The organism is Chryseobacterium aquifrigidense, from assembly GCF_006716485.1.
Classification (GTDB): domain Bacteria; phylum Bacteroidota; class Bacteroidia; order Flavobacteriales; family Weeksellaceae; genus Chryseobacterium; species Chryseobacterium vietnamense.
The window spans coordinates 1044847-1102517 of sequence record NZ_VFPD01000001.1; the positions used below are offsets into that span (position 1 = coordinate 1044847).

At 36.5% G+C, this 57671-nt stretch carries 52 protein-coding genes, 1 tRNA gene and 1 pseudogene (2 of these 54 only partly in view); 20 read left to right on the plus strand and 34 right to left on the minus strand.

The window, feature by feature from the left end; genetic code table 11:
* Positions 1 to 554, plus strand: partial view of a cryptochrome/photolyase family protein gene (locus FB551_RS04630; protein WP_142015501.1) — the 3' portion only. Its footprint begins 742 nt before the window's first position; the window shows 554 of its 1296 coding nt (coding positions 743-1296); its start codon lies beyond the left edge, outside the window; the stop codon is at positions 552 to 554.
* A 98-nt stretch (positions 555 to 652) separates the two neighbouring features.
* Here FB551_RS04630 and FB551_RS04635 read toward each other — a convergent pair whose 3' ends face one another.
* From FB551_RS04635 to FB551_RS04655, 5 genes are all read right to left on the minus strand, one after another.
* Positions 653 to 1348 (minus strand): ABC transporter ATP-binding protein, encoded by a 696-nt coding sequence (locus FB551_RS04635; RefSeq protein ID WP_047431160.1) that lies wholly within the window; start codon positions 1346 to 1348, stop codon positions 653 to 655.
* Entirely contained in the window at positions 1342 to 2688 is a 1347-nt protein-coding gene (locus FB551_RS04640) for a DUF3526 domain-containing protein (protein ID WP_142015503.1), read from the minus strand. Before FB551_RS04640 ends, FB551_RS04635 begins: the two co-directional genes overlap by 7 nt.
* Positions 2689 to 4134 (minus strand): ABC transporter permease, encoded by a 1446-nt coding sequence (locus tag FB551_RS04645; RefSeq protein WP_142015505.1) that lies wholly within the window; start codon positions 4132 to 4134, stop codon positions 2689 to 2691.
* Between the two features lie 3 nt (positions 4135 to 4137).
* Positions 4138 to 6447 carry a TonB-dependent siderophore receptor gene (locus FB551_RS04650; RefSeq protein WP_226798619.1) on the minus strand — a complete coding sequence of 770 codons (2310 nt, stop codon included), beginning with the start codon at positions 6445 to 6447 and terminating at the stop codon, positions 4138 to 4140.
* A 131-nt stretch (positions 6448 to 6578) separates the two neighbouring features.
* Positions 6579 to 6932 (minus strand): hypothetical protein, encoded by a 354-nt coding sequence (locus tag FB551_RS04655; RefSeq protein ID WP_142015509.1) that lies wholly within the window; start codon positions 6930 to 6932, stop codon positions 6579 to 6581.
* 305 nt (positions 6933 to 7237) lie between these two features.
* Here FB551_RS04655 and FB551_RS04660 point away from each other — a divergent pair, with 305 nt between their 5' ends.
* From FB551_RS04660 to FB551_RS04695, 9 genes are all read left to right on the plus strand, one after another.
* Entirely contained in the window at positions 7238 to 7624 is a 387-nt protein-coding gene (locus tag FB551_RS04660; protein WP_167497820.1) for a Rid family hydrolase, read from the plus strand.
* An 892-nt stretch (positions 7625 to 8516) separates the two neighbouring features.
* Entirely contained in the window at positions 8517 to 9650 is a 1134-nt protein-coding gene (locus FB551_RS04665; protein WP_142015514.1) for a T9SS type A sorting domain-containing protein, read from the plus strand.
* Between the two features lie 511 nt (positions 9651 to 10161).
* Positions 10162 to 11907 carry a CocE/NonD family hydrolase gene (locus FB551_RS04670; RefSeq protein WP_142015517.1) on the plus strand — a complete coding sequence of 582 codons (1746 nt, stop codon included), beginning with the start codon at positions 10162 to 10164 and terminating at the stop codon, positions 11905 to 11907.
* 13 nt (positions 11908 to 11920) lie between these two features.
* Positions 11921 to 12307, plus strand: coding sequence for a hypothetical protein (locus FB551_RS04675; RefSeq protein ID WP_185150200.1), 387 nt, complete (start codon positions 11921 to 11923; stop codon positions 12305 to 12307).
* Positions 12308 to 12436: 129 nt separating this feature from the next.
* Complete coding sequence (locus FB551_RS04680; RefSeq protein ID WP_142015520.1) at positions 12437 to 13024, plus strand: TetR/AcrR family transcriptional regulator; 588 nt, start codon at positions 12437 to 12439, stop codon at positions 13022 to 13024.
* Positions 13025 to 13084: 60 nt separating this feature from the next.
* Positions 13085 to 13450 (plus strand): VOC family protein, encoded by a 366-nt coding sequence (locus tag FB551_RS04685; RefSeq protein WP_047431139.1) that lies wholly within the window; start codon positions 13085 to 13087, stop codon positions 13448 to 13450.
* Between the two features lie 245 nt (positions 13451 to 13695).
* Positions 13696 to 16659, plus strand: a complete 2964-nt coding sequence (locus FB551_RS04690) for a response regulator (RefSeq protein ID WP_142015523.1) — start codon at positions 13696 to 13698, stop codon at positions 16657 to 16659.
* 289 nt (positions 16660 to 16948) lie between these two features.
* The gene (locus FB551_RS23190) at positions 16949 to 17107 is read left to right on the plus strand and encodes a hypothetical protein (RefSeq protein WP_156121424.1); all 159 of its coding nucleotides are present in this window, start codon (positions 16949 to 16951) and stop codon (positions 17105 to 17107) included.
* 125 nt (positions 17108 to 17232) lie between these two features.
* Positions 17233 to 18726, plus strand: coding sequence for a hypothetical protein (locus tag FB551_RS04695; protein WP_226798620.1), 1494 nt, complete (start codon positions 17233 to 17235; stop codon positions 18724 to 18726).
* A 159-nt stretch (positions 18727 to 18885) separates the two neighbouring features.
* On the opposite strand, the gene FB551_RS04700 is transcribed toward FB551_RS04695, so the two are convergent.
* From FB551_RS04700 to FB551_RS04715, 4 genes are all read right to left on the minus strand, one after another.
* Positions 18886 to 19200 (minus strand): hypothetical protein, encoded by a 315-nt coding sequence (locus FB551_RS04700; protein WP_047431135.1) that lies wholly within the window; start codon positions 19198 to 19200, stop codon positions 18886 to 18888.
* 268 nt (positions 19201 to 19468) lie between these two features.
* Positions 19469 to 19540: transfer RNA gene (locus FB551_RS04705), tRNA-Arg, on the minus strand.
* A gap of 408 nt (positions 19541 to 19948) precedes the next feature.
* A complete protein-coding gene (locus FB551_RS04710; RefSeq protein ID WP_142015526.1) occupies positions 19949 to 21379 on the minus strand; it encodes a S41 family peptidase in 1431 nt (476 codons plus the stop codon).
* Between the two features lie 82 nt (positions 21380 to 21461).
* Entirely contained in the window at positions 21462 to 22628 is a 1167-nt protein-coding gene (locus FB551_RS04715) for an epoxide hydrolase family protein (RefSeq protein ID WP_142015528.1), read from the minus strand.
* 345 nt (positions 22629 to 22973) lie between these two features.
* Between FB551_RS04715 and FB551_RS04720 the strand changes: the two genes are divergently transcribed.
* Positions 22974 to 23615: an NAD(P)-dependent oxidoreductase gene (locus FB551_RS04720; protein ID WP_142015531.1), complete on the plus strand. Its 642-nt coding sequence runs from the start codon at positions 22974 to 22976 to the stop codon at positions 23613 to 23615.
* A gap of 146 nt (positions 23616 to 23761) precedes the next feature.
* Here the strand turns inward: FB551_RS04720 and FB551_RS04725 are convergent, their stop codons facing one another.
* Entirely contained in the window at positions 23762 to 24529 is a 768-nt protein-coding gene (locus FB551_RS04725) for a methyltransferase domain-containing protein (RefSeq protein WP_142015534.1), read from the minus strand.
* Positions 24530 to 24615: 86 nt separating this feature from the next.
* The gene (uvrA, locus tag FB551_RS04730; RefSeq protein ID WP_142015536.1) at positions 24616 to 27408 is read right to left on the minus strand and encodes an excinuclease ABC subunit UvrA; all 2793 of its coding nucleotides are present in this window, start codon (positions 27406 to 27408) and stop codon (positions 24616 to 24618) included.
* 621 nt (positions 27409 to 28029) lie between these two features.
* On the opposite strand from uvrA, the gene FB551_RS04735 reads away from it, so the two are divergent.
* A complete protein-coding gene (locus FB551_RS04735) occupies positions 28030 to 29841 on the plus strand; it encodes a TonB-dependent receptor plug domain-containing protein (RefSeq protein WP_142015539.1) in 1812 nt (603 codons plus the stop codon).
* Between the two features lie 71 nt (positions 29842 to 29912).
* Positions 29913 to 30629 (plus strand): DUF2490 domain-containing protein, encoded by a 717-nt coding sequence (locus FB551_RS04740; protein WP_047431122.1) that lies wholly within the window; start codon positions 29913 to 29915, stop codon positions 30627 to 30629.
* Here FB551_RS04740 and FB551_RS04745 read toward each other — a convergent pair.
* From FB551_RS04745 to FB551_RS04815, 15 genes and pseudogenes are all read right to left on the minus strand, one after another.
* Positions 30626 to 31072: a phosphohydrolase gene (locus tag FB551_RS04745; protein WP_034694511.1), complete on the minus strand. Its 447-nt coding sequence runs from the start codon at positions 31070 to 31072 to the stop codon at positions 30626 to 30628. The genes FB551_RS04740 and FB551_RS04745 overlap by 4 nt on opposite strands.
* Positions 31073 to 31151: 79 nt before the next feature.
* Positions 31152 to 31487, minus strand: coding sequence for a YegP family protein (locus FB551_RS04750; protein ID WP_047431119.1), 336 nt, complete (start codon positions 31485 to 31487; stop codon positions 31152 to 31154).
* A gap of 27 nt (positions 31488 to 31514) precedes the next feature.
* Positions 31515 to 31829 (minus strand): hypothetical protein, encoded by a 315-nt coding sequence (locus FB551_RS04755; protein ID WP_047431116.1) that lies wholly within the window; start codon positions 31827 to 31829, stop codon positions 31515 to 31517.
* Positions 31830 to 31976: 147 nt separating this feature from the next.
* Positions 31977 to 33752, minus strand: a complete 1776-nt coding sequence (locus tag FB551_RS04760) for an acyl-CoA dehydrogenase family protein (protein ID WP_047431113.1) — start codon at positions 33750 to 33752, stop codon at positions 31977 to 31979.
* Positions 33753 to 33864: 112 nt separating this feature from the next.
* A complete protein-coding gene (locus tag FB551_RS04765) occupies positions 33865 to 34233 on the minus strand; it encodes a four helix bundle protein (RefSeq protein WP_142015541.1) in 369 nt (122 codons plus the stop codon).
* A 54-nt stretch (positions 34234 to 34287) separates the two neighbouring features.
* Complete coding sequence (locus FB551_RS04770) at positions 34288 to 35466, minus strand: thiolase family protein (protein ID WP_047431107.1); 1179 nt, start codon at positions 35464 to 35466, stop codon at positions 34288 to 34290.
* 105 nt (positions 35467 to 35571) lie between these two features.
* Positions 35572 to 36036, minus strand: a complete 465-nt coding sequence (tnpA, locus tag FB551_RS04775) for an IS200/IS605 family transposase (protein WP_047431104.1) — start codon at positions 36034 to 36036, stop codon at positions 35572 to 35574.
* 81 nt (positions 36037 to 36117) lie between these two features.
* The gene (locus FB551_RS04780; protein ID WP_142015544.1) at positions 36118 to 38511 is read right to left on the minus strand and encodes a 3-hydroxyacyl-CoA dehydrogenase/enoyl-CoA hydratase family protein; all 2394 of its coding nucleotides are present in this window, start codon (positions 38509 to 38511) and stop codon (positions 36118 to 36120) included.
* 53 nt (positions 38512 to 38564) lie between these two features.
* Positions 38565 to 39017, minus strand: coding sequence for a MarR family winged helix-turn-helix transcriptional regulator (locus FB551_RS04785; protein WP_047433293.1), 453 nt, complete (start codon positions 39015 to 39017; stop codon positions 38565 to 38567).
* A gap of 165 nt (positions 39018 to 39182) precedes the next feature.
* A complete protein-coding gene (locus FB551_RS04790) occupies positions 39183 to 40106 on the minus strand; it encodes an ABC transporter ATP-binding protein (RefSeq protein ID WP_142015546.1) in 924 nt (307 codons plus the stop codon).
* Between the two features lie 98 nt (positions 40107 to 40204).
* Positions 40205 to 40581, minus strand: a pseudogene (locus FB551_RS04795) (GxxExxY protein).
* A 314-nt stretch (positions 40582 to 40895) separates the two neighbouring features.
* The gene (locus tag FB551_RS04800; protein ID WP_185150201.1) at positions 40896 to 41048 is read right to left on the minus strand and encodes a hypothetical protein; all 153 of its coding nucleotides are present in this window, start codon (positions 41046 to 41048) and stop codon (positions 40896 to 40898) included.
* Between the two features lie 304 nt (positions 41049 to 41352).
* On the minus strand, positions 41353 to 41508 hold the full coding sequence (locus FB551_RS04805) for a hypothetical protein (RefSeq protein WP_226798621.1): 156 nt from the start codon (positions 41506 to 41508) through the stop codon (positions 41353 to 41355).
* Positions 41509 to 41812: 304 nt separating this feature from the next.
* The gene (locus FB551_RS04810) at positions 41813 to 42784 is read right to left on the minus strand and encodes a FecCD family ABC transporter permease (RefSeq protein ID WP_185150202.1); all 972 of its coding nucleotides are present in this window, start codon (positions 42782 to 42784) and stop codon (positions 41813 to 41815) included.
* 19 nt (positions 42785 to 42803) lie between these two features.
* Positions 42804 to 43364 (minus strand): TlpA family protein disulfide reductase, encoded by a 561-nt coding sequence (locus FB551_RS04815; protein WP_047431092.1) that lies wholly within the window; start codon positions 43362 to 43364, stop codon positions 42804 to 42806.
* Between the two features lie 33 nt (positions 43365 to 43397).
* On the opposite strand from FB551_RS04815, the gene FB551_RS04820 reads away from it, so the two are divergent.
* Positions 43398 to 44522 carry a ferredoxin--NADP reductase gene (locus tag FB551_RS04820; RefSeq protein ID WP_142015552.1) on the plus strand — a complete coding sequence of 375 codons (1125 nt, stop codon included), beginning with the start codon at positions 43398 to 43400 and terminating at the stop codon, positions 44520 to 44522.
* Between the two features lie 56 nt (positions 44523 to 44578).
* Positions 44579 to 45136: a SanA/YdcF family protein gene (locus FB551_RS04825; RefSeq protein WP_373427997.1), complete on the plus strand. Its 558-nt coding sequence runs from the start codon at positions 44579 to 44581 to the stop codon at positions 45134 to 45136.
* Here FB551_RS04825 and tamL read toward each other — a convergent pair.
* Entirely contained in the window at positions 45133 to 47742 is a 2610-nt protein-coding gene (gene tamL, locus FB551_RS04830; protein WP_047431089.1) for a translocation and assembly module lipoprotein TamL, read from the minus strand. The two genes, FB551_RS04825 and tamL, sit on opposite strands and share 4 nt — an antisense overlap.
* Here tamL and FB551_RS04835 point away from each other — a divergent pair.
* Positions 47728 to 48453: a TrmH family RNA methyltransferase gene (locus FB551_RS04835; RefSeq protein WP_142015555.1), complete on the plus strand. Its 726-nt coding sequence runs from the start codon at positions 47728 to 47730 to the stop codon at positions 48451 to 48453. The genes tamL and FB551_RS04835 overlap by 15 nt on opposite strands.
* Before the next feature lie 79 nt (positions 48454 to 48532).
* Here FB551_RS04835 and FB551_RS04840 read toward each other — a convergent pair whose 3' ends face one another.
* The 5 genes from FB551_RS04840 to porQ form a co-directional block, all read right to left on the minus strand.
* On the minus strand, positions 48533 to 49033 hold the full coding sequence (locus tag FB551_RS04840) for a hypothetical protein (RefSeq protein ID WP_047431086.1): 501 nt from the start codon (positions 49031 to 49033) through the stop codon (positions 48533 to 48535).
* Between the two features lie 3 nt (positions 49034 to 49036).
* Complete coding sequence (locus FB551_RS04845) at positions 49037 to 49345, minus strand: phage holin family protein (protein WP_034694332.1); 309 nt, start codon at positions 49343 to 49345, stop codon at positions 49037 to 49039.
* Between the two features lie 80 nt (positions 49346 to 49425).
* Positions 49426 to 49776, minus strand: coding sequence for a YtxH domain-containing protein (locus tag FB551_RS04850; protein WP_047431084.1), 351 nt, complete (start codon positions 49774 to 49776; stop codon positions 49426 to 49428).
* Positions 49777 to 49871: 95 nt separating this feature from the next.
* The gene (gene cmk / locus FB551_RS04855; RefSeq protein ID WP_047431083.1) at positions 49872 to 50546 is read right to left on the minus strand and encodes a (d)CMP kinase; all 675 of its coding nucleotides are present in this window, start codon (positions 50544 to 50546) and stop codon (positions 49872 to 49874) included.
* An 84-nt stretch (positions 50547 to 50630) separates the two neighbouring features.
* A complete protein-coding gene (gene porQ, locus FB551_RS04860) occupies positions 50631 to 51623 on the minus strand; it encodes a type IX secretion system protein PorQ (protein WP_047431081.1) in 993 nt (330 codons plus the stop codon).
* Positions 51624 to 51790: 167 nt separating this feature from the next.
* Between porQ and pyrH the strand changes: the two genes are divergently transcribed.
* Positions 51791 to 52498 carry a UMP kinase gene (pyrH, locus tag FB551_RS04865; protein WP_047431078.1) on the plus strand — a complete coding sequence of 236 codons (708 nt, stop codon included), beginning with the start codon at positions 51791 to 51793 and terminating at the stop codon, positions 52496 to 52498.
* A 79-nt stretch (positions 52499 to 52577) separates the two neighbouring features.
* Here pyrH and FB551_RS04870 read toward each other — a convergent pair whose 3' ends face one another.
* Positions 52578 to 53933, minus strand: a complete 1356-nt coding sequence (locus tag FB551_RS04870) for a lipase family protein (RefSeq protein ID WP_142015558.1) — start codon at positions 53931 to 53933, stop codon at positions 52578 to 52580.
* 539 nt (positions 53934 to 54472) lie between these two features.
* On the opposite strand from FB551_RS04870, the gene FB551_RS04875 reads away from it, so the two are divergent.
* The 3 genes from FB551_RS04875 (at position 54473) to FB551_RS04885 (ending at position 57388) form a co-directional block, all read left to right on the plus strand.
* On the plus strand, positions 54473 to 55090 hold the full coding sequence (locus tag FB551_RS04875) for a hypothetical protein (protein ID WP_167497821.1): 618 nt from the start codon (positions 54473 to 54475) through the stop codon (positions 55088 to 55090).
* A gap of 485 nt (positions 55091 to 55575) precedes the next feature.
* On the plus strand, positions 55576 to 56130 hold the full coding sequence (gene frr, locus FB551_RS04880) for a ribosome recycling factor (RefSeq protein WP_047431073.1): 555 nt from the start codon (positions 55576 to 55578) through the stop codon (positions 56128 to 56130).
* A gap of 196 nt (positions 56131 to 56326) precedes the next feature.
* Positions 56327 to 57388, plus strand: coding sequence for a 3-oxoacyl-ACP synthase III family protein (locus FB551_RS04885; RefSeq protein WP_142015564.1), 1062 nt, complete (start codon positions 56327 to 56329; stop codon positions 57386 to 57388).
* Positions 57389 to 57429: 41 nt separating this feature from the next.
* Here the strand turns inward: FB551_RS04885 and FB551_RS04890 are convergent, their stop codons facing one another.
* Positions 57430 to 57671 carry the 3' end of a hypothetical protein gene (locus FB551_RS04890; protein WP_142015567.1) on the minus strand. Its footprint extends 403 nt past the window's final position, so the window shows 242 of its 645 coding nt (coding positions 404-645); the start codon falls outside the window, past its right edge — the gene reads right to left on this strand; its stop codon occupies positions 57430 to 57432.

Genomic DNA, 57671 nt, shown 5'->3' on the forward strand with positions numbered 1-57671 from the left:
AGCATAATGCTGTCTGGCTTTCGGAACTGATCTGGCGTGAATTTTTTATGCAGATTTTATATCATTTTCCACAGGTGGTTCATCAATCTTTCAAAAAACAGTATGACAATATCCACTGGCGGAATAATGAAAAAGAGTTTAAACACTGGTGTGATGGAACTACAGGATATCCGATCGTAGATGCCGGAATGAGGGAACTGAATGAGACAGGCTATATGCATAACCGGGTAAGAATGATTGTTGCGAGTTTCTTATGTAAACATTTGTTGATCGACTGGCGTTGGGGCGAGGCATATTTTGCCTTAAAACTGAATGATTATGATCTTTCTGCAAATAATGGAAACTGGCAGTGGGCCGCAGGTTCCGGCTGTGATGCAGCTCCTTATTTCAGGGTTTTTAATCCGACAGCTCAGGTTGAAAAATTTGATAAAGACTTATTGTATATCAAAAAATGGCTTCCGGAATGGAATACATCAGCATATCCGTCACCCATAGTGGAACACTCCTTTGCCCGTGAAAGAGCTTTATCCGAATATAAAAAAGCTTTGACATAAATAGCAGGCTAAGCAAAATGCCCGGTAACAAAATCGTCACCGGGCATCAACCAATTGATATTTAATATGAAAAGTTACTTACTGAAGTAACGGAATCATCAGATTGTTTTCAGATAGAGCTCCTGTAATTCCTGTGCGGTAAATGCTTTGGAAGGTAAGTTCTGTACAAGTTCTCCCTGTTTCATAATACCGATGTTAGTCGCAACACTTACCGCATTGAAGATGTCATGAGTTGCCATTAAAACAGTTCTGCCTTCTTTACCCAGCTGTCTTACAATTTCGGTAAATTCTGCTGTTGCTATAGGATCCAGTCCGCTGGTAGGCTCATCCAGGAGAAGTACTTTGGCATCTTTGGCCAGAGCGATCGCAATTCCTACTTTCTGGCGCATCCCTTTGGAATAACCTCCCAAAGCTTTTTGGTGTGCTGTTTCCTGCAGACCGGTACGCTTAAGTAAAGCAGACAGTTCATCTTTCTGATAATCAAATCCTGCAATTTTAGAGAAAAAATCAAGGTTTTCTATTCCCGTGAGATGGGGATACAAAAGAACCGTTTCAGGGATGTAAGCAAGATGCTTTTTAATTTTCTGAGGTTCCTTCTGAACCGAAATATCATTAATAAAAGCATCTCCGGAAGTCGCTTTAATGAGTCCGAGAAGAATATTGATCGTTGTACTTTTTCCTGCTCCGTTCTGTCCGAGCAGCGCAAAAATTTCTCCTTTCTTTACTTCCAGATTAAGGGAATGGAGTGCCGTAAAATCGTTATATTTTTTATGTAAGTTGACCGTTTTTAACATAGTTTTCTGTATTTGTATTGTGAAAGGATAATGAATAAAGCAATGAAGATGAAGTAAGGCAGAAACATTCTTACCCATTTAATAGATGAAGAAAATTTGAATACCTCTATGGTTTGCTGTGCCCAGTTGACAGATTCCGCATTCTTACCTGAGAAAATAAGAGGGTAGAAGAACAGCCTTTTTTTCTCATGAAATTTCCTGAGCGCTGAAGCATACTGCAAATGATTATTCATATCAGATTTTGCTAAGTGGCTTTCCGTCAGTTGGGTATGTAGATTTGGCAGGAAATACCCTAAATAAGTTGCTGCCTGGTTCCGTTTCTGCATTTTTTCAGTGTACTGTTCAGATGATTTTGCAGATTCCAGGTCTCCCATATGCTGCATGGCATAATACCAGGTCCAGGTGAAAGCATCATTTTCTTCCACGGTGAAATTTCTGTATTGGGGATAGGCTTTGTAGAATTTTTCCATAGTAGGCTGTTTAGCCTCATCCCATTTGTTATGATAGCCTTCTCTCTGTTCCATTACTGCTTTAAGAGATTCATGAACAGGATAAAGTTTCTGTATCAGAATATTACTGCTCATCGGGATAATGAAATTGATGCCAACCCATACAATCAGAAGAATTAATGCATTCTGAGCTGATGATTTACGGAAAGAAACAATCCACCTGCACAAAGTAAACCAAAGCAGAATATACAGCCAGCCACAGATCACAAAGGCAATATAGTAGGAGTCTAACGGTATTTTTATCCAGACTGATGCGATGATAATTAATACAACATAAACAATGGTTACAGCTAAAAGACGTATGAACATCTTATGATCCAGCAGCTTTTGTAAATTACCGCTTTGAACTGAAAGCAGTTTCCAGGTTCCCCTTTCTTCTTCTTCAGAAATCAGGTTATAACAGAATGCGACAATTACCAGTGGAAACAGGAAAACTATGACAAAACTAAAGTCGAAATTTCCAACTGCTGCACTAGCGGGATTATAAAAATCCCCATTATAGCGCTGTTCCTCCAGATTCCGGATGGTTACTCCCTGAATTGAAGGATTTAAATCTCGCATTCCGATATTTAAAGCTGCCAATCTTGGTGTTTCATTCACCAGGTTAAACTTAATATAATAAAGGACCAGTCCCAAATCATCCTTATGAAATTTTGTGTTTCTTTCAATACTTTCCTTCTGAAATGCTCCGCTTTTGGAGATGATATCTTCGTTCCTGTCCAGAAATTTTTTGCCTGTATAAATAGCCATAAGTCCGGCCATCAGTAAAAACAGGAGTGCAATGATGTACGACCTGTTACGGTAAAATTGGGTATATAAATAACGATTCATTTAGATGAGTTTTAATTTTCTTCCACTTATTTCGATGGCAATGATGCAGATAACCATCCATAAAACTAATGCAACAGCAGATATCGGCTGTTGTTGTAAACTTTTCAGAACAGGAGTATACTGATACTGAAAGTCCGGGAACTTTTCCCAGTTGTGTTTGTCAATGACAGCTGGCGGTCCGCCGTTTTCCGGTTTAATATTGCTGATATGCTCAATCTGTAAATCATTTAAATGCTGAGCCATTTTATAGCGATACTCTTCTGCCTGTTTCTGAAACTCGTTATAGGAGAAGAAATCTGTTCCTGTTGCTATCATGGAAAAATTTTTAATGGCAATGGCGGGATTAATGAATCCTGAAATATCAGTCAGATTTTGCTGGTTATGGTAAATGTTCTGCAATTCTTTCTGATGTCTGATATAGATTTGTGAGCTTATTTTTTCCCCTTCCTTCATGACGAATCCACCATAGTTGAAAGGGAGTTCATTGGTTGTTTTTACCTGATACTTTGCCAGTAAAGAATCTTTGATCTTTTTAAAATGAGGATCATCAGGATTATGACTGTCCCCAGATTTTAAAATATCCTTTTCCAGGGTCGTTTCAAAAGCAATACGGGAAGGGGCCGGATATAAATTCTGTGCTGCAAACTGAATTCCTTTAGGCAAAACGATTATAAAAAGAAGCCAGAAACCAATAAGGCTGATCAATGCTGATGAGGTTCTTTTACTATTTGCAGAAATGACAACGGTTAATGAGCAGATAAAAAAGTAATAGATCATATAAGCAGGTAACAGAAGTGATAAGCGTACTATAATATCCGTCGAATCTGTGGTCTCAGACAGGAATGCAGCGATGAAAACAACAGGAATTACCGGAATCAGGAAGCATAATGAAAACAGCCAGAGCCCCAAGATTTTCCCCCAGATAATATCCCTACCGGAAGTTCCCTGTACACTGATGATTTTTAAAGTGGCATTTTCACGCTCCTGTACAATTAATCCAAATCCTGAAAAAAGGATAATCAAAGGCACAATACTCTGCAGAATAAAGGCACTGCTAAAGGCGCCGAATCTTACCAAAGTACCCGAACTTCCGGCTTCCGAAAGATTAGCGGTATTCTGTTTATGTGCTTCCAGGAATATCACATTTCCAAGATAATCATCCAGTCCGTTATCAAAAATATTCAAAGGATGCCCGATTCTGAAAACCAGATAGCCATAGTGAGCCATACGATGCGGATGCTTATCAGGTCTGTGCTCCCAGCTTTCCCGTACATCCTTCCGGTATTCTTTTATTTTGGAAAAGGAGTCCGTGTATTTTGTATATCCTATGCCAATACTTAGCATACAGAATAAAAGTACAGCAATAGTGGTGAGGAGATTTTGTTTTCCTTTAAACAAATCCTGCCAGGTTTTTCTCACCATCAGTTGTAAGTTTGAAATAGCCATAATTTAAAATTTATAAGTAGCAGTTAGTAAAAAATTTCTCGGAGTTCCAGGAAACAGCCTTAAGTAGTTCTGAGCACCGATCCAGTAGACTTTGTTCGTGATATTATTCAGATTAAAAGAAAGCTGGATAGATTTTGCCGGAGTGTAATACAGTGCCGTATCGAATGTAGTATAAGCGGGAAGTTCAAAACTTCTTGTAAACCATGGAACTTTAGAGCTTTGATATAAAATTCCTGCACCGACTCCAAAGTCTTTTAGAAATTCAATAGTTGAAAAATTGTAGCGTGTCCAGATATTCACTGAATTTTTAGAAGTGTTTTCTTTCCTTTTTCCTACGAGATCACTGTTGGTATCATCCAGTATTTTAGCATCAATATAGCTGTAGCCTCCGTAGATATGCCATTGAGGAAGAATATGCCCTGAAAATTCAGCTTCAAATCCGCGGCTTCGGTCAGCTCCTCTTTGTACAAGTTCATCAGGTTCAGACGGGTTATTGGCATTGATGATCATATTTTTCTGGTTAATCTCATACACGGCAAGATTTATTGAAATCTTTCCCAAAAGCTGTGCTTTGATTCCCAGTTCTTTAAGAGCAGAAGTTAAAGGTTTGAATCTGGCTGCCGATCCCGTAAGACTGGAGGTATTAGGCATCAGCGTTACGGTGTTGGATTGTGGTTGGTAGCCTGTAAGATAAGTCCCATAAACATTGATATAATCCGTTAAGCTATAGGTAATCCCGAATCTGTAAAGAAGTTTGTTGTTGTTAAAAGACGTCTCATTCGTTTCTTTGAAATTGGTTATATCCTGAAACCATTCCTGACGAATTCCCGATAATATTGTAAACTTTTTCCAGGTAAAAAGATGCTGAATATACGCTGCATGAGTGGTAGTAAGGGCAGAAGGCAGAGCAGTGATCACATTAAGCGTATTAAAATCAGTGCCGTGATAATTGACCGCTCCCGGATTCAGGTCAAATGGTGTCACATTAGGCTTAGGGAGGATTGTTCCATTGTAATTGATAGTCTGATAATCTGAAGCTTTTGCAGGATTATAAGTGGAAACCACAGATCCGTTTTTTAAAAGAAAACCTCTTGCTGCATTTTGCTGTCCTCCTTTGCGTTTTTCCCAGATCTGACTGTCATAGCCTATCAAAGCCTGATGCTGAACTGAACCGGTTTTGAATTTAAAATTAAAATAAGCATTGATATTATCTGTTGCCCAGTTTTGATTCCTTTGTACAAACTGCATCATGGCAAGGCTGGAAATCGGTTTGTTATCCATATCCGGGACAAAAGAATTGGTAGTTCTGTGCTCCTGCAGGTTTTCTCTCCAGTATTGTTTCATATAAGAAGCATTAAAGCTGATAGACTGATTGAAATGATGGGCAACGCTTCCCATTAAAATTAATTCCCTGGTTTTAAAAAAATCATCAGGAGCTCCCAGATTCAAAGATCTTGGCGTACTGTACAAATCTGTTTTTCCAGCCACTGCCCCGAAAATCGGCTGTCCACGGTCTAAATTTCCATACAGATCATTGAAAATCATCTCTACATTCACGGATGTTTTTTCATTAGGAACAAAAGTGATAGAAGGAGAGATCAGAATACCACTGTTTTTAACATGATCCCTGAATGAATGAGCATTCTGATATGCTCCGTTAAAACGGTATAGTAAGGTTTTGCTCTTATTTAAAGGACCTGTGAGGTCCGTGGTGATACGGTGGGTATCAAAACTCCCCCCTGACAAACTGATTTCGTGACGGGGATTGGATAACGGTTTTTTCGTAACCATATTGATTGTTCCGCCGGGATCTACACTGGACATGGTAATACTGGCCGGACCTTTGAAAACTTCCACCCGTTCTATATTGGAAGTCATAGGTTGCAAAAAATAATATTGTCTTGTCCGCATTCCATTGATGATCTGGCCTTCTTCATTCTGGCTGATTCCACGGATGTTGTATTGATTATAATAGCTGGAAGGAGAAACTCCGTTCACATTTTTCATAACATCTCCAAGCTGGAAAGCCTGGCGGTCATTAATCAGTTCCTTGGTAACGGTATTGAGCGTTAAAGGGAGATCTTTATTTTTCATCGCAATCTTAGTAGCGGCGAAAGAGTAGCCGGAAGTATAATCTTTAGACTTTCTTCCGATAACCTCAACAGTTTGAACCACTGTAGATAAGGAATCTTCAGAATGGGACTGAGCATACAGAAATGAAGATGCGGTGAGGAAACTTAAACTAAAAAGTTTCGCAGAGTTTGGGGAAATACAATGAATTATTCCCGAATAATTAAAATTACTGGTAATCATGAACAGGGATATACGGGCAGTAAAAATGCCCATTAATAAAAGGATATCTTTAATTGTGTGAAAACACAGGTATCCACGGAATCACAGTACAGACTAGGAAATCTGTAAACGAAAAATCAGGGCAGCATTGATTAAGCTACCGCGGAAAATAAGGCTGGGGGAGCTCTGGAGCTGAAAAAATCGAGAAGACAACGATAAGAAACGGCTTTTGGCTGTGGCATTTCGTTATCCTTGGTAGTATCAATGGCAAAATCCAGATTTAAGGGTTCAGGGAGAAGAACATTAGCCATATGCATATGAAGGGCACACTGGCATTCGTCGTCCTGTGAAAAGGAAGGAATTTTCTCTTCTTTTGACCCCTTTTTATAGATTACTTTACTTTTGGTGTGTCTGGCATGATCAAGACATGTGGTTACCCCGCTGACATTTGAAACAAATATCAGAAGTAAAGAAAAAACAAAAAAGACTCTGAGAAATTTTTGCATAATAGAAAAGCAAATGTACAATTTAATTTGATAAAAATTGAATGATAAAGAAAAGTACGAGATATTTTCTTCTAAAAAGCAACAATAAATTCAGTTCTTACTATCATTTCCTGGATCGGAAAAATTTTCTTTTTGAGTTCGAAGCAATATAGATAGATTAATGATATGAGATAAAGTAAATATAAAAAACTACGGTATTTCGTATGTTTTTGCAGATAGGTTTGTATTGTAAATATTTACTAGTCAGTTTGTTTTGCTTTGGCGCCTGGTTATTGATTCTGAAGTATTGTAAAAATAAGTACATTATGAATACTAAAGAATTCAGAACTTTTGATATGCCCTGTAAAAAGGGATATGGCTATGTGCAATCTGTTAAAAGCGGTGACACGGTGTGGATTTCCGGACAATTAGGCCACGATATGGAAGGAAATCTCGCAGAAGGAATGGACAATCAATTCAGGCAGACTTATCAGAATATAGGAAAGTTGCTGATTGAGTTTGGACTCAATGCCGGCCACGTCACAGAAGAAGTTATCTATGTCACGGATATGCAGGAAGGATTTGAAAGCAGAAAAGTTTTTGGAAAGGAATTTTATGGTGAGTCCTGCATCGTTGCCAGTACCATAGTGGGAGTGACTGCGCTGGCACTTCCCGGACAAAAAGTGGAAATTAAAATTACAGCCAAAGTTTAAAGATTTTTATAATAAACCTGTTTATACTTTTTTAGCTGGCATATGATTGAAATCATATTCGGTGGTATCAACACTTAATTATATTTGGGCATTGAAAATTTCATATTTCTGACAAATTACAGTATGACCTCCCATTGATTCGGGAGGTTTTTTTGTGGGATAATTAAATAAATAATCTTTGCGCAGATCGGTAGCTATACTTACAAAGTACAGAATTTTTTTTATGACCATAATCATAACTCTATTAATAGAGATTTATTAATTTTGAAATGTTAATCAAATTTTTTTTTATAAGTTTTTTATCCTTGGAGAAATCCGGGGATTTTTCTTTTAAATTATAGCCTCACGTGGAATAAAAAATAGGCAGATCAAAACATTGTACTATTCAACAACACACCTCAGGGATCAAACAAAACGGAGAAATTTACAAACAAAATCTACACGACTGCAATTTTATACCTACAGAATTGCTTTGTTACTTCCTTAATGATCATTGTACATTTGCACATAATAAAAAGTACTGATGAAAATTCATCACCTCCTTTGAAAGCGGTTACATAATTTAACATTAATAAACGTCCATATATTAATAAAGAAATAACATATTTCATGTTATATTGATTTGATTTTATCCCCGGAGAGATCCGGGGATTTTTATGATAATACATTAAATTCTGATGTATAAAGGGCATTACTTTTCTCATTCATGTAGAATTTATTATTCTAAATAGGTTGATAAGAAGCACCATTAAAATCTACACCCACTATAATTTATATCTACAGAATTGCTTCGTGACTACAGTAATCATCATTGTAGATTTGCCCCATAATAAAAGGTACCTTATCAAAACGATCGTTCATTAATTTATATCTCAACTAAAATTATTACAGAATGAAAAAAACTTATTTTCTACTTCTTTTAGCATTTTCAGGGTTAAGCTTCGGGCAAACGAACCATACCTGTTCTACTGCCAGAGAGGTCTCCCAATTCCCCTATACGTTTGATCAGACAGATGGAATAACATCTCCAGCTGATGGCTTGAAAAATACTTGTCCGGATACAATGAATGATGGTCTTTGGTATTCCTTTAAAGGTGATGGGAGTTATATCAGTATTAAAGCTACTACTACATCTGATTGGGATCATCAGATAGGAGTATATACAGGAGATTGTACTGATCTTATATGTGGGGCAACAGTAGATGAAAAAGGGTACGGTATAGGAAATGCTGAAACACTTACCATTTCCACTTTACCGGGAACGACCTACTATGTAAATGTTGGTCAGAGTTCTGGTAGTGACCTTCCAGAGGGGAATTTCAAAATAGAAATAAGCAAGATCAACGTATCTCTTATACCCTCTAATGATAAGTGTTCAACAGCCAAACAAGTTCCTCAATTGCCATATGCATGGATTCAGATCGATGGTGTTGATGCTATCAATGATGGCTTGATAACGACTTGTTCAGATGGAATGAATGATGGTCTTTGGTATTCTTTTACAGGAGACGGAAAGAATACAACCATTAAAGCTATTACTCTTTCTGAGTGGGATCATCAAATAGGAGTATATACCGGAAATTGTAATGATCTTGTATGTGTAGAAACAGTAGATAATGAAATACAATCTGGTATAGGAAAAGTTGAAACACTTACCATTTCCACTGTACCGGGAACTAAATATTATATAAATGTTGGCCAGAATGAAGGTAATACTGATGCAAAAGAGGGAAATTTCATTATTGAGATCACTACAGAAGCTTCACTGGCTACTAATGAAATTTCTGGTTCAAAAGCTGGCAGCCTTATTAAATTATATCCCAATCCTTTCATAGATGCATTACATATTTCAGATAGTACCAAAGTAAGGTCAATTTCGATCCTTGATATTTCAGGGAAGCTGATCAAAACTATAGATAAACCCAATGCTGTTCTTTATTTAGAAGATCTGAAACAAGGAGGATATTTCATTACTTTGCACCAGAAAGATGGCTCTAAACAAACGCTGAAAGTGATTAAGAAATAATCAGCGTATAGTATCAATAGCCCTTATACAAAATGTATTAAATTGATGAACAAAGTTGAAAACTTTGTCTATTCATAAAAAGCAACTCATCTCATATTTGAGTTTTCATGGTTATTAGTTTTTTTATCCCCGGTTAGTCCGGGGGTTTTTCTTTTTATAACTTAGGGTAAAAATCAAATGGATGACCATACAATATTCAAGCGGCTGTAGACACAGATCCTGTGAATATACTAGATCCAAATTTTCTACTTTCACCTTATGATACTTTGTTAAAAAACGGTCAGATGAAGTCTGGAAAAGCAATTGACTCTGATGTAACAGTTTTGAGATGATAATTGTCTTCATTATATAGTTAAAATAATATAACCATCCTTACACAGGCTGCAAAGTATTGAGTTAAATAAAATGGAAAACGTTTTAACAGAAACTAATATGAAGCCTTTAGCCAGCATCTTAACCATTAGATACTAATGATTACAGAAAGATTTATTAATTCTCTAACAATAACCTCATGAAAGTATATACATTTATTCTGATTCTATTGATTTTTTTTCCGATACCCGCCGTACAGGCTCAACAAACAGTATGGGTCAGTCAGCAGGAAAAGGGAAGTCTGTACAGTATTCAGGATAGTGTAATGATCCGTACAAAAGATGGAGAGGAGATTTCTGCAATTGTGGTAAGTAAAAAAGATGACCATACTCCACGACCTGTCATATTACAATTCACAATCTATGTTCGGGATCAGGGACGCGATATGCAGTCGCTTAAAGAAGCTGCAGATAGAGGTTATGTAGGTGTTATGGCGTATACAAGAGGAAAGCGCTTCAGCAAATCTGAAATTTATCCGTATGAAACTGATGGAAAAGATGCCTATGATGTCATTGACTGGATCAGCAAACAGCCATGGTGTAATGGCAAAGTAGGAATGTATGGAGGAAGCTACAATGGTTTCACACAATGGGCAGCAGCAAAAAATCTTCATCCTGCACTGAAAACGATTGTTCCTTACGTTGCCAATCGTCCGGGAATGGGACTTCCCATGGAAAATAATATTTTTATCAATCCCAATTACGAATGGTCTTTTTACGTAAGCAATAATAAATATCTGGATAATAAAACGGGGGATGACAGGAAGAGGTTCCGTGATATGATGTTCAGATGGTGGGAAACCGGAGTAGCCTACAATAAAATGGACAGTATTGATGGTACACCAAACCGGCTTTTTCAGCGTTGGATAAGTCATCCTGCCTTTGATTCTTATTGGCAGAATATGGCTCCGTATAAAGAAGATTTTGCAAGGATTACTATTCCCGTATTGGCATTTGACGGTTATTATAATGATTCTCAGAATTCAGGAATTTATTATCTGCGCGAGCTCAATAAATACAGTCCCCACACTCCGGTTTATCTGGTGATTGGGCCTTATGGTCACTTTGGAACACAAATGGGGGGACAGGAAGTTATCAATGGATATACAGTCAGTAAAAATGCTTTATTCCCTATCAAGGAATACACATATCAGTGGCTGGATTATATTCTGAACGGTACAGAAAAACCGGCTTTTCTGAAAGATAAAATCAATTATCAGGTCATGGGAACGGATGAATGGCGAAGTGCAGCTTCACTGGAGGCTATGCATAACACTTATTTGAAATTCTATCTAAGTTCGTATAAAGTCAGCAATAATGAGTATTTGCTAAGACGAAATAAGCCTGAACCCAATCAGTTTTTGATTCAGAAAATAGATTTTGCAGATCGTACAATCAATAATAATGACTATTATCCTGATCCTGTTATTCGGGAAAGTGTATCCGATAACGGTTATATTTTCATGAGTGACCCTCTGGATGCTATGATTGTGAACGGATCATTTTTAGGAAATATAAAACTGAGTATCAACAAAAAAGATGTAGATCTGGGAGTTACCCTTTATGAACTCACACCTGGAGGCCAATATTTTCATCTTTCCTATTATATCGGCCGTGCGAGCTATAGCAAAGACAATACTAAAAGAAAATTGTTGACCCCAGGTAAAAAAGAAACCATCATATTTGAAAATACCCACCTGATCAGCAAACAGCTGCAGAAAGGAAGCCGGTTGGTAGTGGTGCTGAATGTCAACAAAAATCCTTTCTCAGAACTGAACTATGGAAGCGGAAAAACAGTAACCACGGAAACCATTGCCGATGCAAAAGAACCCTTGATTGTCCAATGGTTTAATGATAGTTTTGTTGAGGTTCCTGTTTTAAAATAACCAATATTTCCATATGATTAAGACTATTATAAATGATGATGAGAAATTTTTAAAAATTCTACATGGGCTAAATACACAATTTTATCATAAGGTCGTCACCACAAAACAAATTGAAAATTATATCAATAGTCAGTCAGGACTAGATTTTAATGCTGTGTTTGATCAGTATCTGAGAACTACCCAAATTCCAGTACTGGAATATTTTATAAAAGACCATCAATTGCAGTATCGATTTACAAATTGTATTCATAATTTTTCAATGCCAATGAAGATTATCGGTATTGAAGACTGGTTTTCACCAAGTACTTCCTGGCAGTCATATGATTTGGGAAATACATTTATTGATCAAGTTGATATTGATCCTGATTTCTATATAAAAAAGTTGAAAGTAAAAGAATAACTTTTAAAGTTGTAATATAGCTGTAGAGATTTAATCAGGTGGTAATTTTAAAACAGCGGTCCCGGCTGTATATATACGAAAAAGTGTTAATTTTTTTTAATCGAATGATTATTCGTTTATATTTGCAGAGTGAGATTAAAAGATGACAAAAAAGAACTGATCATTCGCCGGGAGGCCATAAAGATGATCGTGGAAAATGGCTTTGATGGGTTTAGTATGCAGAAACTGGCAAAAAAGGCTGCCATATCTCCATCTACCATTTATGTTTATTTTAAAAACCGTGAAGATCTGGTGAATCAGCTCTATATTGAGGTACATAATAAATTTGAAAGGGAAGCATTGATCGGGTTTGATGCTCAGTTAAAGTTTAAAGAAGGATTGTGGCTTCAATGGAAAAACCGACTTGAAAATATCTTACAAAATCCTTTGGAATACCGTTTCCATGAACAATTCAGGAATTCGCCACTAATCAATACAAAGGGCATCCAGCAAACTGTTTTCAGGAAAATAATGAGTGACTTTGTTAAAAACGCTGTGATGCGTAAAGAGATACCGGATTTACCAGTTGAAGTGTTTTGGACTGTCGCTTATGGACCTTTTTATACACTCATCAAATTCCATCTTGATAAAGCTACGATGTCCGGTAAGCCATTTTCATTAACTGCCCAAAATTTACGGCAAACTTTCGAGCTGGTCGCAAAAGCTTTACAAACATAAAAAATTTTAATTTTTAATCGAATGAATGTTCGATAATATATAACCATTTAAATTGATACTATGACAATTAATCACTTGAACCTCGTCGTTACCGATGTACGTAAATCGGTTCTTTTTTTTGAGAAATATTTTGAGTTCACTTGTGAGCTTATAAAAGGAGAACACATAATTGCTATATTAAGCAATAAAGAAAATTTTACGCTCGTCCTGATGAACAGTAAAAATGAAGATACCACCTATCCAAAAGACTTCCATATAGGTTTTATTTTAAATCACCTGGATGAGGTTGATGATCTGTATCAAAAATTGATTAAAGATGGTATAGCAATACAGCAGTCACCCAGAAAAATTAGGAACAGCTATGCTTTCTACTTCTGGTTCGAAAATATATTCATTGAAGTAGGGCATTACCTTTCCTGGATGTAAGCAGCTGGAATAGAATATTTTTAATTGTTCTTTGTATTAGAAACCTGAATTTGAGTCCTAAAGGATTGCTTGGAGAAAAATACTAAGAATACCATTCAAAATAAGCTTTTGTAAAGTTGATCAATCCATCTTTAAGCAACTTTAATTGCACTTCATTTTCAATATCTGCTGACAAATTTTTAAATTAATTTGATAATATTACAAAATGACCTATTTTTAGTATTTTATTACAAAAATACTATTCAATGCCGAAAAAAATTATAAGAAATCTTCAAATAGGAGTAGTTATTTCTTTGATACTTCTGATTGCTAGTTCTATAGCATCTTATATAAGCATACATAAGCAGATGGAGAATAGAGAAAACTTATTAAAAAGTAAGGAATCTATTAGCCTGGCAAAAGATATCTTAAATACTCTTTTAGATGCTGAAACGGGTAATCGGGGATATCAGCTTACCGGACAGGAAAATTTTCTTGAGCCTTTCAATGAAAGCAGGAATGAATATCCGCAGTTTGTTTCTCACAAAGATAGACTTAATCTTAGAGATAAAGATCAGATTAACGTCCTAAATGAATTGCTGCATACTTCAGAAATGTTGATGAAAGAATATGCCTTGCTTATTGAGAACCGTAAAAAAGGAATAGTAGTGAGTCCGGAAGAACTTGTACAAAACAAGAAGGCTATGGACAGATGCCGCATGCTCGTTCAGAAATTTGTACAACAGGAGGAAGTTCAACTTGCCATAAAAAACGAAGATCTGGACAAATCTTCCAATTGGACTGTTTTGTTTATTATCTTTTCTGCCATTGCTGCCATTGGTGTAACCGTTTTTGTTTATATACAACTAAAATCTGACCTTATCCGGCGTGGTAAGTTAGAAAACGATCTGTTTTATACCAAGGAAATGCTTGAGGAAACAGGCTCAGTAGCCCAGGTAGGAGGTTGGGAAGCCAATATGAAGACCAGAAAGCTCTTCTGGTCTCAAAGTACAAGGGAAATCCACAAAGTAGAAAATAATTTCCAGCCTACTTTTGAAAATGCTTTTGAATTTTACAGAGGAAAGAGTAGTGAGAGAATAAAATATCTTTTTAACAGGGCAATACAACAAGGAATTCCTTTTGATGAGGAGCTTCAGCTTTTGCGTAATGATGGCGCTACGATCTGGGTAAGAGTAAAAGGTATTCCTGAATTTGAAGATGATACCTGTAAAAGGGTTTTCGGAATCATTCAGGATATTGATGCCTTCAAAAAAATGTTTCTTGAGGTTACCCGGAAAGAGGCTATAATGAAGTCTTTTGCCACTGATGTTCCTGTTCCTTTGGCGATGTTTGATAAAGACCTTAACTATATTGCTGTAAGCAGCAGATGGAGAGAGGAATTTAATATGAATAATGTAGATCTTATCGGTAATAATCTTTTCACAATATCACCGAATATTCCCAAAGAACGAAATGATATCTATAACAATGCGCTGTTGGGAAAAACATACATCAACAGTGACTTTATGTTAAAGGTGGAAGGAAAAGAAGAAATTCAGCATTACGACCTTAAAGTCGGACCTTGGTATCTTACAAAAGATGAAGTAGGGGGCGTAATTATTTCCATCCAGAATATTACAAATGCTGTAAAGATAACTGAAGAGCTGAAAAATGCCAAAGAAACAGCAGATATAGCCAGCAAAGCAAAATCCGAATTTCTTGCTAATATGAGTCATGAGATCAGAACTCCTTTAAACGGAGTTATTGGATTTTCAGATCTTCTCCTCACAACACCACTGAATGAAACACAGAAGCAATATCTGAATTACATCAATGAGTCAGGAGAAAATCTTCTGAGCATCATCAATGATATATTGGATTTTTCTAAAATAGAATCCGGAAAAATGGAGCTTTTGATTGAAAAATGTGATGTTTATGATATGTTGAGTCAGGTAATCAATGTTATTATTTATCAGTCCCAGAAAAAAAATATCGAACTTCTTCTCAATATTGAACCGGGCCTTCCAAAAATACTTTTTACCGATGAAGCAAGGTTAAAACAGATCTTGATTAATCTTTTGGGGAATGCTGTGAAATTTACAGAAAAGGGAGAGATCGAGCTAAAAGTAGAGAAATTACGCATGGATGATAACATCATTGCTTTGCGCTTCTCGGTAAGGGATACAGGGATCGGTATTCCTGTTGAGAAACAGAAATACATTTTTAATGCCTTTACTCAGGAAAACAGTTCCATCAGTAAACGATATGGTGGCACGGGTCTGGGGCTTACGATCTCGAACAATATCCTGGGATATATGGGAAGCCATTTGTCACTGAGCAGTACAATGGAAAAAGGTTCTGTATTTTTCTTTGATATTGAGATTCCTTACGAGATCCCTCAATTGAAAGAGGAGGAGGAAATAACTATTAAGACGGCCCTGGTGGTTGATGATAATGAAACCAACAGGATCATTCTTGAGCACATGCTTACCTATAAAAATATCAAGTCTACCTTAGCTTCCAATGGGATGGAAGCTTTAGAGATCCTGTTGAAAGGAGAGCGGTTTGATGTGATCCTGATGGATTATCATATGCCTGTTATGTCCGGATTGGAAACAATAGATAAAATAACGGGGCTGTTCAATCAGCGAAATGAGACTTCTCCGTTTATAGTACTTTCTTCTTCCTCTGAAGAGCTGGGCATACTTAGTTCAGTCAGGAAAATAGAAAATGCACATTTACTGTTGAAACCCATCAAATCACATGATCTATACAAAACTTTAAAAACGGTAGACCAAAGTAATAAAGTAGAAATTACGAAGGATCAGTCTGAGAAAGTTTCGCCTGTATTTGCCTCAGAATTAGAAGTGCTTTTGGTTGATGATAACGTCGTGAATATGGTCCTGAATAACAGAATAATGAAATCTCTTGCTCCCGGTATACATCTAACGGAAGCAGTCAATGGGCTGCAGGCTTTGGAAGAATGCAGGAAAAAACAGTTTTCCATTATCATGATGGACGTACAGATGCCGATAATGAGCGGTATTGAGGCAACACAAAATATTAGAATGCTGCCGGGATATGAACATGTCCCTATCATAGGCGTTACAGCTGGAAATGTGCTGGGTGAAAAAGAAAAGTGCATTGAAGCCGGAATGAATGATTTTCTTCCCAAACCTATAAGGCAGGCGGATCTTCTTGAAGTACTTAAAAAATATATTAGCATTTAAAATTTATGAAAAAAATAGGGCTCGGTTTCTTTTGTTAACTAGGTGACAATATATTTTGAATATAGTCATAATATTATTTTATTAATAAAAAGTAACTAACCATGAATTTTTATGATCTGCGTCATAAGAAAGTATTAACTATTTCACCATATTTGGAATAATAAAACTATCCATGAAATAAGGACAACATAAAAACTTGTTAAACTAAAAATTACCAAAGATTATGATAGACTTATTTTCACTAAAAGGCAAGAGGAAAGACATTGTCATAATGTACTTTAAAAAAAAGATGTATAGACTGATTGATAAAGGCAGATGGATTACAGTTATGATCTACAAATGGTACAAAACGATGACCATATCCTGTTTGGTTTCCAATGATCTGGTATCTTTAATTATTGTCAGAACACGGATTACGCCATTTTACGAAAAGTATACAGTACTGTAGACTCTTATTGATTTACTGATTCTTACTTGGGATAACCCTTGGATAACACAAAATTAGTGTTATCCCGATGAACCGTATCCCTGAACATCCACTGTAACAATACCAAAACACCAAAATCTTTTAATATGAAAACGCAAACAATTTCTTTTACAGGAAAACTTTTTATGATGTTAATGGCTTTCCTTACTGTATTTTCAGTTAGTGGGCAGGTTGGGATCAATACAACAACTCCTCACCCCAGCTCTATTTTAGATCTTAATTCCACAACCCGCGGGCTTCTGCCTCCCCGTCTGACAACATCGCAGAGGATTGCTATTGTTTCGCCTGCGGATGGACTAGTCGTGTACGATACTACCCTCAAATTGCTTTATTATTATGCCGCCAATACGGCAGCGTGGTATCCTGTAGGAAGTAATACCTCCGACAGATTAAACTTTAAACTCATAAAGTCTACTGATGTTTTAGCCACGGTACTCGCAGCGGAGCTAAGTGCAGGAGGAGGAGCAAAGTACCTTTTGAATGCTGATACATTATATGAAATTAATGGACAGGTAGTTTTTGACAAACCGATAGAGCTTAATAATGCTTATGTACATGGGCTTGATACCAATAATGATATTATTGTCAGGACCACCGGAAATATTTTCGAAGGATCTACAGGTGGAAGCATTAAGAGTGTTACCCTTAGTGCAGCATCGGGAAGTGTTTTTAATATATCAGGTACTGCTACCCAGAACCTTATTTTCAGAGATAGTGTAGTAGCAAACTCGAGCAGTGTGGGAACCATTTCGGGGCTTGGACTGGTGTTTCTCAGTATTATCCAGTTTGTTGGAAACAGCAATGGTATTACCTATAATAATATCGGGCAGCTTCTGCTCAGCAATATGGGATGGGCGGCTAATAATTCAGGTACCTATGAAAAGCTTACGGGAACCTTTACATCGGTTGAAAAACAGGGAGGATTCAGCCAGGTCAATGGCTCAGCCATCGGTTTTGATGTTTCTACAAGCGGGCTAACCATTACAGGAGATGCGGTGATAGAATCCGTTGTATTTACAGGAACCAATACAGCAGGGTATGTTAAGCCTTATACTACAGGAACGTATTCCGGATATAATTTTAATAACAGCTGGACGGTAAGAGCCGCAGGACTTCCTACTGAAGCGGATACCAATGCAGTCGGAGATTTTTCAGTAGATTATACAGTGGGGACGGGAATAGGTGTGAGTTTTAACAGTTCTAATCCCAGCAATATTGTAAAAATCGGTACTGCTTCATCTGTTTCTACTTCTTCAAATCTTTTCAGATTTACTACGGATGGAGTTCCTAACAGACTAAAGTACGTCGGGAAAAAGAAAAGAATTTTCCAGGTAACGGGTTCTGTGTCATTCCAGGTGCCCGCTGCCGGAACTTATATCATCTATATCGCAAAAAACGGAACTGCAATCAGCCAGTATAAAGTATATGGACGAGGAGCTGCTATAAATGATATTGTGGTAGTGCCTATCAACGGTACAACCGAATTATCCACCAATGATTATATTGAAATATTTGCACAACGTTATACAGGGATAATAGGGGATATCGTAGTACCTAATATGACAATAACAATTAAATAATTGTATTATTTTCTGAACTCAATTATACACACCATTTAGAGGGTTAAAAATATAACCGCGCGGTTAAAAATGTAATTCTTTTTGTGTGGTTCAGTACAACCGATATAAAAAAATGTTTTTTTATATCGGTTTTGACATGTAAAAGTAATTGAATTTCAATTACTTTTTGTTTACATTTCGGGATCTTCCCTGCAGGTTATGCGCACTGTCTGAAACTGCAGCGTTGATATTGCCCGTACCATTACCTGTATTATTATTACTGGTTTTTCTTCCTCCGACGTGAGTCTTTGTATTAATACTGTCATTGCTTGTTTTAATACTTTGAGTATCTCCAGCTGTTGAAACTGCAGTATCAGAGTAATTCTTCTGAGGGTAGGCGGAGTCGTTAGCAGAGACATTATTTGTTGTATCCTTTTTTTTACATGCCGAAATAATGAAACCTGCTGCTGCTATTGATAAAAATAATTTTTTCATAATATATTGTATGGGTGTATGGGTTGAAAATCAAATTTCGAAATTTAACTTTAGGAATGATATGAGCAAGATCATAATAGTACAGATCTTAAAGATGGATTTGAACCGATAATAAAAAGACATTCATATTTATAGATAGTGTAAGCAGATGCTGACAACTCAAGGATATGTACTGTGTAAAAGTCAGACATGTTCTGGAAAAATGGTTAAAATGCCATGGTTGTTTTGTGTAATAAACAGGAAGCCAAGTTGCTACTTCTAGTTTTTGTAGCCTCACCAGGAATCGAACCTGGATCTAAAGTTTAGGAAACTTCTATTCTATCCATTGAACTATGAGGCCTGGGTTTGAATCATAAAAATACAAATTATTTAATAATCAGCAATAATACAGGAATGGCGATCGGGAAAAGGATACTTGTATTTTTTGTGCTTTTTGAGAAAGAAAAATTATTTGAAAATTATTTAAAAAGGGTATATGGATAAAAGAATCTGCCCTTTAGAGGCAGATCCAGTAGATAAATACATCTCATTTTTTTAATTAGACAACAATAAAAAGCACAGCCGACAATGCTGTGCTTAAATTTTTATTTCAAATTTAATTGCAATTTCAAGAGTAGTAAGAAAAGCAAATAAAGTTTCCACTTCGATGTTTATTACATAGTAAATGTAGTAATAATTTTAATACGAAATATGAATTTAATGTTAAAATTCACAAGTTATCCACATTTTTTTGTGGATAAGTCTGGGGTTAATTTAAAATCCAGGTTTTTGCCGTCTCAATATCCATGTCCTGACCCTCTTGGGATTCTACCGGAACGTCCGGATCAATTTTCCCATAGTAGACTTTCCCGTTTCGGTCCATCTCATAAGAAGAAGCCAGGGCAAAGCTTTTACCGTCACTTAATGGATAAATACTGTTGGCCGAAGTGTATCCTGCCGATGGTTTCCCAAAGAGTTTTACATTGCTTTTTCCAATAAATGCAATTGTTGTAGCTTCTCCGGAACTTGCCGTATTCGGGCCTATCAGAACGGCAATTTTAGCCTGTCCGCTTTTAAGGCTATAAGGTTCTGCAATTTTGTTATCACCAAACTTTCTGTCCTTATAAATCCATGGAGATTTTTGGTCTTTATAAACAAAATACCCCAATGTTCCTTCTCCAATCAGGCTTCCGAGACCTCCGATCATAGGATACATATTTCCTCCTGTATTCCCTCTCAGGTCTACAATCCAGCCTTTAATTGTATTTTCAGAGTCCAGCTTTTTAATCATATTGTGGATCTGTAAGGCAAAATCATTTCCAACCTCTTTGTTTAAGGATCCAAAACCGGGAACTGAAATATAGCCAATATTCTGGTCTATCAGTCTTGAATCGGGTTTTGTCTCAATGGTATTGCTTTTCTTTTGCTTTTCTGAACGTTCTTTACCGGAAATAAATGAATGATTATCACCAGCCTGCCTTAGATTTTGCAAAATATACCGTAATGCCGGGGTAGTATCATCAATGGTTTTCATGCCTTTTGAAAGATACTGAAGATTGGTGTCAATATTTTGCCAGTCTAATTTATCTGAAAAGATCGAATTCTTTTTTACAATATTCTTAAAGTCCTGAATATATTTTGCAGATGCTTTTGAAGGCTCTTCATTTGAAAATGGAATTGTATTCATTTCAAAATGGTCAAACCAAACCGTTCCGTTTCCTGAGAATACACCTCCGAGAAGAAGACTCTTTACATTTTTATCAACAGTGAAAACCAAAGAATATTTTGTCCAGTCTTTATTGACGGCTATAGCATTTTGCTGTGATTCTGAATTTCCAAAGTCCATCATTTCTCCATTTTCATCCTTAACCTGAGTCCATAGATTAATTTTTCCCTTCGTATTTTCAGATTTTACATAAGCACTGATTTCTATTTTCTGTAATTTCTGAATGTCAAGAGGAACCTTTTGAGAAAAAGACTGAAAGTTTTTGGCATTATCAGCCTTTCCTGTAAGCTGCATGGAGGCTTTCCCTCCGAAATATTGTGCGTAATCTATTTTCCCTTCGTATGAATCTGCTTTTTTTACATTCCACTGGTTAGGTAATCCATCGGTCATGTTTTCAAAACCGGCATTTTGTATCTGAGCATCCACTGAGCAGAACAGAAATGCTGCTATAATCGTGAAGGACAATTTTTTCATAGTTATTAATTTTGGCTAAAATAAAAAACTTGCCAACAAATATATGCTCCATTAACAAAATTTTAGTAATGCTTTAGAAGGATTAACAGTTTATCATTAAAAAGGTCTTGGAGAAAGTAAGGTCTGAATCTACTTTATGAATTGTTTTTACGTAAAAGAATGATCTTAGCTCATCTGCAAATATATGAGGTAATTCCAATGCAGCAAAGTGACCGCCTTCATTCATCTTTTTAAAGCTGGTTACGTTAACAAAACGGTCTGCCCATTCTTTTGGAAACTGAGCTTCGCGGGGAAATACAAGCACTCCCGCAGGAACATTGCTTTTTTGATGAACCTGTGCGCCGCTCCATAAAGCTGCTGCATCTTCTTTGTACATTCTCGCAGAAGATCCTATAGTCTGAGTAACCCAGTAGATCATAATATTGGTCAACAATTCATCTTTTCCTCCGAATGCCGTTTCAATCAGTTCCGGAGGAGCTCCTGCATTGGTAAAGCTTATGATCCAGCCTGCAAGACCAATAGGAGAGTCATTAAGGCCATAGGCCAGAGATTGTGGTTTGGTAGACTGTACCATGGCGTATGCACCTTCGCTGTACCACCAGCGCTGGACAAACTGGGCAAATTCCTGTTCAGCTTCACTCATAGTGGCAGGATCTTCCTGACCGGTAGGATAGCCTACGTCTGTAAGGTGAACAGCTTCCAGTACTTCAGGATATTTCGAAGTTAATGCTTTTACCACTCCCATGCCTATATCTCCTCCGGCAGCACAGAATTTTTCATAACCCAGCACTTCAGTCATCAGTTTTTTCCAAAGGTCTGCAACTCTTTCGCTGCTGACCGCTGTTTTATCAGAAAAGCCAAATCCCGGAAGGGAAGGAATAACCAGATCAAAACTCTGTTCTCCTTCTGTAAGTAAGGGAATGATTTTATGAAAACGGTAATAGCTGTCCGGCCAGCCATGAGTGAGGATTAGCGGTTTTGGATTGGGACCTTTTCCCCTCACGTATTGAAAATGAATCAAAATTCCGTCTATCAGAGTGATATATTGGGGATGTTGGTTTAATTGCTGTTCATGCATTCTCCAGTCATAATCGTTAATCCAGTAATGGACCAGTTTTTTGAGATAAGTTTCGTTGGTTCCGGAGTTCCAGCCGGAGCTTTCAGGTTCTCCTGGCCATCGGGCGTTTTGCAGACGGTTTTTTAAATCGGTTATAACCGCTTCGGGGATGTTTACAGTAAATGGTTCCATATTATAATATTTTATTTGGTGTAAGTTTATTTATGGAAAATTCTGATAATAAGAAGGTTATCAAAGTTAAAAACTTTCTCTTTTAATCAATGTTGTCAGAATCATAATTTTTTTGATTTTTTAATGAGGGAAAAAATGTAACTTTAATTCATTAAAATCTCGTAATACATATTACTGTAGTCAGGTTACTTTTTTAACCTGAACATCTTAGGTTCAATTTTCTGAACCCTATACATTTATTATATCATATTTAAAAGCAAAGACAATGTGTTATTTGCTGTATCACCGGTCATTAGCGGTTATTCTGCTTTTGATTATTGATATTTAATACTAAAAAAAATCATTATGAAAACCTATAAAATTGCCGTAATCGGCGGAACCGGAAAATCCGGACAGTATCTGGTACAAAACCTACTTGCGAAAGGATATCAACTTAAACTTTTATTAAGACATCCCGAGAATTTTACCCTTCAAAATCCATTAATTGAAGTTGTACAGGGAGATGCAAGAGATGAAACAGCGATCTATCAATTGATTGAAGGAACTGATCTTGTCATAAGTACTTTAGGTCAGCCAAAAGCAGAGAAGTCTATATTCAGTGATGCTGCAAAAAATATTATCTCTGTAATGAACCAACATGGGATCACCCGATATATTGTAACGACAGGTTTGAGTGTAACTACATTATCCGATCATAAAAATGAAAGAGTAGAAATGGCTACGGAATGGATGTATCAGAACTATCCTGAAACTACCACTGATAAACAAAAAGAATATGAACTCCTTTTGGAAAGCAACCTCGACTGGACATTGGTAAGACTGCCGCTGATTCATCTTACAGACGAGAATTTTCCAACGGAAACAAGCCTCGCAGACTGCAAAGGTGAAGGCATCAGTGCAGCAGATCTGGCAGCGTTTTTAGCTTCCCAGATTGAAGATTCTGAGTTTATCAGGAAAAGTCCGTTTTTGTATAATCTGAAAGAGTAAAGAATCTATAAAGAAGAAGCTGTCACAATTTTGTCATTCTGAATGAAACGAAGTGTAATGAAGAGTCTTATATCATTGGTTTTAATGAGATTCTTCCTTCGTCAGAATGACAATTGTGGCAGTTTTTTATTGGGTGTTAAGGTTTTCTATTTCTTACGGCCATACATCAGAATGCGCTTAAATGCATAAATAGCCGGATATTTCGTAAACCTTTTGGCTATACGAGATTTAAATTCAGAGATGAAGTTTTCTTTCTGTTCTCCTTCAAGACGCTCTAAATAAGGCAATAATGCTGTTCCAGAAATAAACTCATATAAGGATTGGTGATCATCTGCAATAATAGGATAGACCTTCTGAAATATTTCTATATCCTGAATTCCGTTATCGAATAATATCTGGGCATAATCGTCCATTGAAAGCACCGGAGAATCACGGTTAAAATAATTTAATTGGGATGCATAAGGCTCCTCATTTGCCATTTCCGTTAGAATCTGGTTTAGAATATTTTCTTTCTGAACGGGCATTTGTATGGCTAATTGTCCATTTTGTGAAAGCAGTCCAATGATTTTAGGAAATAAAGTTTCATGATTATCAGCCCACTGTAAAGCGGCATTACTGAAGACAAGATCCCACTTTTGATCAGCCTGCGCTGCTTCTTCAATGCTCTGAAGTTTAAAGTGTAAATGATCGTTTTCAAATTTTTTAGATTTTTCAAGCATTTCTGCTGATGAATCAATTCCCAGGAATGTAGAGCCAGTCAGTTTTTCCGTAAGGATAGAGGTCTGTTCTCCGGTTCCACAGCCTAAGTCAATCGCTTTTATATTGTTTTCGGGCTTAATTAATGCTGCTAAATCATAAAATGGTTTGTAACGTACATCTTTATACTGATCATATAATTCGGGATTCCAGGGCATAAAATAATTTTGTATTGGGTTAATAAGTTGAATAAAGATAGGTAATCTCAATAAAAAACCGGCTGTTTCAAAACAGCCGGTTTTAGTTATTGTTCTAATTTTTCTTTGATATATTTTGCCGTATAGGACTTTTTATTTTTCGTCAGATCTTCAGGAGTTCCTGCAAATACAACTTCTCCACCGTGTTTTCCTGCTTCCGGGCCGATATCAATAATATAATCGGCACATTTGATAATGTCAGGCTGATGCTCAATAACAATCACCGAATGTCCAAGATCAATCAATGCCTGTAATGATTTCAGTAATTTCTGAATATCATGGAAGTGAAGCCCTGTGGAAGGTTCATCAAAGATGAATAACGTCTTGTCTGTTGTAACCCCTTTTACAAGGAATGAAGCCAGTTTCACACGCTGTGCCTCACCACCGGAAAGGGTAGAAGAGCTCTGTCCCAGCTGCAGATAGCCTAAACCTACTTCCTGTAAAGGTCTCAACTTCGTTACGATCTTCTCTTCATTATTATCTTTAAAGAATTCCAATGCTTCATCTACGGTCATATGAAGAATATCAGAGATGTTTTTCTCATCAAATCTCACTTCAAGGATTTCATTTTTGAATCGTGTTCCTTTACAAACTTCACATTCAAGCTCAATGTCTGCCATAAACTGCATGGAAACATTGATCACTCCTTCTCCTTTACATTCATCACATCTTCCGCCATCTACATTGAAAGAGAAATGTTTAGGTTTATAACCCATCATTTTAGCCACTTTCTGCTTGGCAAAAAGATCACGGATGTCATCGTAAGCTTTTAGATAAGTTACAGGGTTTGAACGGGAAGATTTTCCAATCGGGTTCTGATCAATCAATTCAATATTTTTGATCAGTTTTTTCGGAAATTCTACAGAATCATAATCTCCTTTTTTGCCGCCCATTCCCAGTTGAATCTGGATATCATTGGTAAGGATTTCTTTCATCAAAGTAGATTTTCCGCTTCCTGAAACTCCTGAAATGACAACCAGACTTTCCAAAGGAACGTCTACGTCAATATTTTTAAGGTTATTCTGACGGGCTCCTTTAATATGAATCCATTCTTTTCCTTTTCTTCTTTTCTTCGGAACTTCTATTTCAAGCCTTCCGGTAAGATATTCTGAAGTAAGCGTGTTTGCTTTTTTCAGATCTTTATAATCTCCTGCAAATACCAGTTCGCCACCAAGATAACCAGCTTCCGGACCGATATCAATAATATAATCCGCAGCTCTCATCACATCTTCGTCGTGTTCTACTACAATAACGGTATTTCCTAGATCACGAAGGTTTTTCAATACTTCGATCAGGTTTTCTGTATCTTTAGAATGCAGTCCGATAGAAGGCTCATCCAGGATGTAAATAGAACCTACCAAAGAACTCCCTAGGCTGGTTGCCAAGTTAATTCTCTGACTTTCTCCTCCCGACAACGTATTGGATGTTCTGTTTAATGTTAAATACCCTAATCCTACCTTTAATAAAAATTCCAGACGGGTCGTGATTTCGTAAATTAGTCTTTTGGCGACTTCCTTGTCATGATCTGATAGTTTTAATCCATTGATTACCGGAGCAAGTTCATCCAAAGGAAGTTCAATCATGGACTGAATATTGTGTCCGTCTACTTTTACCCAGCTTGTTTCTTCACGAAGTCTCAATCCTTCACACGTTGGGCAAAGGGTTTTTCCTCTGTAGCGGGAAAGCATTACTCTGTACTGGATCTTATAAAGGTTTTCTTCAAGCATTTTGAAGAAATTATTGATGCATGGGAAATTACTCCTGCCGTCACCTTTCCAAAGGAAGTTTTTCTGTTCTTTTGTTAATTGGTGATAAGGTTTGTGGATAGGGAAGTCACCAGCTTTTTTGATGAAATCTTTTTTCCATTCGCTCATCGTTTCTCCTCTCCAGCAGACAACGGCATCTTCGTAGATGGATAATGTTTTATTAGGAACTACAAGATCTTCATCAATTCCGATTACTTTTCCATATCCTTCACATGCCGGACATGCTCCGTATGGGTTGTTGAAGCTGAAAAAATGAACGTTGGGTTCAAGGAATTCCATTCCATCCAGTTCGAACTTATTAGAGAATTCTTTTACTTTTTCAGTATCGGTGTTCTTTAATGAACAATATCCACGTCCCTCATAGAATGCCATTTGAATAGAATCTGCAAGTCTTTGTAAAAAGCTTTCGTCTTCCTCGTATGAGAAACGGTCAATCACAAGATTGATAGTCATTCCTTTTTCCGGAGCAAAACCAAAACTTTCCAGATCTTCAATCCCTGCTACGTTTCCATTGATTTCAAGTCTTGTGAAACCAGCCAGTTTTAAAACGTTCAGCGTTTCTTTAAAATTGTCAGCATCATATTCAAGAGGAGCGGTCAATAGAAAAGAAGTGTCTTTTTTTGAAGCTTTGATGAAGTCAATCACATCAGAAACTGAATCTTTCTTCACTTCTTCTCCCGAAACGGGTGAAAAGGTTTTCCCGATCCTCGCAAATAAGAGCTTCATATAATCGTAGATCTCTGTAGAAGTTCCCACTGTAGAACGCGGATTTGAAGAAATCACTTTCTGCTGGATGGCAATAGAAGGGGCGAGTCCTTTGATATCATCTACTTTGGGTTTTTCTAATTTTCCCAAAAACTGACGGGCATAAGAACTTAAACTTTCAACATACCTTCTCTGTCCTTCTGCATAAATAGTATCAAAGGCCAAAGAGGATTTACCACTTCCTGAAACTCCTGTAATAACAATGAGTTTATTTTTCGGAATCAGGACGTCTATATGTTTCAGATTGTTAAGATGTGCATTCTTAACGAAAATCTGTTTTTTTATATCTATTTCTGTTGTGTTAGCCATATTTTTATTCATATAAAGACTGCACAGCATTAAGGCTGTCAGTAATGGTGTTTTGCCACAAATATTCTGTGGGCGGCATCAATTGAACTTTTACATATATTCCTGGATTCATCCGAAACCTGTGGCTGCATTTTTATGAATGCTGACAAAAATTACTGTTGAAAAAGAATACTTTCATCGTAAAATTAAGACCCACAAAATTACGAAATTTTAGCGAAAAATTTACGCTTATCTTATTGTTAAAAATTGTTATTATCAACATAAAATGAGAAGCCTAAAACGGAAATATATCTGTTGATGGATGATAAAAATAAATGTTTTTTGTGGACTTAATTTTATTTTACAGTGTTTTATATAATTTTTTAAAATTTATTGTGTTTTTTTTCTTAACTATTGTTTTATGTTGTAAAATTATTTAAAATTGTACCTGTAAATATGTAATATAGAAATGAGAAAATTATTCAGAGATCTAGTTACACATTTAATGAGAAAAAGATAGAAATTACTCCCTCACAAAGATGCAGCCCAAACGCTGCATCTTTTTTTATGACAACTATCATTTGCCTGTCTTCATGAACTCCCTTACTTTTGGACTTTGTTAAAAAACTACGGAAAACGATTATGATCAAAAAGATAGGAAGTGCTTTTTTTCTGGGATCTTTACTTTGGGTAAATGCACAGGAAAAGACAACAGATATTGAAAGCATTGAATTTCAGGGAAAATTTATCTCTACACCTTATAAAAGTGCTAATCAGAACATCAGTGTTATCACCAGAGAAGACATTGTAAATTCTCCGGCTAAAAGTATTGATGAAATTCTTCAGCAGATACCTGGGATGGATATCAGAAGGAGAGGAGCCAATGGGGTACAGAGTGATATAGGTTTCCGGGGAAGTTCTTTTGAGCAGGTTCTTCTGTTGTTGAACGGAATCAGGATGAATGATTCCCAAACCGGACATAATAATATGAATATTCCAGTAGATCTGGATGATGTAGAAAAGATAGAAATCATAAAAGGCCCTGCAGCAAGACGTTTCGGACAGAATGCCTATGCCGGTGTTATTAATATCATCACCAAAACTACACCCGGGAAAAAAGTAAAGATCAGTGCTGAAGGAGGAGATTACAGTACTTATGGGCTGGGATTTAACGCCCAGATCGGAAATGAGAAGTTTACGAACTCCCTTCAGGCGAATTCTGCTTCTTCAGATGGCTATATGTTCAATACCGATTATGAGATCAGAAATGTATTTTATCAGGGAAAACTCAATATCAAAAACGGAGATGTGAGAATTCAGGCCGGGTTTTCTGAAAAGAAATTCGGAGCCAATGGTTTCTATGCTTCCAGTGCAGCTACCAAGCAGTATGAGGAAACACAGGCATCTATTGTAAGTGTGGCCCATCAGCAGACTTTCGGAAAGCTTAAACTTAATTCTAATGTATACTGGAGAAGAGGCCAGGACATGTACCTGTATGACAGATGGAATCCTGATTTTTACCGAAATATGCACATCGGAAATAATGTAGGTGGAGAAGTCAATTCCAGTTATCAATGGGGATTGGGAACAACAGGAATTGGGGTTGAATTGAGAAAAGAATTTTTAGTAAGCAGTAACTTAGGAGACAGAAACCGTTTTGTTTCCCAGGTTTTCTTTGAACATCATTTCTCATTACTGGATAAAAAGCTAAATATCAGTCCGGGAATTTCATGGGCTAATTATTCTAAAGAAGGAAATTTCTTTTATCCGGGACTGGATGTAGGTTATAACTTTAATGCCAATGCTAAAATCTATGGAAATATTGCAAAAGTACACCGTGTACCCACTTTTACCGAACTTTATTATGTAAGTAAAACGGAACAGGGAAACCCGGATTTACAGCCTGAAAATGCAATTTCTTCCGAGGTAGGATATCAATATCAAAACAACAGGATCTTAGCTAAAATCAGTGGATTTCTAAAGAATTCCAGCAACTCTATTGACTGGGTGAAAAAAGATTTGAGCGATAAAGTATGGTATGCTCAGAATGTGGGAGATATCAAGACCAAAGGGATCGAAGCAGAGTGGAGCCACAGACCGACTGACTGGTTAAAATACACCGTTGGTTATACTTATATTGACAGTAAATATGAAGAGAAAAACGGGGTGGTTTCAAGATATGTTTTAGATAATCTCAGACATCAGTTTGTTTCCAAATTAGAGTTGAAGTTCCTGAAAAACTTTACCAATGAGCTTGTTTACCGTTACAATGAAAGAGTGAATTTGGGAACTTATAATCTTGTTGATGAGAAACTTAGCTTTGCTAAAAAAGATTATTCGGTTTATGTATTGATTAATAATGTGACCAATACAAAATATACCGAAGCATTTGGTGTAGGAATGCCGCAAAGGTGGTTCCACATTGGGTTTTCTTATACAATTAATATTAAGTAGGTGTTAATTTAATATTAATGAAAGTTAATATTAACAAATTGTTAAAAAATATACATTTGCAAAAATTTTTTATGAAACGTCTTATAGGATTAGGTTTACTACTCGGAATTTCTTTTTTTAAAGCACAGGAACATATTTCCAGCTTCAATGCAGTGACTCTGACCTATAAGTTTCATCCGAAGTTTTTCCTTTATGCAGAAGGGCAGATGCGTGGTAACGAAGATTATACCTATCCTGATTATTATGAAATAAAAGGAGGATTAGGGTATAATCTTACCAAAAACCACAAACCTTTTGTTGGGCTTGGAAGATATGTGAACTACAAAGAGCATAGCCTGAGCAGAGAAGAGTTCAGAGTATGGCTTCAGGATGTTATTGATGTCAAAAAAGGCATCGTAAAGTTTGAAAACCGTTTTCGTGTTGAAAAGAGCTGGTTTTACGAACCCAAAACGGATCAGACTTCCCAAAGAATGCGTTACAGATACCGTCTGAACGTAAGTGTTCCTTTAAACGCCAAAACGATCAAAAAAGGAACTGTTTTCGCCAATGCTTATGACGAGGTGTTCTTCGTCTCTCCGATGAAGCCTACTTTCGCGAGAAACAGAGTCTATGGCGGTTTCGGCTATCAGATTGATGATTATTTTGGTATTGTGAGCGGATATCTGTGGCAGCGTGAATTTGAAGCAAAAGGAAACAAAAATTTACATTTCGTTTACCTTGCGTTAAACATCAATATCGACGGAACAGATCATCACACAAAAACTTACGATTTCCCGGGTGCGGATTAATATTTCTCTATCAGATAACGGTAGGCTTTCAGATATTTATTAAATCTTTTGATGTCTTTAGGAGTAAGCTCTCTGTTTACTCTTCTGAGATCCATATTATCACGAAGGTCATTCAGTTTTACAGCAACGGATAGGAGAGATCTTTCTGTTCTTTTGATGAATTCATCATAATCTTCTTCCGGATCAAGCTTTGTAAGGCAGCTGATGGCAAAAATAATATATTCGGGGAATCCTTCAGATCTTAAATAATCAAGACTGAATTCCAATGGGTGATCTTCTACAACGTCGTGCAGGACTCCTACGATCTTTTCATCCAGTGTTTTACCATAGTTCATCACACGCATTACGTGGGCAATGTATGGAGCATGGTATTTATCGGTTTGTCCCTTATGAGCCTTATCGGCGATTTTGATTGCTTTATTCAGTAATTCTTCTTTTGTCATTTCTAATGAAAAATAGAGTACAAAAATAAAAAATGCCTTAAAAAAATAAGACATTTTATGAAGAATATTTTATATGATTTTAAAAGTTTGTTTCATCCTCTATATGAGCGTGTGGAGCATTGTGTTTTACGGATTCTATTCCGTTTTCCATGCCATTGTCAGATTCATACATCTGGCTGGTTCCGATGATCTGTCCGTTTCCTGCTTTTAGATTAAAGTAACATCTGCCGTCATTGGCTGTATTTCTTTCAAATTTTGCATCTTCCTGAGCATTGATTTTTACGGATCCGATTCCGCTTTCACAGGAAGGTTTGGTACTGTATCCCTGACTGGTTAAAATAACCTGCCCGTTTCCTGCTTTTAGATTAAACTGGAAGTCTCCATTCGTTCTTTTAGAGATAATAAATTTTCCCATGGTAATAGTTTTTAGTTTGTGTTGTGTTTATTTGGATGGCATTATCTTTTTCCTGCTTACCTGAAGCTTATCAGGTGTAATCGAATTTAGAATTTTATATTGTGAATAATCCTTTGAAGGTTCTTTTAAAGCAAGATAAAGAGCAGTATCCTTAGGCTTAACTGTCAGTATTTTATAAAGCTCTTTTTGAGAATGCTCGGGTTTCACAGCAAAATATCCCGGGAATTTTATTTTGGAAACGATTTTTGTTGTATCAATCTTTGGAACAGGGATTACATTTTCTGTTTTTTGTGCTGAGAAAGCCACTGAAATAAGGAGTATCGGAAATAATAAAGTTCTCATGTGTTAGTTAATTTAAAATAAAAATAATCATTTTTTTTGAATTAATCCATTGAAAACATGGAAATCCAATGATAACCATAATAAATATGGGTGAAAACAAAAGCGCCCCAAAGTTGGGACGCTGAATCAAATTTATGTTATTAAAGACTAATAAGCTCCTTTCTCAATATAGTGAGCTGCCACTTTTTCAGTAAGTGCCACTACATTCGGATGGTTGGTGTATTTAGTGAATCTTCTCAAACCAGAAAGCATCATTCTCTGCTCATCTCCTTCAGCGAAAGAAACGATTCCTTCTTTAGCCGCAGTGATGATTTTCTCAACCGCTTTGTAAAGGTTCAACTGAGCCATAGCTGCTTCCACAGATTCAGGAGAGAAATGCTTCTCAGCTCTTAATACTGCAGATTCTGCCATGTAGATCTGGTTAAGGATTTCAGAAGCATTCAGTAATAAATGCTGTTGTTTCTCAATATCCATCATGTATTTCTGAAGAGCCGCTCCGGAAACCATTAAAAATACTTTCTTAAGGTTAGCGATAATTGCTTTTTCTTCACTCATGAATTCAGAATAATCAGGAACTTCGAATGAAGGAATACCCATTAATTCTTTGCTGATCGCCATGGCAGGAGATAAAAGGTCCAGTTCACCTTTCATTGCTCTTTTGATAAGCATTCCTACAGCTAATAATCTGTTGATTTCATTAGTACCTTCATAGATTCTTGAAATTCTTGAATCTCTCCACGCAGCTTCCATAGGAGTATCTTCAGAGAATCCCATACCTCCGTATACCTGAATTCCTTCATCTGCAGTGTGCTGAGCAAGGTCAGAAACGAATACTTTAAGGATTGAACATTCTACTGCGAATTCTTCAACACCTTTCAATTCTGCTTCCTGATGGCTTAGTCCACCTGCTACCAACTCGTCTATTTTATCCTGAACGTTTTTAGCAGCCCTGTAAGAACCAGCTTCACTTACGAAAACTCCCGTTGCCATTTCTGCCAGTTTCTTTCTGATCGCTCCGAAAGTAGCAATAGAAACACCAAACTGTTTTCTTTCGTTAGAGTACTGGATAGAGTGGTTTAAGATTCTTCTTTGTGCATCAAGACAAGCAGCAGCTAATTTGATACGGCCTACGTTCAATGCATTTAAAGCGATCTTAAAACCGTTGTTTCTTTCTCCTAAAAGGTTTTCCACGGGGATTTTCATATCATTGAAGAAAACCTGACGGGTAGAAGAGGCACGGATACCTAATTTATGTTCTTCTTCTCCGAAAGTTAAACTTTCTGGATTTTCAAGTTCAGATCTGTTGATTACGAAACCTGTGATATTTTTATCATCATCAATTTTAGCGAATAATGTAAATGTATCTGCAAATCCTGCATTAGAAATCCACATTTTCTGGCCGTTGATGATATAATGTTTTCCGTCTTCTGAAAGTTTTGCTTTTGTCTTTCCTGAATTCGCGTCAGAACCAGCATCCGGCTCTGTCAAACAGTAAGCCCCGAATTTTGTTCCTGTTGCCAAATCCGGAAGGTATTTTTTCTTCTGCTCTTCAGTTCCGTAAAGAACGATAGGCAGCGTTCCGATTCCGGTGTGTGCACCATAAGCTGTTGCTAATGAACCGGTAGTTCCGGAAATATAATCGCAGGCAAGCATTGTCGTTACAAAGCCCATTCCAAGACCTCCATACTCTTCAGGAACAGCAATTCCCAACAATCCCATGTCACCTAACTTACGCATTGTTTCTTCAGTAAATGCATAATCTTTCTTTTCGAATCGCTCTCTTTGAGGAACAACCTCTCTATCTATAAATTCCTTCGCAGAATCACGAAGCATTTTTTGTTCTTCATTCAGTTCTTCAATACTGAAAATTTCGTTTGCAGGAATCTGTTTGATTAGGAATTCCCCGCCTTTTAATGTAGCCATATGTTATTTTGTTATTTAATTTTTGAGACATTTTAGATAATAGACGGATAGATGATAGATTATTGGTGGCGTCTATTTTCTATCTGTCTATTATCTCCTAGTCTTTTTTTTCTTAGTTCCTGTTTAAGGTATTTTGAAATACCATTGTTGCTTTTTGAAATTCCTCAATCTTAATTTCAAAGATTTCAGTTTTTTCATCGGATAAATATTTTCTATGATTTGCTAACAATATCTGTGTTTGCAATTCAAATGAAGAACCTAAAGAAATATCTAAAAAATGACTAAAAGACTTATTTGTTCTGCTTGAACCTTCAGCTATATTTGATGGAATTGAAATAGCACATCTGTCCATTTGATTTTTCAAACCATATTTTTCATAAGTTGGAAAAGTATCTGTAAGATCTAAAGTTAATCTTGACAATTCCATACTCATTTGCCAAATTTTAAGCTTCTTAAAATTGTGCTTCTTAAAATCATTCATACATTTTTGGTGTCTTTAAGTCTATTATCTATCCGTCTATTTTCTATTTGTCTATTAAAGTAGTTCAAAAATAGAAGCCGCACCTTGTCCTGTTCCCACGCACATAGAAACCATTCCGTACTTGTTGCCACGTTTTCTCATTTCGTCAAGAAGCTGAACCGTAAGTTTTGTTCCTGTACATCCAAGTGGGTGACCAAGAGCGATAGCTCCTCCGTTTACGTTTAAGATGTCAGGATTTAGTCCTAATTCTTTTTTGATTGCAACAGATTGAGAGGCGAAAGCTTCATTAAGCTCGATCAAGTCGATGTCTTTTAATTCTAAACCAGCTTGTTTCAATGCTTTAGGAATCGCATAAATTGGTCCCATACCCATGATTCTTGGCTCCAATCCGGCTGCCGCATAAGCCACTAATCTTGCTTCAGGCTCCAGTCCTAATTCTTTTACCATTTCCTCACTCATTACCATTACGAAAGCAGCTCCGTCACTCATCTGAGAAGAGTTTCCCGCAGTTACGCTTCCTCCGTTGGCAAATACAGGTCTTAGTTTTGCTAATCCAGCTAAAGATGTATCTGCTCTAGGTCCTTCATCTACAGAGAAATCAAACTTTTTAGTCTGCAGTTTCTGGTTTTCGTCCAGGAAATTATATTCTACAGGAATCGGGACAATCTGGTTGGCAAATTTTCCTTCCTGATTGGCTTTTAAAGCTTTCATATGAGATTCAAAAGCAAACTGATCCTGTTCTTCTCTTGTAATATTATATTGCTTGGCTACTTCTTCCGCTGTGTAACCCATTCCCCAGTAATAATCAGGGTTTGTTTTTGCGATATCCGTTTCCGGAACCGGCTTATAACCTCCCATTGGAATATATGACATTGATTCTGTACCACCAGCGATGATACAATCTGCCATACCTGCCTGAATTTTTGCAGAAGCAATAGCGATCGCCTCACTTCCTGATGCACAGTATCTGTTCACGGTTACTCCAGGAACTTTATCAGTATTTAATCCCATCAAAGAGATCAGACGTGCAACGTTCAACCCCTGTTCAGCTTCCGGCATTGCATTTCCTACGATAAGGTCATCAATTCTGTTTTTATCTAATTGTGGTAGTTCAGCCATTAATTTTTCAATAACGGTAGCCGCCATCACATCAGGTCTTGTAAATCTTAAACTTCCTTTTGGAGCTTTTCCAACGGCTGTTCTGAAACCTTTTACTATGTATGCTGTTTTCATTTTTTTTGTTTAATTAAATTGTTTTAAGAATTTTTTGCCTCGTAGAGGTCAACTGTTCATAGATATTTGTTTATGCTTTTTGTGGAGCTCCGTAGGAGCGACCTGTTAATCATTAATCCATTCAAATAAATATTTTGGATCATATTCTATCTCAAATTTTGACATAAAATCCAGATACTCTTCTCTAAAAGTTTTCTTTTTATGATGTTCTTCCTGATTTAAAATATATTTTACAACAGAATCAACACTGCTTTTAGAATGAGAAAAAGCTCCATACCCTTCCTGCCAGTTGAATCTTCCATTGATCCATCCTTTTTCGTTGATGAATTTTGAAGAACCCGCCTTAATATCTCTTACTACATCTGAAACCGAATGTGTCGGATTCATACTTATAAGAATATGGACATGGTCCGGCATTGCAAAAACTGCGAATAATTTTTGATTTCTATTGGAAACAATACCTGTTATAAACCGATGTAATTCTTCTCTGTTTTCTTTTGAAATCAGATTTTGTCTTCCTTTTACAGCGAAAACAATTTGAATATAAATCTGAGTGTAGGTATTTGCCATACATTAAAGGGCCGCCTCTACGAGGCTCTCCAATTTTAAATTATTCATGCTATTAACAGTTCGCTCCTACGGAGCTTCCCGTTAGTTTCTCAAAGGCTTCCCATTTTGTAACATGTACTGAATTCTCTCTAAAGTTTTTCTTTCACCACAAAGCTGAAGGAAGGTTTCTCTTTCAAGGTTCAGTAAATATTGTTCTGTTACCACTGTTGGTTCCGATAGATTTCCACCTACCATTACGTTGGCCAGTTTATCTGCAATTTTCTTATCGTGAGCAGAGATGAAGTTTCCGGTTAACATCTGGTCTGTTCCTACGTAGAACATTCCTAATGCATCTTTACCAAGAACTTTTACTTTTTGTTCGATAGGTTGAGTATATCCTTGTTCTGCTAATAGTTTTGCTACCTTTTTAGCTTCGGCTATCTGTCTGTTTTTGCTTACGGAAACGATGTCTTTTCCTTTTTCAAGGATTCCCATATCGTAAGCTTCACAAGCAGAAGTAGCTACCTTACCCATGGCGATATTCATGAAAGCATCACGAAGTCTGTTATTTTTAACATCATCATTGTGGAATTCTCTGGAAGTTCTTAAAGTCAATTCTTTAGTACCACCACCGCCAGGAATTACCCCAACTCCGGTTTCTACAAGTCCGATATACGTTTCTGCGGCTGCAACTACCCGGTCTGCATGCATAGTCATTTCGCATCCTCCACCCAAAGTCATTCCGTGAGGAGCAACTACAACTGGAATAGAGGAGTAGCGTACTCTCATCATTGATTTCTGGAAGTAAGCGATAGCCATATTCAAGTCATCCCAATCCTGCTCAATAGCCATCATCAGGATCATGGCAAGGTTAGCACCTACAGAAAAATTAGTTCCCTGGTTTCCTACAACCAATCCCTCATATTCTTTTTCAGCCAAATCAATGGCTCTGTTTAATCCATCAAGAACTTCACCTCCAAGAGAGTTCATTTTTGAACGGATCTCAAAGTTGATAATTCCATCTCCTAAATCTTCAATCGCTGCGCCGGAATTACTCCAAAGCGTTTTATTTTTTCTGATATTGTCTAAGATGATGAATGCATCCTGACCCGGGATTTTGTTATATTCTCCTGAATTTTTATCAACATAGATACTTTGTCCTTCATCATTTACTTTATAGAAGGTTTCTACGTTTTTCACCCAATCTGAAACTTCGTATCCTGCATCTTTTGCCAGTTCAATACCTTTCTGAACACCTACAGCATCCCAGATTTCAAACGGTCCGTTTTCCCATCCGAAGCCAGCTCTCATAGCATCGTCAATTTTGTAAACTTCGTCAGAGATTTCAGGAACTTTGTGCGAAACATAAGCGAATAATGCTCCTAAAGACTTTCTGTACAATTCACCCGCTTTATCTTTACCGCCGATCAATACTTTGAATCTGTCGATTGGTTTGTCAATAGATTTGGTTAATTCTAATGTCGGGAATGATGATTTTCCCTGAAGTTCATATTCTAAAGTATCAAGGTTTAATCCGTGAATTTCAGATTTTCCTTCTGCATTTTTCACTTTTTTATAGAAACCTTGTTCTGTTTTTGAACCTAACCATTTATTATCCATCATTTTCTGGATATAAGGAGGAAGGGCAAATACATCATTGAAGTCATTGGCTTCTGCACCGCTTTGGCGAACACCGTTGGCTACCATTACCAAAGTGTCAAGACCTACAACGTCAGCTGTTCTGAACGTAGCAGATTTTGGACGTCCGATGACAGGACCTGTTAATTTATCAACATCAGAAACAGTAAGTCCTAATTTCTGTACATTGTGAAGAAGATCCATCATAGAGAATACTCCGATTCTGTTGGCGATGAAAGCTGGTGTATCTTTAGCTAAAACGGTCGTTTTACCTAAGAACTTCGCTCCATAATTCATATAGAAATCTATAATTTCAGGAGCTGTATCATTAGTAGGGATAATCTCTAGAAGAGGAAGGTATCTTACGGGGTTGAAGAAGTGTGTTCCGGCAAAGTATTTTTTAAAATCCTCGCTTCTTCCTTCTGTAAGGAAATGAATAGGAATACCTGATGTATTGGAAGAAATTAATGTTCCCGGTTTTCTGAACTGCTCAATTTTTTCGTATACGGACTTCTTGATATCAAGCCTTTCTACTACTACTTCAATGATCCAGTCTGTATTTTTTATTTTCGGCAAATCATCATCGAAATTTCCGATTGTAATTCTGTCTGCAAACTTAGGTGAATAAAGAAGTGCAGGACTTGCTTTTTTAAGTTTTTCAAAGTTTTCGGAAGCAATTCTGTTTCTTACTACCTTGTCATCTTTGGTCAAACCTTTTTTCTGTTCAGCTTCAGTAAGTTCAAAAGGAACAATATCCAAAAGTGATACTTCAACGCCGATGTTGGCGAAGTGAGCAGCGATTCCGCTTCCCATAATTCCTGAACCAAGAACCGTTACATGTTTGATTCTTCTTTTCATATGTAAATTTTTATTTGTATAAGATGATATGAACCCGAAGGCTTCATCAAAATTTATTTTCTGTTATTTAATAATTCATTTGCTATTTTCATGATTTCACCCATCACATCTTTGAAAGCATCCAGTTTTTCCGGAGAAATTTTTTCCATAACCTTCTTGTTGAAATTTACAACGACCTCCTTAGACATATTCCTGGAGTTTAATCCTTTATCTGTAAGTTTGATGATCACCTCTCTTTTATCAGTAGTGGTCTTTTCCTTATAGATGTATCCGTTATCCTCAAGAAGTTTGATGATTCTCGTTAATGAAGTGGGTTCAATAGCCATCTTTGGACCGAGATTGGTACTTCGCGTCCCTTCTTTGGGATCAATTTTAAGAAGAGTGAGTGCCTGTACCGCTGTGGAATCATGTTCCTGGGCTAATTCTGTGTACATTTTAGAAACAGCCAACCAGGTCTGCTTTAAAATTAAATCTACGTTTTCTATTTTTTCCTTATTATTATCCATCATTTTTGCGCCAATGGTTTTATCCAAATTTAATAAATATTATGCATGCATAATATTTATTAACGTTAAATTTTGTTAATAGGCTGTAAATAAACGGATTAAATTATATGATTAGCATAATACTATGCATGCATAGTATATGGATAACTCAAAGAAAATCAAGTATTAATGAATGTTTGAGACTAAATTAATGATTTCTTCAAAAGATTCACATTGATAGGTGGAAGAATCGTTAGCAATTACCCAAAAAGAGTTTCGAAACTCGAAATTAAGGTCAGACAGGTCTTTTTGGAAGTTTTTTTGAAGCAGAGAATACAACATTTCCTTATGAAACTGCGGTGCCGAGATATAGGGCGGAATAAAAGTCTCATTGATCTGAAATAACGAAGCGTTGGTGAGTTCATCATGCTGTAGCAAAATGTCCTCAACAATCCCTGAATACAGGTGATTTTCCTTTACATACCATATTTTGTCTGCAAACTCTTTGGCCAGCCTCCAGTCGTGTGACGAAAACAGAATAAGCTTGTTCTGTTCCTTAGCTAGTTTTCTCAGGGTTTTAAGAATAATAATTTTGTTTTTCTCATCCAGATGGGTAGTAGGCTCATCCAGAATGATGATAGGTGAATTTTGAGTAATAGCACGCCCGATAAAGGCTTTTTGAAGGTTTCCGTCAGAAAGGTTTTTCAGTAGGGTATATCTGTACTGATTCAGATCCAGTTCTTCAATAATATGCGCAACTTCTTCGCGGTCTTCTTTTTTTAATTCAAAATAAAAAGGGTAGTAGATGTATTTTCCCAGGGAAATAAGATCTTCAACCGTATAATGTTGCGGAACAACCGACTTTGAAAAGACAATAGCAATATTCTCCGCGATTTCTTTTACCGAAAGATTTTTTACATTTTTTCCATTAATAGCAATTTCCCCATTCTGTAAAGGGAGCTGATGCAGAATAGATTTGATCAGTGTTGTTTTTCCCACACCGTTATTACCAATCAAAAGGCATACATCGCCAAGCTTCAAGTCCGCATTGGCATTGGAGATTAATGTGGTATTGTAACCGATATTTGCCTGTTTGATCTGTAGGTGCATGTTTTTGTTGGTTATACGCGAAGGTGTAAATTGTTTTACAAAAATAATGTTTTAAGGCGCAAGGAATTTGACTTTGTCAAATTTTTATCCCATTTATTTTATAAGTTGTTTACAATTCTTGTGACACCGTTTTTGAAAACATCAGCTTGAAAATTGAGAAGCATCCCTAATTTGCAGTTTGACATTTTTAAATAGGTTAATAGCTGAGCTTTATGAGCGGGGCTAATATAATCAACGGTTTTTATTTCTAAAATCACTTTGTTTTCAATCATCAGGTCGAGTTTAAATGCGTTCTCTATTTTCAAATCTTCATAAATGATAGGAAGTAATTTTTGTTTTCTACTAAAAATCCTGCTTTTGTCAATTCGTAGAACATACATTCTTCATATACATGTTCAAAAAGCCCTGCTCCAAGTTTTTTATGAATCTTTAAACCTGTTTCAAAAACTACTTTTGATAATTCATTTTCTGTCATTGGTGTTGTTTTGTTGGACTTAAATATATGAATAGTTGTTTAATAATTACAAAGACTGTTACTAATGATTTTGGAACATAGTATGTCTATTGATGCGAAATGTTGGGTAAACGCGAAGGCGCAAAGGCTTTTAATATTTTGTGTAATATTTTAAGGCGCGAGAAAATCGAAAATTTTCGGCAAGGGATTGAAGATGTTTTTTGTTTAGAATATTTAAAATATGCGGTTTTCAATTTTATCAGAGATAAAATCTTTGCGTCCTAAAAATATATAGGTTTAAAAGTTTCTTGCGTCTTTGCGTTTTCCAACAAAAATTAAACTTTATTCTGTTTCAGAAGCATCACCAGAATCACAGGAATTCCAAATACGGAACTTACATTCAGAGGAACCTGTGTTTTTCCGTAATTACCGAGAAGAATAATATGATCAGAATTTCCAGGAACATAGTAAGAATCTACTGCTTTCATAGTGGAGCTTAAATATATGAATAGTTGCTTAATAATTATAAAGACTGTTACTAATGATTTTGGAACATAGTATGTCTATTGATGCGAAATGTTGGGTAAATGCGAAGGCGCAAAGGCTTTTAATATTTTGTGTAATATTTTAAGGCGCGAGAAAATCGAAGATTTTCGGCAAGGGATTGGGGATGTTTTTTGTTTAGAATATTTAAAATATGCGGTTTTCAATTTTATCGGAGATAAAATCTTTGAGTCCTAAAAATATATAGGTTTTAAAAGTTTCTTGCGTCTTTGCGTTTTCCAACAAAAATTAAACTTTATTCTGTTTCAGAAGCATCACCAGAATCACAGGAATTCCAAATACAGAACTTATTACATTCAGAGGAACCTGTGTTTTTCCGTAATTACCGAGAAGAATAATATGATCAGAATTTCCAGGAACATAGTAAGAATCTACTGCTTTCATAGTGGAGCTTAAATATATGAATAGTTGCTTAATAATTACAAAGACTGTTACTAATGATTTTGGAACATAGTATGTCTATTGATGCGAAATGTTGGGTAAACGCGAAGGCGCAAAGGCTTTTAATATTTTGTGTAATATTTTAAGGCGCGAGAAAATCGAAGATTTTCGGCAAGGGATTGGGGATGTTTTTTGTTTAGAATATTTAAAATATGCGGTTTTCAATTTTATCGGAGATAAAATCTTTGCGTCCTAAAAATATATAGGTTTTAAAAGTTTCTTGCGTCTTTGCGTTTTCCAACAAAAATTAAACTTTATTCTGTTTCAAAAGCATCATCAGAATCACAGGAATTCCAAATACAGAACTTATTACATTCAGAGGAATCTGTGTTTTTTCTGCAATAACTGAGAAAAGCAACATGATCAGCATTCCCAGAAACATATTAAGAATCCATTGCTGCCATAATTTTGAAGGATTATAAACGAGTCTGCAGAAGTGAGGAACAATAATTCCGATAAAGAGAATAGGTCCTAAAAATGCCGTAACAGAAGCTGATAGGAGAGAAGATGCAACGATGATTAAAAGCTTCAGCTGTTTCAGGTTTACTCCTAAACTTTGTGCATAGGAATTGCCCAGAGAATTTCCAATGAGTGGCTTTATCGCTTTGAAACAGATAAATATTCCCACTAAAACTAAAATAAATAATACATAAATCTGGTTTCTCGTTACCATATTATTCGCTCCGAAAGACCATAAAATATAGTTTTTCAGACTTTGATTTTCCGCATAAAACTGAAGAAGGGAAACTATTGCTCCCGCAAAAGCAGATACCAGAAACCCGAAAATAATAAGGTACGATTTGTCCTGAAATCTGTTAGACATCGACAGTAGGATGAACATTAACAGTAAACTGCCCCCAATAGCCGATAAACTGAGAAAACTATTCTGTAAAAATTCAGGCAATAAAATAGTATGGGAAAAGAAAATATAAAAGGCAACCGATAGACTTGCAACTGAAGTGATTCCCAATATATCAGGCCCAGCCAGAGGGTTTTGAAAATATTCCTGCATCAGAAAACCCGAAGTGGGAATTGAGATTCCGGCCAGCATCATTACCAAAACACGGTTGATACGGATCTCTGCAATTTGGCTATGAGCAGAATCCTGAAAGAAATCCTGGAAACTTAAACTTAAAAATCCTGTGTTCAGATTAATGACAGCACTTATAATGATGGCAATCACGAATAATAAACACAGGATTTTAAATCTTTTTGACATGATTCAGAAAGAGTTCAGTCTATTTTAAAAAAGAGTCAATTTTTGAATTCAATACATCTTCCGTCATCATTCCCAGGTATTCATCAGTTTTATCACCTTTTCTCATGAAAGTAAAAGGAATAGAACCTCCGTCCCATTGTTTGAAGTTGTTATGGAAGAAATTTTGATCTAATTTTTGTCCGTCCAGTAAGATAATGCTGCCTCCCAATTTATTTTCTGCGGCAAAATTTTTAACGGCATCGTTCCAATCTGCTTTATCATCAAGGTTGACGAAAGTGAATTTTACAGGTTTCCCTTTCAGTTCCTCCATTTTACTTTTAAAACTTGGAATCTCTCTGATACATGGGCCACACCAGGTTGCAAAAAAATTGGTTACATATAACGTATCATTATTTTTTGCCAGGTGCTGACTTACATTTTCAGGAGAAAGTTCTTTGGGAATAGCCGTACTTCCTTCAGATTCTGTAGTTTTAGATACAGAAAGAGAATCTGCAGCTGCTGTGTTTTCAGTTTTCTGACCTTCTTTTTTACAGCTGTACAGTGCAGTAAGAAGTAACGTGGATAAAATTATCTTCTTCATAAATTATTTTTTATCTATTTTTGAATTGAAGTTATGGAACAACAAATCTATAAAGGGAAACTGATACAGTTTCATCCGTTAAAAATAGCGAAAAAGGAAGAGCTGACCAAAAATACTTTTTCTCTGGAGTTTGATATTCCCGAGAATTTAAAGGAAAATTTCAGGTTTGAAGCCGGGCAGTTCGTCAGTATAAGATTTCAATCACATGGAAAAGAGGTTATTAATGATTACTCAATGACTTCGGCTCCCTATGAAGGTAAAATATGTCTGGGGATAAAAGTCAATTCCTTTGAAGGGGCCACTTCACAGTTATTTCAAAACTATAACGCTGGTGACGAACTATGGGTGAGTGAACCTGCAGGAAGATTTACGATCGTATCTAAACCTAGTGAATTCAGAACTATCGTAGCCTTTGCAGCCGGTATCGGGATCACACCGATTTTGAGCCATTTTAAAAATATTCTTCATACCGAACCCAGAACACGTTTGTTCTTATTTTTTGGAAATAAAAGTTCAGAAGACCTGGTCTATCGTGAGCAGCTGGATAATCTTGCCAGAACTTGTGGAGACAGGCTTCAGATATTTTACTTCTTTTCACAGGAAAAAACAGCAGACCAGTTTTTCTACGGAAGGTTGGATGAAAAGAAACTGAATCTTATCATCAATCAGATTCTTCATTTGGACGATACCGATGAAGAATCTACTATTTGGGATGCTGTAGACGAGGTATTGATTTGCGGAAAAGGAGAAATGATCAAGACATTGGCTAATGCCTGCTATCACCACGGAATTCCAAAAAAGAATATCCATTTTGAACTTTTTGAAGAATTTAATGATGATATTTATCCTGTTGAAAAAGAATTTCCTTTAATTGAAAATATTGAGGTAGAATTTACGATGCTGGGAAAAAAATATACAACCCAGCTTCCTGATAATAAGGACAAAATCCTTCAGCAGCTTCTGATGCAGAAATTTCCAGTACCTTATTCCTGCAAGTCCGGAATCTGTGGAAGTTGTGAATGTTCTTTGGAGGAAGGAGAAGTGGAACTGTTGGAAAATGAGTATCTTACCGAAAAAGAGGAAGAACAGGGACATATTTTAGCTTGTATGTCTATTGTGAAAAGTAAAAAAATAAAGCTTAACTTTGATCTTAGTTGAGAATTATTAGGAACATATTTAACCTTGGGTTTATATCACTGGAATTGGGAATTCTGATGATATGCTTCTGTAATGTGTGGGTTTTCGGACTTACCAACGGGAGAACCTATACCAAAATCTCAAAAATTCCGCCACGGGAAATTGCACTGGTTCTGGGAACATCTCCCAAAATGAGATCCGGAAAATCCAATCCTTATTTTACCAAAAGAATGGATGCAACAGCACTTCTTTACCATCATGGGAAAATCAAGAAAATTATAGTGAGCGGGGAGAAGAGTAAAGGCTATAATGAACCGGGTGCTATGAAAAACTATCTCATCAATCAGGAAGGAGTGCCTGAAGATATTATTGTTGAAGATCCGAAAGGATTCAATACCTATAAAAGTATTCTCCGTTGTAAAGACGTTTATAAGAAGAAAAATGTCATTATTGTATCTCAGGGGTATCACAACCTTAGGGCGTTGTTTTTTGCAAGAAATAATGATATGAATGCATTAGGATTTGATGCACAGGATGTCACCAAACCTGAAAGTTTCTACAGAAACCAGACGAGGGAAATCCTCGCCCGTGTGATTGCTGTAGTGTATTTTATTTTAGGCGTTTCTCCGGATTAGAAAGGATATCCGAACGCGATATTTACTGTTGGCTTGAATGGCTGGATGTTTTTAAATCTCCATCGGTCACCTTCAGGTTTATTGGGGTCATAGATCTTATACGCAAGGTCAATTCTCGCCGTAACGTAAGCGATGTTCAGCCTTAATCCAAATCCACTTCCGATACCTACCTGTTTCCAGAACTTACCGAATTTAAATTCATCTCCGTATCCATCATTATAATTACGAAGACTCCATGTATTTCCAATATCGGTAAATAGCGCTCCCTCATAGGTCTTATTGAATGGAATTCGATATTCAATATTAGTGGTAAGCTTTAAGTTGTCCGTCATATACGTACGCACTCTTTCGTCTACCTGAGAATCGGCAGGACCTAGCCCTCCAAATGCTACCCAAGCTCTGATATCATTGGAACCTCCGTTAAAATAAGACTTGATGATGGGCATATCCTGAGAGTTTCCGTAAGGTATTCCAACTCCGATAAACTGGCGCAGCACCAATGTCTGGTTCCCGTTAAACTTGAAATATTTTCTTGTATCAATATCAAATTTTACAAACTGTGCGTAAGGCAGTCCGAAAATAGTTCCTTGCGGGCCGGTAACAATACCTCCGCCGTTATCTTTTTTATTGAATATACTTAATATATTTCCCGCAAGCTCCACTTTTCCGTTAAAATAAAAGGCATTTGGATATTCTTTTTTTCCAATTTCACTGTAAACAAAATTGTAGATCATGGAAGAAATAAGGACATCCTGTGTCTGTCTGTCTTTGTTAACCAGTGTTCCGGTAAAGGCCGTTAAAAGATCTCTTCCCTGTTGATTAAGACTTCCGCGGTAAGCATCATTCTCGATGATCTTTTTGGAAACTTCATCTACACTGAGTTTTCCATCTCTGTAATCTTGTCCGGTTTGCGCAGTTTCCGGGTTAAACATAAAATAATTTCCGAAAACCTCGTCTTTGACCCTTCCATCATTCACAAAATAATCATAGTAAGCATCTTTATTTTTTGTCAGACTGACCTGAGTATTGAATAAAGTAAGCTTGTGATACACCTGATCATTAACACTTGCCTGATAATTCAGTCCGGTATTGAAAATCAGCCTTCCCAAACCGATATTGTTCTGTATCGATGCCCCCAGCAAAATAGATGATGTAGGCGTATATCGTTTTGGAATAAACTTATAATAATTAAAAGGAAGCAGTAGTCTTGGGAAATTCAGGGATGCCTGAGCCGAGATTTCGTAGGCAGCAACTCTTTTGCTGATATCTTTTGTACTTCTGATAGAACCAAATGTCCCTGAAAGGCTGGTAGAAAGGTTTTCCGCACCTCTGAAAACATTTCGGGTGGTAAGGTCAACAGAAGGGGAGATCCCCAGATTTAAGACCTGAGAATAATTGATATCTGTTCCCACTTTAAGTTCGTACTTCGGAAGTGGTTTCAGTACATACAAAACATCTACAATACTGTCGTTTGGCGATGTCATTCCGCCTTGTCTCAGTGAGTCTCTTGCTTTAACGATGCTAAAGTTATTCATCGATAAAAGATTTCTCTTGGTCACATCCAGTTTCGTCTGGTCAAAAACCTTTTTACTGTCCGGAATAATAGCTCTCCATACAGACGAAAGTTTGTATTTGTCATTCATCGTATGAAATCTTATTCTCCTTAAGCTGTCTTTTTTGGTATTTTTAGGATAATCACCGGGTTCATCCACAATAGCAACGTCAATATTTCCGAAAGTGGCTATCTTATAAGGAGTATCCAGAGAATCTTTATGAATTTCCAGCGTTAAAGGAACCTGTTTTCTGCTTTTAAGAGAATCTGCAACAAAATAAACTTCATCATTGGAAGCATTGAATCTGTAGAAACCAAACTCTCTCATCAGATCCGTAATTCTGGTAACCTCTCTTTCAAGAACGGTCTGGTCAAGAATCTGTCCCGATCTCACAAGGCTTCTGTTCAGATTATAGTTGTAATACCCTTTGATTCCCTGATCCGGAATATTGTAGAAATAATCCTTGATGCGTGTAGGATCATTATGCTTGATAGAATAATTAACAGATGCTTTTTTGGACGCGGAATCCAGCGTGTGTTTAAAGTTTACATCTGCATCCCAATATCCTCTGTAGGTAAGTCTTTTCTTGATAGATTCGGCACTTTTTTCACTTCTTGCCTGATCAAGAATTACCGGCGGTGTTCCCCAATTATGCAGTAAACGGTCGAAAAGAAGACTTTTTCCAACACTGCTTTTCATATTATATTTAAGGAATAAAGAATCTCTCAGTTTCTGATTTCTCATCTCACCGGGATACGTCATATATTCATTAAGTATGGTATCATATTTTGTATCCGCCATATTGTACAGAAGTAAACTTAATGGCATGAAAAGGAATTGCTTTTTGTTGGGTTTTTGCTGAATATAATCTTTCAGCTCTTCGTCGAAAAATTCTCTCTTATCCTCGAACTCTAAAGTGTTCTTGGTAAGCAGGTATTCACCATCAGGAACTTTTTTTGTTGTACTACAAGCATAAAGGAGACCAACAAATGTTGCAAATGAGATAATTTTATAATATTTTTGAGGAGAATTCTTATAATGCTTACAGCTCATACAATAAAAGTTTTACAATCTTTAGATAAAAAGAAGTTCAGACAAAAATACAATTTGTTTTTGGTTGAAGGTAATAAAATCATTTGTGAACTTTTTAATTCTAACTTTAAAGTTAAAGAAATATTGTCAACCGATCCACAAAAATTGGACCGTACTGATATCCCTGTTACCCATATCTCTGAAAATGAATTAAAAAAAATCAGTTTTCTTAAAACTCCAAAAGATTCCGTTGCGGTATGTTATCTTGCCGAGGAAGAGAAATGGGAGGATAAGAATATACAATTGGTTTTGGATGGGCTCCAGGATCCGGGAAATCTCGGAACTATTATACGTTTGGCAGACTGGTTCGGAATTGAACAGATTATCTGTAGTGAAGATACCGTAGATGTGTACAATCCGAAGGTGATTCAGGCAACCATGGGATCTTTTACCAGAGTAAATGTGGTATATACTGATCTTGTGGAATATCTTTCCAAGACGGATAATGTGAATATCGGAACGGATATGGAAGGAGAGAACATCTATACTTTTGAAAAACCGGAGAAGATCAATCTTATTTTAGGAAATGAAGGAAACGGGATGAGACCGGAAACAGAAAAGCTTTTACAAAAAAGTATCAGTATTCCGAGATTTGGAAAATCCCAGTCTACAGAAAGCCTGAATGTATCAATGGCAGCAGGAATTATTTTAGGGCAGTTATTTTCAAAATAGAAAATCAGAAACCAGAGGTTGGAAATTATTGTAAAATATTACTGAATAATATCCGGCGCCTGGTTTCTGATATCTTATTTCATATCAGTTGTTCCATACTTGAAACACTTTTGTTTTTCTGATAGACCTCCATCTTTTTTCTGACATATTTCAGCGCAATAGGAGCAAGGTAAATCAATGCCGCGCCAATCAGTTTTTTCTTCCAGTTGGAGCTTTTCATATTTTTTTTGGCGTAGTTTCCTACGATAGCAGTAACTCCCAGTTTAACAAGGCTATCTGTAATATTTCCTCCTTTGAAGGCAGAACTCGCAATTCCTACAGCTGTATTTTTGCTGATCAGAAGATCTTTTACCTCTGAAGTAAGCTGTTTGGCGATGACATCCTTTCTTAAAACTACTTTTTCATCACCGTCTTCATCAATCTTTTCCTGAAGGTACTGATCGCTTAAACCATTGGTAAAAGCACTTAGGCTTTCTTTAGTATTCTTGAAGGTCAGAAGATTTTCCAGATCACTTATTTCACCCTGAAGCAGTTTTTTCTTTCTTCTTAATTCTTCTATGCTCTCGTATTTTCTGCCCATAGTTTAATGATTTAAAAATTTAATAACCTGATCTGCAACAGTATTGACAATCTTAGTTTTGAATGCAACAACAAACGCCATTACCAGCGCATAAAATGCAGCAACAATTAAGAATCCATATGAGTAATTATCCAGCGCTTTTCCAATAAGGAAAGCAATTCCAAAATTGAAAAGGATAATAAAAAAAGCAAAAGCAACAAGCAGTACTACAAAGTAAGTAATGAGCCCGGCAGAAAGTGACGACTTTTCAGTCGCTTCAATTTTCAGAAGATCTATTCTCTTGGAGGCGTATTCTTTAATAGTTTCTATCATTGTTTTTTTTTAAAGTTACAAAAAAAGGAACTTTCGCACAAAAGTTCCTTTCCGTAATTTACTTAGAAAAGATAAATTACTTATTTTTTTAGATCATTAAGTTCTGCTTCTACATCTTTTGCCAAATCTGCAGTTTTAGAAACAATCTGATCTTTGTATTTATCATATCCGTCTTTCACAGTATGTGCTACGCTGTTAGCTGTTTCCTTGAAAGTAGAAGAAATATTGCTGTACTGGTCCTTTACCTTTTCAGAAACCTCTCCGTATTTATTTTTTGCCTGATCTTTAAGATCATTCGCTTTAGTTTTGATTTTTTTTCTGGTTTCCTTACCTTCTTCCGGTGCGTATAACATTCCTAAGATTACACCTGCCGCAGCACCTGCAAGAAGTCCTGCCAATATACCTGCTGTATTATTTCCTTTTCTAGACATTTTAAGTTTTTTAATAATTAATAATAGATTAGTTTTTACAGTAATAAAACTTGCAATTTGTATACCAAAGGAGGCCTGAAGCCTATTAAAAATTGTTAAATCTTTTCGATGTGAGATAAAATAAGCTGTATGGTTTCTTCTTTGGTCAGTTCTGAATTATCAATTACAATAGCGTCGTCAGCCTGCTTTAATGGGGCTATTTCACGCTCACTATCGATCTTGTCACGTTCTATCAGGTTTTGTTTTACCTGTTCTTTATCTGCTTCAATTCCCAGGCCTTTCAGTTCCAGAAATCTTCTGTTGGTCCTTTCGTCAATACTGGCAGTAAGAAAGAATTTATAGTCTGCATTTGGCAGAACTACTGTCCCAATGTCACGTCCGTCCATAATAACACCGCCTTTTTCTGCCAAAGTGCGCTGTGACTGCAGCAAAAAGTCTCGTACTTCTTTCTGTTTGGCAACAAGGCTTACGTTGTCTGATACGATATTAGTACGGATTTCCTTAGATATATCTGTATCATTCAGGAAAAGAATAAGAGTGCCGTTGTTGTTTTTAAATTCAAGGTTGATCTGATTAAAAGAAGAGAATAGGGTATTCAGATCAATTTCACCATTTTCATTCAGACAATGCTGTAAAGCATACCAGGTAACTCCTCTGTAAAGTGCTCCTGTATCCATATGAATAAGTCCCAGTTGATCAGCAATGATTTTGGAGATAGAACTTTTTCCGGTAGACGAGTACCCATCGATAGCAATTACAGGTTTTTTCATACTGCAAATTTCAAGATTTTTTTTAGAAAATCAAGAGGAAGTAAGAAATTTTCGGAATAATTAAGAAATTTCCTGCCGGGAAGATTATTCTCCTCTGTGGCTGGAAAGGTCCATAGAAATTCCTATCTGGTTGACATTTGAAGAGTTGTGATATCTTACATGGGCGTAATCAATGCGGAATCTGGAAACTTTAACTCCAAATCCTGCAGAAAGCCCTGAGAAGTTTCTTTGGTCTGCAACGGCCAGTTCATTTCCTCTTTTTACATTGTATCCCAGTCTTATATTGAAACTCTTTTCCGGAAATAATTCGGCTCCCAATGAAAAGTGATCAGCGATCTTTCTGCCGGTACCCACTTTTTGTCCGTCTAGATTCTCTTCTGAAGAAATATCAAACTTCTGAAGATCGTGTGCTGTAATCGTGATCGCAAGAGGGAAGTTCTTGATTGTTTTGGTGTATCCCAGATCTATTCTGAAAGGAAGATTTTCTCTTGTTCCATTGAAGGATTTCAGCTGAAACCCAAAATTTCTCATCACAAGAGATACTACTTCTTTATTCTTTTTATTATGATAGGTAATTCCCGCTGTTCCGGAGATGGCGGAAGAAGTGTAGTTATCAATTTTTGAAGTAATAAAATTAAGTCCTCCACCAATTGTCCAGTCTTCTTCAAACTGGTAGGCATAGCCTGCACCAATCGCTACATCTGAAGCTTTAAATTCTCCGTTTTCGAAACCGCTTTCGTCAGTCCTCGGAATACTTCCATAGCTCATATACCTTGCATTGATGGTAGCCATATGACCATTCTCAAAATCTTTGGCATAAGCAATAGTTCCGTATTTCGAATCGGCAAGGTAAGCCGTTGCGTTTACAGAAAGCTGTTTGTCAGAATCTTTATTTAACAGGGCAGGGTTTGCAATAGCAAAGGAAACATCATAATCTCTTACCGAAATTGCATCACCACCTAAGGCAGCTTGTCTGGCAGAAACAGGTACGTTTAAGAACGGATAAACATTTGTTCCTGTTTGTGCATAAGAAACAATTCCTGATAGAAATAATGAAAAAATGATAATTTTCTTCAATTCAATTTATAATTAATGCAAAAATAATCCTTTTTCGTACTTTTCAAAATATTTCTGACATTATTTCTATTTAAATATTTTTCTTTCATCAATATCTTTAATGATTATATTTGCAAAATCAAATTCTGGGGAAACCAGTACTAATAAAAAGTTATTAAAAATAAAAGATGAAATATAAAAGAATCCTTCTGAAACTAAGCGGTGAGGCCTTAATGGGAAACAGACAATACGGTATTGACAACGAAAGACTGCAGGAGTATGCAGCTGAGATCAAAAAAGTAGTTGAGAAAGGCTGTGAAGTAGCGATCGTAATCGGAGGAGGAAATATTTTCCGTGGTGTAGCAGGAGCGGCAAAAGGTATGGACAGAGTGCAGGGTGATTATATGGGAATGCTGGCCACTGTAATTAACGGAATGGCTTTACAGGGAGCATTGGAAGATGCAGGAATCAAAACAAGACTTCAGTCCGCTATCGAAATGGATAAAGTAGCTGAACCTTTCATCAAAAGAAGAGCGGTAAGACACCTTGAAAAAGGAAGAGTAGTGATCTTCGGAGCCGGAACAGGAAACCCTTATTTTACAACTGACACGGCTGCTACTTTAAGAGCGATCGAAATCGGAGCTGATGTGATCTTAAAAGGAACAAGAGTAGACGGAATCTACGACAGCGATCCTGAAAAAAATGCAGATGCTGTAAAATACAATTCATTATCTTTTGATGAAGTATTTGAGAAAAACCTTAAAGTAATGGACATGACTGCATTTACATTAAGCCACGAAAATAAATTGCCAATCATTGTATTCGATATGAATAAGAATGGGAATTTAGAAAAAATCGTAGACGGAGAAAGTGTAGGTACTTTGGTTGATTTATAATCAATATAAGCCCTAAAAAATATAAAAACACCTGTTACAGTAATTGTGACAGGTGTTTTCATTTTAACACTAATCTGAATTATTTATCCACACCAGCATTTTGTGTGACGTTTTCCTTTTCAACCAAAACATAACGGGAAGAAATCCACCCAATGATCTGATCGATTATTTTTAGAATCATCTCCAATTCGGTGACAGCAGTTACTCCCGGTACCAGCTTCACATCGGGTTTTGGTAATGGCTGTGTTAAAATAAGGCCGTTCACTTGTGGATTAGACCCTTCCGCAGGAATACCATTATACATCCCCACATGCTGTACTGATAGCTGAAGCATGTAGTCTTGCAAGGACTCTGGAGGTGTCTTGATGCTCACCGAGGAGGCGCTTGAGTGTTGGAGCTGACCTGAGAGCGATTGGTTCTGTATTCTTGTATAACTGGCTCCTGAATTTGAAGAATCAGCAATCGCCATCTTTTGTAAAGCGTTTAATAAGGCAGCCGTCATATAGGTAGGGGCCTGGCCATAAATAGTTGCTATTTTTCCCAGTTCCGATACCGGCCATGCATGAGGAACAACATCCAGATCATTCCAGTGCATAGTATTCCAGCTTTGATAAGTACCTGTCTGCTGCTGCCATCCCGGAGGCAATGGAGGGAATTTACTGTTGAACAGGTTGGCAAATGCTGCCTCTCCTGGCGTTGGTCCGGCAGTAGGATATACAAGTGTTACCCCGAAAGCATCCAGATCTTTATTCTCTTTCAGATAAAGGGCAAGGGTAGGAGATAATGCTCCAGCAAGACTGTGCCCACAAAATATAATGGCGGTACTTGGATCCGGATTTAAGCCTGCAAGAAACTGTTGCAGTGTGGTATTGGGTGAAGCAGCAGATGGAGGGCTTTCAAGTCCGAGAAGGATACTTATACCAGTAGCAGTTCCCTTTGAAATATAAGGATCAGTGCCATTATAAGCTGATGGAGCGAAATTGGAAGGGTTATAAGTGGTCCAGTTTACTACTTCTGCAACTGAGAAATCTTCTGTTTCCCAATCGTAAAGTGACGAAGGATTAGTGGCAGCAATAGCTACAACGTAGGTTGGTAATGTAGGACCTCCAGGAAATGCGACAGCATTAGACTTTACAACATATAATGCATTGTCTGCAACACCCGTAGGAACCCCCTTTTCATTTTTTTCTTCAATCAGGGCAGGGCCCCATACAAGATCCCAGTTTCCTAATTCCGATACGGCTGAAGGATTAGCTATGGAAGGTGTTTTCTGATCCATTATTTTAACCGGGGGAACATTGTTAAAATAATAGGATAAATCATACTGAAGCTGTTGCTGTAGTTGGATACCAAAACCGTTGTAGCCTCCGGCACGGTTGGCAAGACCTGCCATACCGAAAACTTGTTGATAGGCATCTAAAGATGGATTTGTCATGATGTGATGGGTTTAAATTAGTTTTAAATTTTTAATTAATAAGAAATGTCTTCTTCAAGACTTTCTGTTTATTATTGCATGTATTATATATAAATATACCTGCTCATGTACTGTTTAAAAGACATAGTAAAGGAAGTTAGAAAAAATCATATCACACTAAGTAGAAATAACCAAAATGTTCGGTAGGTATTTGTACCCGGAATTTTGCACTTCGAAATCTATTTTAGTCAAATCAGTGTTATTACTCCTTGCATTACCTTAACAATGAAGCTAGGTTATACGAGATGCTAATGGAAGTTAACTGAGCTCAACCGCTATATAGCCAAAAGGCCAAGATCAAGCATTTGGACAAGATGAAGGAGGAAATCAATTCTGAAAGGAAAAAAAAGCCAATGCAAATCTGGGAAATTAATTCTTGTTTTTTTGATAAAATACCCACAAAATGTATGGTATTTTGTAGATTTAATAATTTTTCTATCTTTGAGACTTAAACTAAACTAATAACTATGAAAAAATTACTTCTGCTAGCAAGCAGTGTGTTGCTATTTTCTTGTTCAACAAATGAAGAAATAGGAAATCAGGAAAAATCTACACTTTCTGAAGAGAAAATTCAAGCTTTTAAAAAAGGTTCCAAAGAAGGCTCATCTGGTGATCCTACTACTTTTAAGTGTGGTTCAACCAGTTTCATTAATCCTATCAACGTAAATCCGAACTATCCCTACATCAGTAATTACGAGGTACTGTACAAGGAAGGAACTCCAATGTGGGGAAGAAACCAGATATATCTTGATAAATTTGTTGCACAGGCTTTATTTCCGTCTATAAATGGTCCCTTTCCCTCTCTAGGTGCTCCAACAATCTACTATGGATATAATGCATACGGAGATTTCCTGAGCGATCCTACCCCTTATGATAATAATGCCGAGTATGGGTATGGGCAAGACGCGGATAATGCGTCATTCTATGGAGATATTTTTCCTTATAATGCACCAATGACTGATGATGCGGCTAATACTGTCTATCATCATTTTAAAACTTATATTGACCAATGGACCTCTCAAGGTAAGCATGTAGTAGCAGTACATATTTTCACTGAGAGCTATCTTTGTATACCTGCCGCAAAAGGCATAAGAATAAGATTGAAATTTAGTAATTAATTTTCTTCCTACTTTAATAGTAATAATAGCCTTCTCTTTGAGAGGGCTTTTGCTATAATTGTTTTAAACTAAAATTATGGAAGTTGAGCTTGAAATATTAAAAACCTCTGTACCTTTTGCAACTTTAGTCGGTGTGGGAGTTGATACACTTCTTAACTTCGGATTAGCAGGAAAGAAAGGTTAGAGATTATCTTTTAGTTATAAGGTAAAATCTTAAATCCACCATAAACACAAATCAGAAACAAGTAACGACTGGCAATAAAATAATTTTATATAGCGTCCTATTCAAAAAAATCAACGTTTTCACAAAATACAGAATGCAGTCTTACCAGAATATGGAAATAATCATTATTTTTGCAGCACTGAATAGTAAAAAATAATTTAAAATAGTAAGGAAACCTTGGTGTTTACGGTGTTTTTGGATTTAATTAGTTGATATTCAGTTGAATTAATAGATGTGTAATTTATCAAACTTTAATATAATAATGGAAGAATTAGATCTTATATTAGAATCTGTAAAACAAGACATGGATGCAGCTGTAAAGCACCTGGATCACGCATTTCAAAGAATTAGAGCAGGACGTGCTTCTACATCAATGGTTCAGGATGTAATGGTAGAATACTATGGAGCAATGACTCCTATCAACCAGGTTGCGAATGTTTCTGTTCCGGATGCAATGACAATCTCTATTCAACCTTGGGACAGAACAGCAATCAATGCGATTGAAAAAGCGATCATCAACTCAAACTTAGGTTTTGCACCTTCTAACAATGGGGAAAATATTATCCTTAATGTTCCGCCATTAACTGAGGAAAGAAGAAAAGAGCTTGCAAAACAGGCTAAAGTAGAAACTGAGAACACTAAAGTAACGGTAAGAAACGCAAGACAGGATGGTTTGAAAGAACTTAAAAAACTTGAGGGAGTTTCTGAAGATGTAGTAAAAGGAGTGGAAGAAGAAATCCAGACTTATACTGATAAATACGTTAAGCTTTGCGATGAGCATCTTAAGACAAAAGAGGCTGAAATTATGAAAGTATAATTTTTCAGCTTGTGAAAATACTAAAGAGGTTTCCGATGGGAGACCTCTTTTTTTATTATCTTGCAGCTATTATTTTAATTTTTTATAATGCAATGCATTCTTATTCCATACTATATTGTGAAGTATTTACGTTCATTCATTATATTTAATGAATTATTCCTGACGTTTAATTAAAAAACAGGAAACAGATACTATAATGATGACAAAGATAATCGGGGTAGGAAATTATATCCCATCGGAAACAATAACCAATTTATTTTTTGATAAACATATTTTTCTTAATGAAGAAGGAATTTTATTAAAGGAAAATAATGCTTCCATTACGGACAAGCTGAAAAAGATTACAGGTATTGAAGAAAGAAGATATGCAGACAGTACACAGGTTACTTCAGATCTGGGGCTTATTGCGGCGCGTTCAGCCATAGAAAATGCAGGAATTGATCCTGAAACATTAGACTATATCATATTCGCCCATAATTTTGGGGATGTCCGTTTTGGAACGGTTCAGTCTGATATGGTGCCCAGTCTTGCAGCCAGAGTGAAACACTTATTGGGAATCAGAAATAATTTTTGTGTTGGCTATGATGTTCTATTTGGATGTCCGGGATGGATTGAAGGAGTCATACAGGCTCATGCATTTATCAAGTCTGGTATAGCAAAACGATGCCTTGTTATTGGGGCAGAAACACTTTCCCGTGTGGTAGACATTCACGACAGAGACAGTATGATCTATGCGGATGGAGCAGGAGCGGCTGTGCTGGAAGTGAATTCAGATGATGATTCCGGGATCAGGTCTCATTTGTCAGCTTCTTATACCTTTGAGGAGAAAGATTATCTGTATTTTGGGAAATCTTACAACAATGAGAAATGCCCGGATACAAAATACATCAAAATGGATGGACGGAAAATTTATGAGTTTGCCTTAGTAAATGTTCCGGATGCAATGAAAAAATGTCTTGACAACAGTGGATATTCCATTGATCAGTTAAATAAAATTATCATTCATCAGGCCAATGAAAAAATGGATGAAGCTATCGTTAACAGGTTTTATCAGCTGTATGGAAAACCGGTTCCTGAAAATATAATGCCTATGGTCATTCATAAATTAGGAAATAGCAGTGTCGCTACAATTCCTTCTTTGCTGACTATGATTTTAAAGGATGAACTGGAACATCATAAAATCAAAAAGAATGATGTGGTTTTATTTGCATCAGTAGGCGCAGGAATGAACATTAATGCTTTTGTGTATAAGTTTTAAAATATAAAAGAGATTGGCTCAAAGGTCAATCTCTTTTGTTCTTATAAACATTGTATGTAGCCTTTTTGGTCCCTATGTTTTAATAAAGATTCATATCTCTTAAGTATTTCATCCACGCTGCACTGAATTTCTTTTCCTGGAATAGTATCAGGAGCTGTTTTTTCTTTCTGATCGGATTTTATACTGTATTTCTTTTCAAGACATTTCAGCGGCTGATTATTTTTAAGATAAATACGGGTTTCTGTAATATCATCTTTGGTAACTGGTTTCTCAGGAGTGCCAC

Bases quoted from the DNA above. Each gene is read 5' to 3' on its own strand.
- tamL (WP_047431089.1), bottom strand. From the start codon at position 47,742: ATGAGCTGTAAGCATTATAAGAATTCTCCTCAAAAATATTATAAAATT.
- FB551_RS04645 (WP_142015505.1), bottom strand. From the start codon at position 4,134: ATGGCTATTTCAAACTTACAACTGATGGTGAGAAAAACCTGGCAGGAT.
- FB551_RS04670 (WP_142015517.1), top strand. From the start codon at position 10,162: ATGAAAGTATATACATTTATTCTGATTCTATTGATTTTTTTTCCGATA.
- FB551_RS04690 (WP_142015523.1), top strand. From the start codon at position 13,696: ATGCCGAAAAAAATTATAAGAAATCTTCAAATAGGAGTAGTTATTTCT.
- FB551_RS04735 (WP_142015539.1), top strand. From the start codon at position 28,030: ATGATCAAAAAGATAGGAAGTGCTTTTTTTCTGGGATCTTTACTTTGG.
- uvrA (WP_142015536.1), bottom strand. From the start codon at position 27,408: ATGGCTAACACAACAGAAATAGATATAAAAAAACAGATTTTCGTTAAG.
- FB551_RS04815 (WP_047431092.1), bottom strand. From the start codon at position 43,364: ATGAAGAAGATAATTTTATCCACGTTACTTCTTACTGCACTGTACAGC.
- FB551_RS04820 (WP_142015552.1), top strand. From the start codon at position 43,398: ATGGAACAACAAATCTATAAAGGGAAACTGATACAGTTTCATCCGTTA.
- FB551_RS04850 (WP_047431084.1), bottom strand. From the start codon at position 49,776: ATGTCTAGAAAAGGAAATAATACAGCAGGTATATTGGCAGGACTTCTT.
- FB551_RS04665 (WP_142015514.1), top strand. From the start codon at position 8,517: ATGAAAAAAACTTATTTTCTACTTCTTTTAGCATTTTCAGGGTTAAGC.
- FB551_RS04785 (WP_047433293.1), bottom strand. From the start codon at position 39,017: ATGGATAATAATAAGGAAAAAATAGAAAACGTAGATTTAATTTTAAAG.
- FB551_RS04780 (WP_142015544.1), bottom strand. From the start codon at position 38,511: ATGAAAAGAAGAATCAAACATGTAACGGTTCTTGGTTCAGGAATTATG.
- FB551_RS04800 (WP_185150201.1), bottom strand. From the start codon at position 41,048: ATGAAAGCAGTAGATTCTTACTATGTTCCTGGAAATTCTGATCATATT.
- frr (WP_047431073.1), top strand. From the start codon at position 55,576: ATGGAAGAATTAGATCTTATATTAGAATCTGTAAAACAAGACATGGAT.
- FB551_RS04840 (WP_047431086.1), bottom strand. From the start codon at position 49,033: ATGGGCAGAAAATACGAGAGCATAGAAGAATTAAGAAGAAAGAAAAAA.
- FB551_RS04845 (WP_034694332.1), bottom strand. From the start codon at position 49,345: ATGATAGAAACTATTAAAGAATACGCCTCCAAGAGAATAGATCTTCTG.
- FB551_RS04755 (WP_047431116.1), bottom strand. From the start codon at position 31,829: ATGAGAACTTTATTATTTCCGATACTCCTTATTTCAGTGGCTTTCTCA.
- FB551_RS04640 (WP_142015503.1), bottom strand. From the start codon at position 2,688: ATGAATCGTTATTTATATACCCAATTTTACCGTAACAGGTCGTACATC.
- FB551_RS04635 (WP_047431160.1), bottom strand. From the start codon at position 1,348: ATGTTAAAAACGGTCAACTTACATAAAAAATATAACGATTTTACGGCA.
- FB551_RS04885 (WP_142015564.1), top strand. From the start codon at position 56,327: ATGATGACAAAGATAATCGGGGTAGGAAATTATATCCCATCGGAAACA.
- FB551_RS04810 (WP_185150202.1), bottom strand. From the start codon at position 42,784: ATGTCAAAAAGATTTAAAATCCTGTGTTTATTATTCGTGATTGCCATC.
- FB551_RS04710 (WP_142015526.1), bottom strand. From the start codon at position 21,379: ATGAAAAAATTGTCCTTCACGATTATAGCAGCATTTCTGTTCTGCTCA.
- FB551_RS04725 (WP_142015534.1), bottom strand. From the start codon at position 24,529: ATGCCCTGGAATCCCGAATTATATGATCAGTATAAAGATGTACGTTAC.
- FB551_RS04650 (WP_226798619.1), bottom strand. From the start codon at position 6,447: ATGATTACCAGTAATTTTAATTATTCGGGAATAATTCATTGTATTTCC.
- FB551_RS04790 (WP_142015546.1), bottom strand. From the start codon at position 40,106: ATGCACCTACAGATCAAACAGGCAAATATCGGTTACAATACCACATTA.
- FB551_RS04825 (WP_373427997.1), top strand. From the start codon at position 44,579: ATGATATGCTTCTGTAATGTGTGGGTTTTCGGACTTACCAACGGGAGA.
- tnpA (WP_047431104.1), bottom strand. From the start codon at position 36,036: ATGGCAAATACCTACACTCAGATTTATATTCAAATTGTTTTCGCTGTA.
- FB551_RS23190 (WP_156121424.1), top strand. From the start codon at position 16,949: ATGTATAGACTGATTGATAAAGGCAGATGGATTACAGTTATGATCTAC.
- FB551_RS04760 (WP_047431113.1), bottom strand. From the start codon at position 33,752: ATGGCTACATTAAAAGGCGGGGAATTCCTAATCAAACAGATTCCTGCA.
- FB551_RS04750 (WP_047431119.1), bottom strand. From the start codon at position 31,487: ATGGGAAAATTTATTATCTCTAAAAGAACGAATGGAGACTTCCAGTTT.
- cmk (WP_047431083.1), bottom strand. From the start codon at position 50,546: ATGAAAAAACCTGTAATTGCTATCGATGGGTACTCGTCTACCGGAAAA.
- FB551_RS04770 (WP_047431107.1), bottom strand. From the start codon at position 35,466: ATGAAAACAGCATACATAGTAAAAGGTTTCAGAACAGCCGTTGGAAAA.
- FB551_RS04660 (WP_167497820.1), top strand. From the start codon at position 7,238: ATGAATACTAAAGAATTCAGAACTTTTGATATGCCCTGTAAAAAGGGA.
- FB551_RS04675 (WP_185150200.1), top strand. From the start codon at position 11,921: ATGATTAAGACTATTATAAATGATGATGAGAAATTTTTAAAAATTCTA.
- FB551_RS04720 (WP_142015531.1), top strand. From the start codon at position 22,974: ATGAAAACCTATAAAATTGCCGTAATCGGCGGAACCGGAAAATCCGGA.
- FB551_RS04695 (WP_226798620.1), top strand. From the start codon at position 17,233: ATGAAAACGCAAACAATTTCTTTTACAGGAAAACTTTTTATGATGTTA.
- pyrH (WP_047431078.1), top strand. From the start codon at position 51,791: ATGAAATATAAAAGAATCCTTCTGAAACTAAGCGGTGAGGCCTTAATG.
- FB551_RS04835 (WP_142015555.1), top strand. From the start codon at position 47,728: ATGCTTACAGCTCATACAATAAAAGTTTTACAATCTTTAGATAAAAAG.
- FB551_RS04685 (WP_047431139.1), top strand. From the start codon at position 13,085: ATGACAATTAATCACTTGAACCTCGTCGTTACCGATGTACGTAAATCG.
- FB551_RS04745 (WP_034694511.1), bottom strand. From the start codon at position 31,072: ATGACAAAAGAAGAATTACTGAATAAAGCAATCAAAATCGCCGATAAG.
- FB551_RS04740 (WP_047431122.1), top strand. From the start codon at position 29,913: ATGAAACGTCTTATAGGATTAGGTTTACTACTCGGAATTTCTTTTTTT.
- FB551_RS04805 (WP_226798621.1), bottom strand. From the start codon at position 41,508: ATGAAAGCAGTAGATTCTTACTATGTTCCTGGAAATTCTGATCATATT.
- FB551_RS04870 (WP_142015558.1), bottom strand. From the start codon at position 53,933: ATGACAAATCCATCTTTAGATGCCTATCAACAAGTTTTCGGTATGGCA.
- FB551_RS04715 (WP_142015528.1), bottom strand. From the start codon at position 22,628: ATGGAACCATTTACTGTAAACATCCCCGAAGCGGTTATAACCGATTTA.
- FB551_RS04765 (WP_142015541.1), bottom strand. From the start codon at position 34,233: ATGAATGATTTTAAGAAGCACAATTTTAAGAAGCTTAAAATTTGGCAA.
- FB551_RS04700 (WP_047431135.1), bottom strand. From the start codon at position 19,200: ATGAAAAAATTATTTTTATCAATAGCAGCAGCAGGTTTCATTATTTCG.
- FB551_RS04655 (WP_142015509.1), bottom strand. From the start codon at position 6,932: ATGCAAAAATTTCTCAGAGTCTTTTTTGTTTTTTCTTTACTTCTGATA.